At 67.4% G+C, this 49,205-nt stretch carries 44 protein-coding genes; 22 read left to right on the top strand and 22 right to left on the bottom strand.

Annotated features, from left to right (window positions below; all coding sequences use genetic code 11):
• Positions 1-249 precede the first annotated feature (249 nt).
• On the bottom strand, positions 250-936 hold the full coding sequence (locus NZ773_10370) for a hypothetical protein (protein ID MCS6802329.1): 687 nt from the start codon (positions 934-936) through the stop codon (positions 250-252).
• 90 nt (positions 937-1,026) lie between these two features.
• Between NZ773_10370 and NZ773_10365 the strand changes: the two genes are divergently transcribed.
• The 4 genes from NZ773_10365 to NZ773_10350 all read left to right on the top strand — a co-directional run bounded on the left by NZ773_10365 (position 1,027) and on the right by NZ773_10350 (position 6,727).
• Positions 1,027-2,169 (top strand): aminopeptidase P family N-terminal domain-containing protein, encoded by a 1,143-nt coding sequence (locus NZ773_10365; protein MCS6802328.1) that lies wholly within the window; start codon positions 1,027-1,029, stop codon positions 2,167-2,169.
• Positions 2,166-2,840, top strand: a complete 675-nt coding sequence (locus NZ773_10360) for a CoA transferase subunit A (GenBank protein MCS6802327.1) — start codon at positions 2,166-2,168, stop codon at positions 2,838-2,840. Before NZ773_10365 ends, NZ773_10360 begins: the two co-directional genes overlap by 4 nt.
• A gap of 4 nt (positions 2,841-2,844) precedes the next feature.
• Positions 2,845-3,507: a 3-oxoacid CoA-transferase subunit B gene (locus NZ773_10355; GenBank protein MCS6802326.1), complete on the top strand. Its 663-nt coding sequence runs from the start codon at positions 2,845-2,847 to the stop codon at positions 3,505-3,507.
• A 328-nt stretch (positions 3,508-3,835) separates the two neighbouring features.
• On the top strand, positions 3,836-6,727 hold the full coding sequence (locus NZ773_10350) for a proline dehydrogenase family protein (GenBank protein MCS6802325.1): 2,892 nt from the start codon (positions 3,836-3,838) through the stop codon (positions 6,725-6,727).
• A 12-nt stretch (positions 6,728-6,739) separates the two neighbouring features.
• Here NZ773_10350 and NZ773_10345 read toward each other — a convergent pair whose 3' ends face one another.
• Positions 6,740-7,234: a universal stress protein gene (locus NZ773_10345; GenBank protein MCS6802324.1), complete on the bottom strand. Its 495-nt coding sequence runs from the start codon at positions 7,232-7,234 to the stop codon at positions 6,740-6,742.
• A gap of 494 nt (positions 7,235-7,728) precedes the next feature.
• Between NZ773_10345 and NZ773_10340 the strand changes: the two genes are divergently transcribed.
• A complete protein-coding gene (locus NZ773_10340; protein ID MCS6802323.1) occupies positions 7,729-8,364 on the top strand; it encodes an intradiol ring-cleavage dioxygenase in 636 nt (211 codons plus the stop codon).
• On the opposite strand, the gene NZ773_10335 is transcribed toward NZ773_10340, so the two are convergent.
• The 9 genes from NZ773_10335 to NZ773_10295 all read right to left on the bottom strand — a co-directional run bounded on the left by NZ773_10335 (position 8,361) and on the right by NZ773_10295 (position 17,699).
• Positions 8,361-9,287: an ROK family protein gene (locus NZ773_10335; GenBank protein ID MCS6802322.1), complete on the bottom strand. Its 927-nt coding sequence runs from the start codon at positions 9,285-9,287 to the stop codon at positions 8,361-8,363. The two genes, NZ773_10340 and NZ773_10335, sit on opposite strands and share 4 nt — an antisense overlap.
• Before the next feature lie 75 nt (positions 9,288-9,362).
• On the bottom strand, positions 9,363-11,690 hold the full coding sequence (locus NZ773_10330; GenBank protein ID MCS6802321.1) for a xanthine dehydrogenase family protein molybdopterin-binding subunit: 2,328 nt from the start codon (positions 11,688-11,690) through the stop codon (positions 9,363-9,365).
• The gene (locus NZ773_10325; protein MCS6802320.1) at positions 11,687-12,193 is read right to left on the bottom strand and encodes a (2Fe-2S)-binding protein; all 507 of its coding nucleotides are present in this window, start codon (positions 12,191-12,193) and stop codon (positions 11,687-11,689) included. Before NZ773_10325 ends, NZ773_10330 begins: the two co-directional genes overlap by 4 nt.
• 45 nt (positions 12,194-12,238) lie before the next feature.
• Entirely contained in the window at positions 12,239-13,129 is an 891-nt protein-coding gene (locus tag NZ773_10320) for a xanthine dehydrogenase family protein subunit M (protein ID MCS6802319.1), read from the bottom strand.
• A 100-nt stretch (positions 13,130-13,229) separates the two neighbouring features.
• A complete protein-coding gene (gene nfi, locus NZ773_10315) occupies positions 13,230-13,973 on the bottom strand; it encodes a deoxyribonuclease V (protein ID MCS6802318.1) in 744 nt (247 codons plus the stop codon).
• Positions 13,974-13,983: 10 nt separating this feature from the next.
• On the bottom strand, positions 13,984-14,532 hold the full coding sequence (locus tag NZ773_10310) for a hypothetical protein (protein MCS6802317.1): 549 nt from the start codon (positions 14,530-14,532) through the stop codon (positions 13,984-13,986).
• Between the two features lie 571 nt (positions 14,533-15,103).
• Positions 15,104-16,123, bottom strand: coding sequence for a hypothetical protein (locus NZ773_10305; protein MCS6802316.1), 1,020 nt, complete (start codon positions 16,121-16,123; stop codon positions 15,104-15,106).
• A gap of 41 nt (positions 16,124-16,164) precedes the next feature.
• Positions 16,165-16,644 carry a thioredoxin-dependent thiol peroxidase gene (bcp, locus tag NZ773_10300; GenBank protein ID MCS6802315.1) on the bottom strand — a complete coding sequence of 160 codons (480 nt, stop codon included), beginning with the start codon at positions 16,642-16,644 and terminating at the stop codon, positions 16,165-16,167.
• A gap of 245 nt (positions 16,645-16,889) precedes the next feature.
• Positions 16,890-17,699, bottom strand: coding sequence for an alpha/beta hydrolase (locus NZ773_10295; protein MCS6802314.1), 810 nt, complete (start codon positions 17,697-17,699; stop codon positions 16,890-16,892).
• Positions 17,700-17,803: 104 nt separating this feature from the next.
• On the opposite strand from NZ773_10295, the gene NZ773_10290 reads away from it, so the two are divergent.
• Positions 17,804-18,529 carry an SDR family oxidoreductase gene (locus NZ773_10290; GenBank protein ID MCS6802313.1) on the top strand — a complete coding sequence of 242 codons (726 nt, stop codon included), beginning with the start codon at positions 17,804-17,806 and terminating at the stop codon, positions 18,527-18,529.
• Between the two features lie 2,106 nt (positions 18,530-20,635).
• Here NZ773_10290 and NZ773_10285 read toward each other — a convergent pair.
• A complete protein-coding gene (locus NZ773_10285) occupies positions 20,636-21,730 on the bottom strand; it encodes a M48 family metallopeptidase (protein MCS6802312.1) in 1,095 nt (364 codons plus the stop codon).
• 571 nt (positions 21,731-22,301) lie between these two features.
• Between NZ773_10285 and NZ773_10280 the strand changes: the two genes are divergently transcribed.
• From NZ773_10280 to NZ773_10265, 4 genes are read left to right on the top strand one after another with little or no spacing between them, the layout of a single operon-like run.
• Entirely contained in the window at positions 22,302-23,636 is a 1,335-nt protein-coding gene (locus NZ773_10280; protein MCS6802311.1) for a PilN domain-containing protein, read from the top strand.
• Entirely contained in the window at positions 23,633-24,193 is a 561-nt protein-coding gene (locus tag NZ773_10275) for a hypothetical protein (GenBank protein MCS6802310.1), read from the top strand. The genes NZ773_10280 and NZ773_10275 overlap by 4 nt, the downstream gene beginning before the upstream one ends.
• A complete protein-coding gene (pilM, locus tag NZ773_10270) occupies positions 24,190-25,071 on the top strand; it encodes a pilus assembly protein PilM (protein MCS6802309.1) in 882 nt (293 codons plus the stop codon). The genes NZ773_10275 and pilM overlap by 4 nt, the downstream gene beginning before the upstream one ends.
• The gene (locus tag NZ773_10265; GenBank protein ID MCS6802308.1) at positions 25,068-25,499 is read left to right on the top strand and encodes an A24 family peptidase; all 432 of its coding nucleotides are present in this window, start codon (positions 25,068-25,070) and stop codon (positions 25,497-25,499) included. The genes pilM and NZ773_10265 overlap by 4 nt, the downstream gene beginning before the upstream one ends.
• A gap of 92 nt (positions 25,500-25,591) precedes the next feature.
• Here NZ773_10265 and NZ773_10260 read toward each other — a convergent pair whose 3' ends face one another.
• The 6 genes from NZ773_10260 to thiL form a co-directional block, all read right to left on the bottom strand.
• On the bottom strand, positions 25,592-26,752 hold the full coding sequence (locus NZ773_10260) for a cobalamin-independent methionine synthase II family protein (protein ID MCS6802307.1): 1,161 nt from the start codon (positions 26,750-26,752) through the stop codon (positions 25,592-25,594).
• Positions 26,753-27,790: 1,038 nt separating this feature from the next.
• Complete coding sequence (locus NZ773_10255) at positions 27,791-28,207, bottom strand: EthD family reductase (protein MCS6802306.1); 417 nt, start codon at positions 28,205-28,207, stop codon at positions 27,791-27,793.
• A gap of 92 nt (positions 28,208-28,299) precedes the next feature.
• Positions 28,300-28,719 carry an EamA family transporter gene (locus tag NZ773_10250; GenBank protein ID MCS6802305.1) on the bottom strand — a complete coding sequence of 140 codons (420 nt, stop codon included), beginning with the start codon at positions 28,717-28,719 and terminating at the stop codon, positions 28,300-28,302.
• Complete coding sequence (gene tsaB / locus NZ773_10245) at positions 28,716-29,357, bottom strand: tRNA (adenosine(37)-N6)-threonylcarbamoyltransferase complex dimerization subunit type 1 TsaB (GenBank protein MCS6802304.1); 642 nt, start codon at positions 29,355-29,357, stop codon at positions 28,716-28,718. Before tsaB ends, NZ773_10250 begins: the two co-directional genes overlap by 4 nt.
• Positions 29,354-29,809, bottom strand: a complete 456-nt coding sequence (tsaE, locus tag NZ773_10240; GenBank protein ID MCS6802303.1) for a tRNA (adenosine(37)-N6)-threonylcarbamoyltransferase complex ATPase subunit type 1 TsaE — start codon at positions 29,807-29,809, stop codon at positions 29,354-29,356. Before tsaE ends, tsaB begins: the two co-directional genes overlap by 4 nt.
• Positions 29,806-30,789 (bottom strand): thiamine-phosphate kinase, encoded by a 984-nt coding sequence (gene thiL, locus NZ773_10235; protein ID MCS6802302.1) that lies wholly within the window; start codon positions 30,787-30,789, stop codon positions 29,806-29,808. Before thiL ends, tsaE begins: the two co-directional genes overlap by 4 nt.
• Positions 30,790-30,980: 191 nt before the next feature.
• Between thiL and NZ773_10230 the strand changes: the two genes are divergently transcribed.
• Genes NZ773_10230 through NZ773_10220 form a run of 3 tightly spaced genes read left to right on the top strand, consistent with a single transcriptional unit; the run spans position 30,981 to position 32,394 of the window.
• Positions 30,981-31,352, top strand: a complete 372-nt coding sequence (locus NZ773_10230) for a rhodanese-like domain-containing protein (protein MCS6802301.1) — start codon at positions 30,981-30,983, stop codon at positions 31,350-31,352.
• A complete protein-coding gene (locus NZ773_10225; protein ID MCS6802300.1) occupies positions 31,349-31,558 on the top strand; it encodes a hypothetical protein in 210 nt (69 codons plus the stop codon). Before NZ773_10230 ends, NZ773_10225 begins: the two co-directional genes overlap by 4 nt.
• Positions 31,534-32,394 carry a dienelactone hydrolase family protein gene (locus NZ773_10220; protein MCS6802299.1) on the top strand — a complete coding sequence of 287 codons (861 nt, stop codon included), beginning with the start codon at positions 31,534-31,536 and terminating at the stop codon, positions 32,392-32,394. The genes NZ773_10225 and NZ773_10220 overlap by 25 nt, the downstream gene beginning before the upstream one ends.
• Here the strand turns inward: NZ773_10220 and NZ773_10215 are convergent.
• Positions 32,391-32,624: a hypothetical protein gene (locus NZ773_10215; protein MCS6802298.1), complete on the bottom strand. Its 234-nt coding sequence runs from the start codon at positions 32,622-32,624 to the stop codon at positions 32,391-32,393. The two genes, NZ773_10220 and NZ773_10215, sit on opposite strands and share 4 nt — an antisense overlap.
• A 59-nt stretch (positions 32,625-32,683) precedes the next feature.
• On the opposite strand from NZ773_10215, the gene NZ773_10210 reads away from it, so the two are divergent.
• The 9 genes from NZ773_10210 to NZ773_10170 all read left to right on the top strand — a co-directional run bounded on the left by NZ773_10210 (position 32,684) and on the right by NZ773_10170 (position 44,530).
• Entirely contained in the window at positions 32,684-33,697 is a 1,014-nt protein-coding gene (locus NZ773_10210) for an isocitrate/isopropylmalate dehydrogenase family protein (protein ID MCS6802297.1), read from the top strand.
• Between the two features lie 55 nt (positions 33,698-33,752).
• Positions 33,753-36,056: a glycosyltransferase family 39 protein gene (locus NZ773_10205; protein ID MCS6802296.1), complete on the top strand. Its 2,304-nt coding sequence runs from the start codon at positions 33,753-33,755 to the stop codon at positions 36,054-36,056.
• Positions 36,053-38,785 carry a glycosyltransferase family 39 protein gene (locus NZ773_10200; protein MCS6802295.1) on the top strand — a complete coding sequence of 911 codons (2,733 nt, stop codon included), beginning with the start codon at positions 36,053-36,055 and terminating at the stop codon, positions 38,783-38,785. The genes NZ773_10205 and NZ773_10200 overlap by 4 nt, the downstream gene beginning before the upstream one ends.
• A 142-nt stretch (positions 38,786-38,927) precedes the next feature.
• Complete coding sequence (locus NZ773_10195) at positions 38,928-39,749, top strand: SDR family NAD(P)-dependent oxidoreductase (GenBank protein MCS6802294.1); 822 nt, start codon at positions 38,928-38,930, stop codon at positions 39,747-39,749.
• Between the two features lie 552 nt (positions 39,750-40,301).
• Positions 40,302-41,006, top strand: coding sequence for a hypothetical protein (locus tag NZ773_10190; protein ID MCS6802293.1), 705 nt, complete (start codon positions 40,302-40,304; stop codon positions 41,004-41,006).
• 232 nt (positions 41,007-41,238) lie between these two features.
• Positions 41,239-41,361, top strand: coding sequence for a hypothetical protein (locus NZ773_10185; protein ID MCS6802292.1), 123 nt, complete (start codon positions 41,239-41,241; stop codon positions 41,359-41,361).
• Positions 41,361-41,873 carry a cytochrome c oxidase subunit II gene (locus tag NZ773_10180; protein ID MCS6802291.1) on the top strand — a complete coding sequence of 171 codons (513 nt, stop codon included), beginning with the start codon at positions 41,361-41,363 and terminating at the stop codon, positions 41,871-41,873. The genes NZ773_10185 and NZ773_10180 overlap by 1 nt, the downstream gene beginning before the upstream one ends.
• Before the next feature lie 16 nt (positions 41,874-41,889).
• Positions 41,890-43,560, top strand: coding sequence for a cbb3-type cytochrome c oxidase subunit I (locus tag NZ773_10175; GenBank protein MCS6802290.1), 1,671 nt, complete (start codon positions 41,890-41,892; stop codon positions 43,558-43,560).
• Between the two features lie 673 nt (positions 43,561-44,233).
• Positions 44,234-44,530, top strand: coding sequence for a hypothetical protein (locus NZ773_10170; GenBank protein ID MCS6802289.1), 297 nt, complete (start codon positions 44,234-44,236; stop codon positions 44,528-44,530).
• Between the two features lie 189 nt (positions 44,531-44,719).
• Here NZ773_10170 and NZ773_10165 read toward each other — a convergent pair whose 3' ends face one another.
• The 3 genes from NZ773_10165 to NZ773_10155 form a co-directional block, all read right to left on the bottom strand.
• Positions 44,720-45,412 (bottom strand): DUF86 domain-containing protein, encoded by a 693-nt coding sequence (locus tag NZ773_10165; protein MCS6802288.1) that lies wholly within the window; start codon positions 45,410-45,412, stop codon positions 44,720-44,722.
• Positions 45,413-45,459: 47 nt separating this feature from the next.
• The gene (locus NZ773_10160; protein ID MCS6802287.1) at positions 45,460-47,025 is read right to left on the bottom strand and encodes an ABC transporter substrate-binding protein; all 1,566 of its coding nucleotides are present in this window, start codon (positions 47,023-47,025) and stop codon (positions 45,460-45,462) included.
• A 117-nt stretch (positions 47,026-47,142) separates the two neighbouring features.
• Entirely contained in the window at positions 47,143-48,846 is a 1,704-nt protein-coding gene (locus NZ773_10155) for an alpha/beta fold hydrolase (protein ID MCS6802286.1), read from the bottom strand.
• Positions 48,847-49,205: the final 359 nt, after the last annotated feature.

Genomic DNA, 49,205 nt, shown 5'->3' with positions numbered 1-49,205 from the left:
AGTGCGGGCTGCGATCGGGATTGCCACGGCCTCGGTTCCCTCGGCCTCGCAATGACGGCGCCATGACAAGGGCGCTCCTCCGTTCTGGGGAGAACTGAGTCTCAGGACGCGCCAGCATCGACCGGCTCGCGATAACCGCCGGCGCAGTTCGAGGCGCCTCATCCGGGGAGGACCCGCCTTCCTCGCGCCCGGATGGCACCCACAAGCGAGCAGGGGAAGAGCAGAGACGCCGACCCCTGCTCGCGTTGGTCAGGCGCCTCTGCCTTCCCATGTCTCGAGTTCAACGAGCTCATAAGTCGTCGCTAGCTCGTCGTTGCGAACGCGGACGAAGCTGAAGTCCTCGCCGCACCAGATCTCTTCGCTCTTCTCGTTATTCGGGCCGTAGTAGAGACAGAAGTGATGCGCGCCGACCGGGCCAATCGGAGTGTCGACCGTCTCCCAGCCGCGATACTCAACCGGATGGCTGCTGCGCGTGGCGATCGGGCCGGTCGAACCATTAACCGTTGGCGAGGTCGTGATCCCGTGCAGCACTTGGCGGCCGCCCTTCTCAAAGTCGTACCCGGCAACAGCGAGACAGTCGCCGACGAGCGGATGGCAGGCGAGGAACGTCGGCTCGTGAGTGTAGTCCAGCCGCTGCGACACTCGGCCAAGGTCAGCGTAGTACCCCTCGACGAGGCAATAGTCCTTTTCGAATTTGAACCAGCCCATGCTCACGGCGCCGCGCACTACCAGCCGCTCGTAGCACTCGCGAGGACGGAACTTGGCATCGACCGACCAGACCACATCGCGCACAATCTGGCTGTCGTCAATCTCGGAGATGGTGCGAAAGACCGTCGTGCCGTCTGGATAGTCGGTGCGGTGGAACCACTCGCGTCCGCGCTCACCGACAGCGTCGCCAATGTAGAGGATCTTGCCTCGAGTGGACCGGGGCTTCATTCCTCCTCCTCAGATCATCCTGCGGCATGCTCGCCCGCCGCCGCTGCCGCCGTCAAGCGTGGTACAGTGTGCATTGCAGCGAGGAACGCCGTGCTGTCACGCGAGACCTACGCCCGCCGCCATGCCGCGCTCCGTGCCATGATGGCCGAGCGCGGGCTGGACGCGCTGGTCGTCTACGGGCTGGCGCCGCCGTTGAACGCCAATCTCGAATATGTCGCTGGCGAATGCCGAACGCATGGGCTCGCGCTCTTCCCCGCCGAGGGTGAGGCAGTCCTCTGGGTGCAGCCGAAAGCGCTCGTTCCCTTCGTCCGCCGCACGGCAATCATCGAGGTGCGCAACGGCGGCATTGACTACAGCGACGAGCTGATCGGCGAACTGCGGGCGCGCCGGCTCGACCGGGGCGCCATCGGTCTCGTCGAGGTCGACAGCCTGCGCACCCGCGGGATCCCCCACCTGCTGTACGAACGCCTGAAGGCCGACCTCCCGGCCGCCCGGTTCGACACTGTCACCGAGGCCTACGAGGCCGTCCGCAACCTGCTGCTGCCCGAGGAGCAAGCGCTGCTGGAGCGCGCCGCCGAGGATCTCGACCGCGTAATCGACTTCTACGTCGACGCCGTCCGGCCGGGCGTCTCGCTGGCGGAGGTCGTCGCCGCCACCCATGCATTCTCCAAGGAGCGCGACCTGGGACTGTCGGCGCTCTCGGCACGGGCAGCGGCAATGGACCGCTCGACAAGCATCCTCGACCCAGCAGCAGCGAGCCGGACCTTGCAGCGGGGGGATTACGTCTTTTTCGAGAGCAATGCCGCCCGCGGCCCTTTCCGCGCCTATCGCGGCTTTCCAATCGCGCTCGGTGAGCCGCCGCCCGAGGTGCACACCCTCTTCGAGACGGCGCTCGAGGTGGCGCGCTGTGTTGTCGCCGCGCTGCGGCCGGGCGGGACGACAAGCGAGGCGGCGCGATGCGGCGACGTCGTGCCGGCGCGTGGGCTGTGGTGCCACGGCCCGCTGGCGACCGGGCAGAGCACCGGGGGCTGGCAGATGATCTGCGTCCGCGGCTTCGACGGGTACCGACCGCCGACCGAGATCATCTTCCGCCCCGGCATGGCGTTCACCGTCTTTCCTCATCTGATGACGCCTGACAACAGCGTGATCACGATCGTCGGCACAAGTGTCCTCGTCGGCGAGGATGGACCGCGCATCCTCGGCCGGCAAGGCCTGCGCTACGTCGTGCAATGATCGTCGTTCCGGTGCTGACGCCCGACGAGGCGGTCGCCGACATCCCGAACGGGGCAAGCATCTTGATCGGCGGGTTCGCCGGCGGCGGCCAGCCGTTCGAACTGGTGCGCGCCCTCGCGCGGCATGGCGCGCGCGACCTGACAATCATCACCAACAACATCTCCGTCCACGACAACACCGACCTTTTGGCCGAGCGCGGCCTCATTCGCAAGGTGATCGCTTCCTTCCCGGTGCCGGCGAGCGAGACGGCGCACACCGCGCTCGAGCGCCAGTTCAATGCCGGCCAAATCGAGGTCGAGATCGTCCCCCAGGGAACGCTCGTCGAGCGGATTCGCGCCGGCGGCGCCGGCCTCGGCGGCTTTTACACCCCGACCGGCGTCGGAACGGTTGCCGCCGCGGGCAAGGAGGTGCGCGTCATCGACGGACGCGAGTATGTGTTCGAGCGGCCGATCCGCGCTGACTACGCGCTCATCCGCGCTTTCCAGGCTGATACGATGGGCAATCTCGTCTACCGTGGCACGGCGCGGAACTTCAACCCAGTGATGGCGACCGCGGCCGACATCGTGATCTGCCAAGTCGAAGCGATCGTGCCCGTCGGCGCGCTCGACCCCGAGCGGATCGGCACGCCCGGCATCTACGTCGATCGCCTCTGCCTCGCGGCGCGGGAGTAGGGCAGTGCCGCTCGACCGCGAGCTGATCGCGCTGCGCGTCGCCCGGGCGCTGCGGGAGAGCGGGGCGCGCTACGTCAACCTCGGGATCGGCATCCCGACACTGGTCTCAAACTTCATCCCCGAGTTCGCCAACGTCGTCCTCCACTCTGAGAACGGAGCGCTCAACTACGGTCCGCTCGCCGCGCCGGGGACAGAAGACCTCGACATCCGCAATGCCGGCGGCCAGTTTGTGACACTCTTGCCCGGAGCGTCGTTCTTCGACAGTGCGGCCGCCTTCGCGATGATCCGCGGCGGCCATCTCGACGCGACGGTCCTCGGCGGGCTGCAGGTGTCCGAAGCGGGCGACCTCGCCAACTGGATGCGCCCCGAGCGCGGCATCGGCAGCATCGGCGGCGCCATGGACCTCGTCACCGGCGCAAAGCAGGTGATCGTGGCGATGGAGCACACGACGCGCCGCGGTGAGCCGAAGATTGTCCGCCGCTGCACCTATCCGCTGACCGGGCGGCGCTGCGTCTCGCTCGTCGTCACAGACCTTGCCGTCATCGCGGTGACGCCCGCCGGGCTGCTGCTGCGCGAGGTCGCTCCCGGCCACACCGTCGAGGAGGTGCAAGCGCGCACCGAGGCGCCGCTCCAAGTCGCGCCGGATGTAACGGAGATCACCTTCTAACGGCACCCCCCTTCACGAGCTGTGCCCCTCCTGCGCAGCACAGCATCTGCGGCAGCCGAGCGGTCCGCGCACGGAGGGAGCGCGGCGAGCGAACAGCGGGATTGCCGCTCTGTCGCCTGTACGGAGAGGCGCAGTGCGCCTTGGTCCCGGAAGCCCCTCTCGCACAGCGCAGCACTCGGCCAGACGGCGGGAGCCAGTGTTCCCCGCGACCGCCTTGCGACCTCTTCGTCCTCGCTTGGTCGAGCGGGAAGCGCCCCGCTCACCGCCGGCCCGCCGCTGTACCATTGCTGCGCGGGCGCCGTCGCCGGCGCCTCAGGGAGCTCAGGCCATGATCGATCCGGCACTCGACCGCCAGGTGAACGCGCTTGCTGAGCGGCTGGCAGCAGCCGGCCAAGCCGCGAATGGAGTTCTGCTCTCACCGCGCTGGTTCCAGCAGCAGGTGCTCGAACGGGCAACCGCTGACCCCGTGTTCCGCACGCAGCTGCTCCGCTTTGTGGACGTGCTCCCCGCCTTGCGGACACCGGCAGCAGTTGCCGACCACGTCCAGCAGTATTTCGACAGACTGGAGGCGCCGCTTGTCGGTCAGGTGGCGGAGTGGGCTAGCCACGCGACCTTCCGCCCGATCCTGACGCAGCTCGTCCGGCTCGGCGTCATTGAGATGGCGCGCCGCTTCATCGTCGGCGAGTCGCCGCGCGCTGCTCGGTCTCGCCTCGAGCGCTTGGCGCGCGACGGCATCGGCCACACGATCGACCTGCTCGGCGAGGCGTGCCTGTCCGACGCTGAAGCCGATGCCTACCAGCGCCGCTATCTTGACCTGCTCGACCTGCTGACCCGCGAGGCCGAGCGGCTGACGCCGCACGGGCCGGTCTGGGAGGACGCCGCCGCCCTCAACATCTCGCTCAAGTACTCCGCCTTCGCGCCGCACCTCGAGCCGGCGGCCCCAGAAGCGGTCGGCGAGGTGATCCTCCGCCGGCTCCGCCCGGTGCTGCAGCGGGCTATGCAGCACGGCGTCTTCGTCAATGTCGACATGGAGCAGTACCGCTTCAAGAACCTGACCCATCTCACCTTCGCCCGCCAAGTCTCCGAGGCCGAGTTCGCGCGCTACCCGCATTTTGGCATCGTCGTCCAAGCGTATCTTCGCGACGCCCTCGAGGACATTGCCTGGCTGCGGGCGCTCGCCGAGCGGCGGGGCACGCCGATTACGGTCCGCCTCGTTAAGGGCGCTTACTGGGACGAAGAGCGCGCCGTCGCTAGCCAGTATGGCTGGCCAGTTCCTGTCTATGAGCGCAAAGAGGAGACCGATGAGTCCTTCGAGCGCTGCACCGATGCCCTGCTCGACGCGTGGCCGGCGCTCCGCCCCGCCTTCGGCACGCACAACCCGCGCTCGATCGCCCAAGCTGCGGTGAAGGCGCAGCGGCGCGGCCTCGCCAAGCACGACCTCGAGTTTCAAGTGCTTTACGGCATGGCGGAGGGGATCCGCGAGACACTGGCCAAGGACGGCTACCGGACACGGGTCTATGTGCCGGTTGGGGCGATCATCCCGGGCATGGCCTATCTCGTCCGCCGCCTCCTCGAGAACACCTCGAACCAAGCATGGTTCAACGCTGGCGCGGCGCTCCGCGCGCCTTCGTCTCGCGCCGTCACCTCGCCGGCGCGGCCGACGATCAGCTTTGTCAACGCGCCGGCAGCGCGCTTCTTCGCGCCGGAGACCCGGCAGCAGATGCGGGACGCGCTTGCCCGGCTCCGTGCGGAGCGCCATCCGCTGTGCATCGGCGGACGCGAGGTCGCCGGCCGCGTGTTCGAGCAGATCCGCTCCCCGAGCGACCCCGCGCGGGTTGTCGGGGAGGTCGCTCAGGCGACGCCAGCCGATGTCGAGACGGCCGTCGCCGTCGCAACGGCGGCGTTCCCGAGCTGGCGCGACCGCCCCGTCACAGCGCGGGCAGCGCTGCTGCGGCGGGCAGCCGAACTGATGGAGGCTCGCCGCTTCGACCTTGCGGCGCTGATGGTCGTGGAATCCGGCAAACCGTGGGCTGAAGCAGACGGCGATGTCACCGAGGCGATCGATTATCTCCGCTACTACGCCGACGACGCCGAGCGCGTCCTCGCCCCGCAGACACTCGGCAGCGTGCTCGGCGAGCGCAACCTCTATCTCGCCGAACCGCGCGGCGTCGCGGCGGTGATTGCGCCGTGGAACTTTCCGCTCGCGATCGTCACCGGGATGACGTCGGCCGCGCTCGTCACCGGCAATTGCGCTCTCGTCAAGCCGGCCGAGCAGTCGCCGCTGATTGCGCTGCGGTTCGTCGCCCTGCTCCATGAGGCAGGGGTCCCGGCAGAAGTGGTGCACTGCCTGCCCGGCGTTGGGGAGACCGTGGGGCGGGCGCTTGTCGAGCATCCCGAGGTTGCTCTCATTGCTTTCACCGGCAGCAGTGCCGTCGGGCAGGCGATCATCGCGGCTGCAGCGCGCCCGCAGGCACGCGGGTTCAAGAAGGTGATCGCTGAGATGGGCGGCAAGAACGCCCTCATCGTTGACGAGGATGCCGACCTCGACCTCGCGATCGCTGGAACGCTTGTCTCGGCCTACGGCTTCGCGGGGCAGAAGTGCAGCGCTGCCAGCCGGCTGATCGTTGTCGGTTCGGCCTTCCGCGACGTGGTCGAACGGCTCGTCCCGGCGGTCGAAAGTCTTGTCGTCGGACCGCCTGAAGACCCGTTTACCTTCGTCCCTCCGGTGATCAGCGCCGAGGCGCAGGCGCGGATCACCGAGGTGATCGCGTGGGGGAGATCACACGCCCGACTGCTCGCCGCAGCCCCGACGCCTGCCAGGCCGGGCTGGTACGTCCCGCCGGTCCTCTTCGGCGACGTGCCCGAGGAGGGACCGCTCGCGCGCGAGGAGATCTTCGGGCCGGTGCTCGCGCTGTTCCACGTGCCCGATTTCGACGCTGCGCTGCGGCTGGCGATGAGCGTCCCGTATGCGCTCACCGGCGGCGTCTTCTCCCGCAACCCGCGTCATCTCGAGCGGGCAGCGCGCGAATTCCGCGTCGGCAATCTCTACTTGAACCGGAAGATCACCGGCGCGGTCGTCGGCCGTCAGCCGTTCGGGGGGCTCGGCATCTCCGGCATCGGCGAGAAAGCGGGCGGACCAGACTATCTGCGCCAGTTTGTCGAGCCGCGCGTCGTCAGCGAGAACACCATGCGGCACGGCTTCGTCCCGGAGAGCCTCTAACGGTTGGATGCGCTACGAGTTCGTCGTCGACTCGGCCTTCTCCGCCCGGGGCGCCGGGATCGGCTGTCCCGACCGAATGAGCAGGACCGGAACCGGCGAATGACGGACGACGCGGTCGGCGACGCTGCCCATCGCCCAGCGGCTGAGGCCAGAGCGGCCATGGGTGGCGATAACGACGACGCCGCCCCGATGCTCATCGGCTGCTTCGAGGATGACCGTCGCCGGGTCGCCGCTCCGGCAGCGCCCGCGGGCGCGGAGCCCCTTCGCCTGCAGCGCCTCGACTTGGCTTCGGACATACGCCTCTGCCTGCTCATACGCCTCATCGATCAAACTCGAGGCGATTGCCGGCGCCATGTACGGGGCGACTTCGTAATACTCCCGGGGCAACTCGACCGCCCGAACGATCAGGATCTCCGCGTCGAAGTCACGGGCCAGAGCGATAGCGTGAGGGATGGCTTCCGCGGCCAAATCAGAGCCGTCGAGCGCGAGGATAATCGGGTCGTACATCGCTTTCCTCCAACAGCGGTGGCAAAAGTAGTATGCGCGCTCGCGCCGCCGGACGGAAGTGCCGTTTGGGACGCTCCGACCGTGCTGTTCCGCTCAGCCTCCACCGATCCCTCCTATCTCGTCGGCAGAAGATCGGTCAGCCGGGCCGGCCGCGGGCGCCGCGTCTGCTCAGTTCCCGCCGAGGCGAAACTATGAGCCGCCTCGGCTATCCCGTCATCCCGAGCCGGCCGCCAGCTTCGCGACACCCTCGGCAGGCGCTCGCCCCTCGCGCTCGCAGAGCGGCGAGCACCCATCCTTCTCATCACTCGACCAACAGGCGGCAGCCGCTGGAACGACAGCCGCATCAGATCGATGGCAGCGCCGCGCCCGAGTGGAAGTGGGCCATCCGCAGGCCTGAAACTCTGTCTGCCTCCCGAGCACTACACTGTTCGGACGTTGGCAGCACGCAGGACGCCCAGCCGTTGAACACCGCACTGATTTCGCGAGGAGGGTCGATGGTCGCAGCGCATCATCGCGCATTGCTTCTGCCGGCAGCGCGCCGTCTTGTCATGGCAGCCTGCGGACTGGTGCTGGGAGCGAGCGGGGTGATCCTCTCGCTCCCCGTCAGCGCGGAAACCGGCAAGCCAGCTGCCTGGCCCCCGGTTGTCGCCGCCGAGCAGGAGCTGCCTTTGACGCCCTCGATGACCGAAGGGCCGTACTTCAAGCCGGACTCGCCGCTGCGCAGTTCCCTGATCGAGGAGGGTGTCTCGGGAACGCCAATCCTGCTCACCGGGCAAGTGCTCGCGCCGGATGGACAGCCGATCGCGGGCGCCGTGGTCGATATCTGGCAGGCGGACGAGCGCGGTCGCTACGACACAGCGGGCTATCGACTGCGCGGTCACACCCTGACCGATGAGAACGGCGTGTATGCGCTGGAGACGATCGTGCCCGGGCTCTATCCGGGACGCACGCGCCACATCCATGTCAAGGTGCAGGCGCCCGGCGGACCTGTCCTGACGACCCAGCTGTTCTTCCCCGACGAAGCCGCTAACGCTCGCGACCGCATCTTCGACCCCAGGCTCCTCCTCGAGGTGCAGGAGAGCGAGCACGGGCTCGTCGGCCGCTTCACCTTCGTTGTCGCGATTGCCTAGCCTGGCGCGCCGAAAGCGAGGGCGGCGGCGCCGTAGAGGCCGGCGTCGTCGCCCAGCGCTGCCCGGACGACCGGGGTGTGCCGAAAGGCGGGCATCGCCAAGCGCGCGACCGCGCGCGCGACCGGGTCGAAGACCAGCCGTCCCGCGTTGGTGACGCCGCCGCCGAGAATGACCAGCGCCGGATCAAACAGGTGGAGAGCGTTGACGACGCCGATCCCTAAGTGCCACATCGCTCGCTCGACGATCGCCGCAGCGAGCCGATCCCCGGCAGCGGCAGCGGCGAACACCTCTGCTGCGGTTGCGTCCGGCGTGAGCCGGCTTGGCTCGCCGGCAGCAAGCCGCTCGCGCGCAAGACGGGCGATCGCCGTGCCGGAAGCGAGGGTCTCAAGGCAGCCCCGCCCGCCGCACAAACAGGGCGGCCCGTCCGCTTGAATGACCATGTGTCCCAGTTCGCCGGCGTAGCCGTGCGCCCCGTGAACCACCCGCCCGCCGAGGATAACGCCGCCCCCGATGCCGGTGCTGACCGTGAAATAGATGAGATGGTCGACCCCGCGTCCCGCGCCAGCCCGCCATTCGCCGAGCGCCGCGACGTTGGCGTCGTTGTCGACGAAGACCGGCACCCCTATCCGCTCGCTGAGTGCAGCACCGATCGGCGCTTCAGCAGGCCACCCGCGCAAGTTCGGCGGGCGAAGCAGCACGCCGCGCGCCGGGTCGAGCGGACCGGGAGCAGCCAGGCCGGCGCAGCTGATCGGCTCTCCTGCCCTGAGCGCGCGCGCCGCCTCAGCAATCCGGTCGAGCACGCGTTCGAAGCCGTCCTCGGGCTGGGTCGCAAAGCGCGTCACCCGTGCTGGGGGCGCATCGGCCTCACGAAAGAGCGCGAGGCGCACCCACGTTCCGCCGAGATCAATTGCGAGCACAGCCATCGCCTTCTCTCCGAACGGTGCCGAATCGAAACCGCCCCCGTTTTCACGGGGGCGGTCATGATCGCGCGCTTGCGCTTAGAGAGCGGCCTCGCCGAGCACGACCGGATGACTGACCGCCGTGCCTGCCTTTCGCAGGGTGCGCAGGACCCGCTCGGGGGTCATCGGCGCCTCGTAAAAGCGCAGCCCCGTGGCATCGCGCAGGGCGTTGGCGATCGCCGCGCTTCCCGCGATGATCGACGGCTCGCCAGCGATGCGGGCGCCGAACGGTCCCTCCGGCGACGGCACTTCGACGATAAGGGTCTCGATCCGCGGCACGTCAAGCGCGGTAAGCAGGCGATAGTCGAGGAAGACCGGGTTCCGCATCTTGCCGCGCTCATCGAAGATCAATTCCTCCGTCAGGCCCATGCCGAGACACTGGGTCACCCCGCCTTCCATCTGGCCGATGATGGAGAGCCGGTTGATCGCTTTCCCGACATCCTGCGCGACAGCAGCGCGGGTGACGGTGACATTGCCGGTCTCTGGGTCGAGCTCAATCTCGACGGCTTGAGCGGTCGTGCCGGGCGCTTGGTTGCGGATCACCTCGCCGCCGCGGCCGACCACCGGCGCGTAGCGGCTGCCGAAGCCCATTGTCAGCGCGGCGATCCGCTGGAAGGTGATCTTCTTGTCGGTGCCGGGGACAAAGACGACGCCATCTTCGATAACGAGATCTTCGGGGTTGGCGTCGAGCTCGCGCGAGGCGATGGCGAGGATCTGCCGGCGCGCATCCTGCGCTGCCGCCTGCACTGACTTGCCGCCCGAGTAGAGCGTCTTGGAACCGGCGGCAAGCCCGCCGTACGGAGCGGTGTCGGTGTCGGCGGTGACCGTCGTCACCATGTGCATCGGCACGCCCAGCTCTTCTGCGGCGATCATGGTGAAGCTGGTGTTGACGCCGCTGATGTCGTTCGAGCCGACCACGACCTTGAACGTGCCGTTCTCATTCATCTTGACCAGCGCGCTCGCCGGCTGCATGCCGCCCGGCCACGCGCCGATGGCCACCCCTACCCCGCGCGGCTTGCCGCCGTTCTTCGTCTGGTGGCGCGTCCGCCACAGCTCGGAGTTCTCAAGCGCTTCGAGGCATTCGTACAGCCCGATCTTCGGCCACGGCCGGCCGTTCGGCATCAGGTCGCCTTCGCGGCAGACATTCTTCTTGCGCAGTTCGATCGGGTCGAAGCCGCCCTGGCGGCAGACTTCGTCCACCAGCTGCTCGATCGCGAAGGTCACTTCCGGCATGCCCGGCGCGCGGTAGGCGCCCGCGCCGCACTTGTTCGTCAGCACCTCGATCCCTTCGACATCGAGGTGGTCGAACTTGTAGCAGGCCGCGATCATCATCGTTGCGCCCACCGGCGTTCCCGCGGGGAAGGCGCCCGAGTCGAAGATGATGCGCGCCTTGAACGTCGTCAGCCGCCCATCTTTGGTCGCGCCGATCTTCCCCTCGACGATCCCGCGCGGCGCAGGGACAGAGTTCATCAGGTCTTCGCGGCGGGTCAGCACGAGCTTCACCGGACGGCCGGTCTTCATCGACAAGAGCGCGGTGAGCGGCTGGATGAGGGGAGCCACCTTTGCGCCGAAGCCACCGCCGACCTCGGTGCCGACAAGGTTGATCTTCTCGTGGGGCAGACCGAGGATGCGGGCAATTTCGTTGCGCTGATAGAACTGCCCTTGGGTCGGCGTCCAGATCGTCAGCTTGCCCGTCGCGTCATAATGGGCGACGCACGCTTGCGGCTCGAGATAGGCTTGGTGCGCCATCTTCGAGTCGAAGCGCCCTTCGACGATGATGTCCGCCTCTTCGAACCCCTTCTCGACATTGCCGCGCACGAAGTGCAGCCGGTTCGAGATGTTGGGGGAACGGCGATGCGCCTCGGCATCGTCGGCGGTGGAGATGTCTACCGTCACGTGCCCTTCGATTTCGCTGACATCGATCTCATCGAGAGGACGACGGGTCGGCGGGGCGTCGGGCTTGATCGCCTCCTCCGGGTCGAGCACGGCCGGCAGTTCCTCATACTCGACCTCGATCAGGTCGAGCGCCTCCTCGGCGATGTAGGGCGTTTCTGCGGCGACCGCAGCGACCGCTTGGCCCTCGAAGATCGCCTCGCGCTCAACGAGGACGGCATGGGAACGGACAGACGGGTCGCGGTCGGCGGGGGGCAGATCGTCAGCGGTGACGACCGCGACGACGCCCGGGTAGGCCTTTGCCTTGCTCGTATCAATCCGCTTGATGAGGGCATGCGGGTAGGGACAGCGCAGCACCTTGGCGTGGAGCATTCCTGGCAGCTGCATGTCGGCGGCATAGACTGTCCGCCCGGTCACCTTCTCCGGCCCATCAATCCGGGGCAGCGCCTTGCCTACGACTTTCAGTTCGGTCATCGTCCTTCTCCTTCCCGCATCCGCTTGGCCGCTTCGAGGATCGCGTCCACAATCTTGCTGTAGCCGGTGCAGCGGCAGAGATTGCCGGCGATGGCAACGCGGACCTCTTCTTCAGTGGGGTTCAGGTTGTGTTCGAGAAAGTTGACGGCGGTGACCACAAAGCCTGGCGTGCAGAAGCCGCACTGCAAGCCGCCCATCTCCACCATCGTCTGCTGGACGGGATGCAGTTTGCCGCCGCGAGCGACCCCTTCGACGGTGAGCACCGTCTTGCCGTCGAGCATCGGCGCAAGAAGCAGGCAGCCGTTGACCGGCCGTCCGTCGACGATAATCGTGCAGGCACCGCAGTCGCCGGTGCCGCAGCCTTCTTTTGCGCCCGTGAGCGCAAGGTCTTCCCGGATGAGCTCAAGCGCCGTCCGGTTCGGAACCGTTGTCACCGTCCGCTCGACACCGTTGACGACACACCGGATAGTGACGGTGGCGTGTCCCACGCGTTCTTTCAGCAAGGCAACCTCCTTGGGGCCGGAGCCGCCGCCGGCCAACCTTGGGACCTAATGCGTTTCGCCGGCCCGCGGGCCCCCGCCGCGCGCTCGTGCCACCGCATTGGTGACGGCGCGGCGGACAAGAACATCGATCAGCCAGCGGCGAAAGTCCGCTGAACCGCGGACGTCGCTGATCGGGCGCGCTTGCGCCACCGCAGCGAGCGCAGCGGCGTCGAGCGCGGCTTGGCCGAACGGCTTGCCGCGCAGCGCCGCCTCGGCTTCGGTCGCTCGCAGCGGCGTCGGGTAAACGGCGGCGAGGCCGATCCGCGCGTCTTCGATCGTTTCGCCGTTCAGCCGCACCCACGCCCCGACGCCGACAACCGCGATATCCAGCTCCTTGCGCGGCGTGTGCCGCTCGTAGTACGCGCCCTCATTCGGCGCCGCTTTGCGAAGGACGAACTTCGTCACCAGCTCGCCCGGCTCAAGGACAGTTCGGCCGGGACCGACGAAGAAGCGGTCGATCGGCACAACGCGCGGCCCCCGCGGACCAAGGACGTGCACCTGAGCATCGAGCGCGATCAGGGCAGGAGGGGTGTCTGCGCCGGGCGAGGCGTTGCAGGTATTGCCCGCAATGGTGGCGAGATTGCGCACCTGCTTTGAGCCGACCAGCTTCGCCGAATCGACAAGGATCGGATACTTCTCGATGATCAGCGGATGGGTCTCAATTTCGCCCATCCGGACGAGCGCGCCAAGATGGAGGCCATCATCGCGCTCCTCGAGGAGCCGCAGTTCGTCGATGCCCGTGATGTCGATCACGACCTCGGGACGACGAACGCCGTCTTTCATCTGCACGACGAGGTCGGTCCCGCCGGCGATCACTTTCGCGACCGCCGCGTGCTCGGCAAGCACGGAGACCGCCTCCGAGACGCTCTTGGGAGCAAGATAGCCGAAGCGTCGCATTGGTCCACCCACGCCCGAAATAGCCGCCCGGTTCGATCCGCAGGGCAAGAACGGGCACAGCCGCCCGCGCTGCGATTGTACGCAGGGGGTGAAATCGCGGTCAAGTTGCCGGCTCGCCAGTCGAGTGCTCCCGGCAGCCGCTGCCCTGCTCGGCGGCGCGGTCGCGGCGCGCCGCCCGGTTGACGATCGCGTCGGCGCGGCGCGTCGGCTCTGGGAGGAAGGCGTCGCGGCAGCAGGCGAGCGCGATCTCGATCGCCCGCTCAACCCCGATCCGATGGCCCGGCGAGACATAGAGCGGCGCATGCCCCGCCTGCGTTCGCACCGCCGCGCCAACGACCTCTCCGCGGTCAACGAGCAGGCTGACCGCCCCGCGCTCGTTCGGCGGGTCCGCAGCGTGGCCGACGAGCCGCGACTTGGCGCAGCCGATAGTCGGCACATCGAGCAGCAGGCCGAGGTGCGACGCCAACCCCAGCCGACGCGGGTGGGCATAGCCGTGGCCATCGACGAGGACGACATCGGGCACGCGCTCAACCTGCCGGAACGCCGCAAGGATCGCCGGGGCTTCCCGGAAGGCAAGCAGCCCGGGCACGTACGGAAAAGCGACGGGGAGGCGGGCGCGGCGTGTCTCGACCACATCGAGCTCCGGGAAGCGCAGCACCACAACGACGCTGTACGCGACTGTCATCCTGCCCTCGCGACGGTAGGCAGTGTCGGCGCCAGCGACTAGGCGGAGGTCAGCGAGCAGCGGCCCGTTCGCGATCACGAGCCGGTCGCGCAGCCGTCGCTGGATCGCCGCCGCTTCGCGGGGCGAGACCTCCCACGGATGCAGGTCGAGAACCCGCACGGCGCTTCCTCTACGCAGCGGCCCCGCGCTGCGGGTTCGGCGGGATGCCGAGCCGGCGCTTCTGCAGCGGCAGAGCCTTCCACTCGACCCCGCGGAACCCTGCTCGGTCGCGGGCGCCGGTGACGCCCCACGCAGCGCAGCCGCGCTCCCGCGACCCGCTGGTGTCGCCCCTGTCGGCGCCGAGCGGCGGCCAGCCACGGGCTCGACCGACGTCGTGCGTGATGAAGAGGCGGCCGGGCTGGAGGGCGCGCCAGACCTCGGCATCGGCCGTCCCCTCGTGGACCGGGCCGGCGGCGACGGCATGACCGAAGGTGCGGCGCAAGCGGGCGAACGCGTCATCCACCCACCTCCCGACCGCGCGCTTGTGCGCATCCCGCGCCATCAACGCGGCAGTGCCTTCAGCGTGAGGCAGCCGTTTCCTCTGGGCTGTCATGTCCCGGCCGAGAGCGCGGGCGAGGTCTAGGACGTGCTCGACGCGGCTGCCGAGCGGGAGCAGAGCGCGGTCGACCCCCTCACGATGGCGCGCGTTGTGGTCATGTCGCCGCCAGTCGAGCAGCATGGCGCCGTAACGATAACCGACCGAGGCCGCAGGCGAGCGGTTCGACGGCAGCCGGCCTCTGCGCCCGCGCTCGCTCAGCGCCCGCAGCGGCGCTGTCCCCCGCGTGCGGCAGGCTTCCAAGGCGTACCTCCCGCATCTCCCGGGCGGAGCGACGGCGCGCTTCTGCAGCTGCAGGAGAGAACGGCATTCGAGGAACAGCGCACCTCCGCGACAGTCGCCGCGGTCGCGGCGCGCCGCGGCTGCCCCTCAATGTGGAGCGGCCTTGACCTCGCCGTGGCCCTGTCTTCATTCCAGCCGCGCCAGCAGCACAGAGAGGCAGCGCCGTCACGCTCAGCGGCCCCACCGAGTAATCTGCCCGCTGGGAGCGCAGAACCCGCCTCTGCTCTCGACCGGCCGGCGCGCGCTCCACGCCCCATTGCGGCCGTGCGGGGAATGGACCAAGAGCGGCGCGGGCAGCCGCCGATGCTCCCACTGCGGGCAGGGGCGCCGGACGGTGCCGCTGCTGGTGCTCGACGAGCTCCCGGCGGTGGCGCCGATGCTCCCACTGCGGGCAGGAGCGCCGGACGGGTCGCTAGGCGACGGCGGCGGCGATTGTCAGTCGATGGAGGGCGACAAGCGCAGTTCGGCTCAGCAAGGGGCCGGTGTAGCCGCCGCCGGGAACAAAGGCGATCGGCAGCCGGCGCCGGCGTGCCCAGCCGAAGACGAGCTGCTCGCGCGCTTCGAGGATCGCGCCGTCGATGCCGGGCAAGCCGCCGATCGGGCAATGCTGATGCGGGTCCATCCCCGCGTAATAGAGGACAAGCCCGAACGCCTCGCTGTCGAGCTCGGCGAGGCGCCGCTCGATGGTCGGCAGATAGTCGGCGGCACGGCGAACGAGGTCGAGCGTGTTGCCGGGCGCTGGCGTATACCGGTCGAAGGGGTGGACGGAGACATCGAGGAGGCGGGTCGCCGGGTCGCCGGCGATGAGCGCGCTTGTTCCGCCGCTGCAGTGCGCGTCGAGGTCGAGGATGAGGACCCGCCCAGCGCCGGCAGCGAGAGCGGCGTGGGCGGCGAGAACGAGCGTGTTGAAGGTGCAGAAGCCGTTGCCGCGCTCGCGGCGGGCGTGGTGGAGGCCGAGACTGAGCGAGCCGGCGACGCCGTCGGTCAGCGCGGCGAGCGCGGCGTGGACGACCCCGCCTCCCATCGCGACCGCCATCCGCCAGAGGCCCGGATCCCAGCGAAAGCCTTGAGACTCGGCGAGAGCGCGCGGCGTTCCTGTTCGGACCGCAGCGACGTACGCGGGCGCATGGATGGCGAGGAGGTCTTCTTCGGTTAGGGAAGGCGGCGCCTCGATCACGACGCCGGGGATCGGGTCATCGTGCAAAGACTGCGCGATCCAGCCGGCCTTGCGCGTCGTCTCGAAGCTGTAGGCCGCGCCGACATAGTCCGGGCTGTAGAAGAGGCGAAGGAGCGGACGCTCCTCGCCGTCCGGCAGGCTGCTGGGGAGCGCGAGCGCGCCCAGCCCAGCAAGCACGGCGCGGCGCGACAGGCGGGCAGGGAGCAGCGGCGCGAGAGAGAGTGCGTCTTCGGTCGCGGCGAGCGAACCGTCCATGGGTTCTCGATCAACGAGCCGACAGTCTCGACCTCGGGCAGCTAGGCGGTCGCTGCCGGCTGCATCTCCTTCAACGCCGCGATCACTTCCTCAACGTGCTTGTTCGGGTTTACCTTGCGCCAGACGCGCAGGACCGTGCCGTCCGGCCCGATGAGGAAGGTCGTGCGCTCGATGCCGAAGTACTTTTTGCCGTACATGCTCTTCTCTACCCAGACGCCGTACGCTTCGGCAACCGAGTGATCAACATCGGCGAGGAGGGGGAAGGGCAGGTTGTGCTTTTTGGCGAACTTCGCGTGGCTCTCGACACTGTCCGGCGACGCGCCCAGCACTGCGACGCCATAGCGCTGAAGGACGGCGATGTTATCGCGGAAGGAGCACGCTTCAGTCGTGCAGCCCGGCGTGTCGTCCTTCGGATACCAATAGAGCAGCACTGGCTGCTTGCCGCGGAAGTCGGCGAGCGAGATTGTTCCCCCGACGGTCGGGAGGGTGAAGTCTGGCGCGCGGTCGCCTTCGTTGATCATGGATGCCCCTTTGCGCAAAAAGTTTGCGCTCTCACAGTAGCAGGAGACGCGCCGAGAGTCAGCCATTTCCGCATAAAGCTTTATGAGAGATTGAGCTTTTGCGCCGCGACGGCGTTTGCTGCCGGTTACCCCGCCAGCTCGCTGCGAGGACGGGTTCAGGCATGCGCTCCGCGAGGCTGCTTCCGCCTCTGCTGCATCCGCTTGCGGAGAAGAACGGCGTTGGGAAGAGTGCCCCTCCGGGCGCGTCAGTCGGCAAGAAAGGCGTCCACGATCTGGGTGAGCCCGACCGGATTGCCGAGATGCGGGAAGCTGCCGCCGCGCTCAAGGCGCGCCAGTCGGCCGCCGCGCAGCCGCTGCGCCTGCCAGTCCGCCTCCTGCGCCAGGCCGTCGCCCGCCACTGCGACGATCATTGCGGGCTGTTCCACGTGGTCGAGCGCTGCCAGAGCGTCGTTCCAGACGGCGATTGCCACGTACGGCCGATACCAGTAGGTGCCGGCTTGGAGCCGCGCGATCCAGACCAGCCGGGTGTACTCCGGCACGCGATCGTCCGGGACGCCCGCCTCGCGCAGGGAGGCCGCCGTGCGTGCCCAGCCGTGCCCAACCGCCTCGCCGGTAGCGTCGAAATCGTTCGGGACGGCGCGGGCAAGGATGCGATAGCGCTGCTCCCAGCTGCGATAGATCGGCACGCCGACGAGCACGAGCCGCCGCACTGCGGCAGGGAACGCCGCGGCCAGCGCCACCGCGATTGCGGCCCCGCTGTGATGGCCGAGCACGTCGACGGGTCCGAGCCCAAGCGCAGCGAGGAAGGCTGCTGTCACCCGGGCGTAATCGCTCATGAGCGGCGGTTCCGGCAGTTCTTCTGAGTCGCCAAGCCCAGGCAGGTCGAAGGCGATGACGCGCCGCCGCGCAGCCAGCAACGGCAGCGCCACCATCCACTCGGCTGATGACGCCGGACATTGCGCCAGCACGAGTAGTGGCGGGTCGCCGGCGCCCCCATCCCGATAGTGCAGCTGCCGCCCTTCAACATCGACGAAGGCGCGCCGAAGCTTCCCCATCGGTCTCCTCCTCTCGATGACAGCATAGCGGGTCGGCTGTCTGGCCCATGGTGCTCGCCGACCGACTGCGCCGCCGCCTCCTCCTGCCATGGTACGATGACGGCATGGATCGCCACCTGCAGGGCAAAGTTGGGCTGATCACGGGTGGGGGCAGTGGGGTCGGGCTGGCAATTGCTCAGCGCTGCGCGCGCCGCGGCATGGCAGTTGGTCTGCTCGGGCGGCGTGCCGACCGGCTCGACCACGCTGTGGCGCTGATCGCAGCCGAGGGCGGCAGTGCGCTGGCGCTGCCCGCGAACGTGGCGGACTGGGACGCGGTGCGGGCGGCTGTTGAGCGACTGGTGGGACACTTCGGCCGGCTCGACCTGCTGGTCAACAACGCTGGTATCTCGGGCCGGGGCACCGTCGAAGAGACGAGTACTGCAACTTGGCGCGAGACAATCGAGGTCAACCTCGTCGGCGCCTTTCACTGCGCGAAGGCAGCAATTCCTCATCTCCGTGCGAGCGGCGGCGGCTGGATCATCGGTATCGCCTCAGGGGCGGCGAAGCGCGGGTATGCAGGGCTCTCGGCCTACTCAGCAAGCAAGGCCGGACTGACGCTGTTCAATGAATCGCTCGCCCTCGAGCTTGAGCCTTACGGGATCAAGGTCAGCACCATCATCCTCGGCTCGGTACTGACCGATTTTGGGACGCGCAGCCGAGAGCAGAAGCTGGCAAGTCGCGCGGCCGGCGAGAAGTTCATGGAACCGGAGGATGTCGCCGACGCTGTCGACTATCTTCTCGGCCAGTCTGCCCGCGCCTGGACTCAAGAGTTGAACCTCTGGCCGCGCTAGTCCGGCGACGTCACGACCCTCTCCAGCCGTCCTCGCGAGCGCTCCTGCTAGGTCCTTTCAGCCTCTCACGTCATCCTTGACTCGCCGCGCTCTTCCGTCGCCAGCCTCTTCCCAACCTGCGGCCGCCATCGCAGCACGGCGGGCAGCAGCCGACGCATCCTGCCTCGTTTCAGCAACTTCCCGCCGCCTCCTCCGCACTCCCGCCTCGCTCATGCCACTCGCGGGGCAGCATTGGCCGCGCCGGCGCTTCCCTCGCGCACCCGTGCCTTCACGCCTCAAGCGCGCCCAGTATTCTCTCTGGCGATCTCTCGCGGCCCTCCGCCGCATCGTGCGTCCCACAGTCGCGATGCAGCCCGGCAACAGCGGACCGAACCTCCGCCGCATGTCGCCTGTCATCTGTGCCCCTCTCTACCTAGGTCCGGCCGCCAGCGTTGACAGGAGCGTGCCGGACGCCCATCACCCCGCGCCGGCGCGCAGCGACGTGTCATCTCGTCACGCGGCATCTGGAGCTGGGCAACTATCGCCGCGCAGCCGTGGGTGCGCGCAGCGCGATTCGTCAGGCCCTCCGCCATCGCGCTCTCAGCCAAGGCAAGGCTCCACGAGCAGCGCAGCCCCGACTGCCGCGCAAGCCTTATGTCATCGCAAGGTCCATCAGCGCGACGACGGCGCGAGAGGGAGCGGGTGAACCATGTTGCTCTGGCCTTCTGCCCCAGCGGCGCAGCCGATTGCTCCACATTGCGAGGCACCACAATCCCCTGCCGTGTCGAGTAGTCGTCATCTCCTGTCGTTGCGAGGACTGCGCGTGCGCGCCATGCCCCACCACGTGAGCGTTGAGAGAGCGCCATCCTGGCCGTTATGTCGGGCAGCAATGCCGTTACCCAAAAACGCGCGCCGCGCCTCCGGGGCGATCATCCTCACCGCCAGTATGAGCAGCAGTCTCGGAGCGCGCGAAAACGGTCGCCGAGCCTCACCAGGGCGCCTCTCCTTGCCGTCGTTGCGGGATGCGCCGCAGGTTCTTACCTCACGGATGAATACCCACTCTCGTTGTCGTTCCAAAGCGATGCCGTTCCAACGTGTCGAGCAGAGGCGCGCTCGCGGGTGAGGGGACATCCTAACCGTCATTGCGAGGCACGCGCCTCGCGCATATCCAGCAGGCAGTGGAAGAGCAGGACCACTAACCTCCTCGTCATTGCGAGGCCCGCTGCAAGCGGGCCGTGGCAATCCTGGCCGGAGCATCTCCCTGCTTCGAACGGGGTTGCCGCGGGCGCCTTCGGCGCCCTCGCAACGACGTTAGGGAAGGACGCTCCTTGCCAAGCGAGCGGTCGGCCGTTCCCGTCATTGCGAGGCCCGCTGCAGGCGGGCCGTGGCAATCCTGGCCGGAGCGGGCGTGATCTGGTCCTCAGAGGGGTTCCCGCGGAGGTCGGCGGGGCCACGCTCGCTGCGCTCGCTCGCAACGACGGTCAGGTCGGGCGGGGCGAGAAGCGTACCTTGCGTGCTTTGGCGCCCGGAGCAGTCGGAGCCCGAGGCGTATCTTGGGCGCCTAGCGGCTGCGGCGGTCGGGCAAGAAGCGCACCCTGAGCGCACCGATGGCCAACTCGGGTGAGGCAGCTCTCGCCCTGCGTGCCGCTTGCTTGTCCCGACAGAGGGAGGAGGGGAAGACGGCGACCAAGGCGGGGGACGCATTGCGACAGCGGCGAACGCGAGCCTGACCGCCGGCAGGGCGCGACAACGCTCTCGATCGCTGCCCGGATGCCCGAGCGGTCTCGGCCTCGGGGAGAGCGGAACGAGGATAGGACACGGTGAAGCGTCTTGCTGAGCGAGGGGATCAACATCTGGTCGCACGAGGAGGGGTGAGGTGCTCAACGCCGGCCGTTGAGGCAGACACGAACAGGTGGTGACGCAGGGGAGAGCGTCGCGCAACCTGCCGACCGTGATCCCATGCTCCGGCGGTGCGAGAGAGCGCGCCGAGCAGGCGACGAGCACCATGTCATCGGCCGGTCATCGTGCGGCAGGAGGAAGAGCGGCGAGGGTGCCTCCTCGGCTCTGCTGGCAAGGCGCCGGCGAGGATACACATCGCGCGGTCGCCTCCGACGCTCACAGCGCAGGCTAGGCGCCGGCGAGGGCGAGCCGCTCGCGCAAGGGAGGATGGTCGTAGAGCCAGATCTTTGCCCAGAGCGGCGGGTCAGCTTCGCTCAGATTTTGATCGTGCAGTTTTGTCATCACCGAGATGAAGGCAGCCGGGTCGCGCGTCACCTCAAGAGCATAGCGATCGGCAGCGCGCTCGATACGCCGGCTATACCAGTTCGTGAGCGGCTGGCTGACGAGCCCATAAAGACCAAGCGCCAGAGCGACAAGGGGCAGCGCCGCAAGATCGCTCACCCCCTTTAGCCCAAGCGCCGCGACGCCCCACTGAAGAAACCCATTCGCCAGCCAGAGGCCAACGAGGGTGACCGACGTTTGGACGACGATCCCCTTCGCAATGTCGCGATGAACATGATGCGCCAGCTCATGCGCGAGCACGACTTCGATCTCGGCGGGGGTGGAGTTCGCAAGCAGCGTGTCGCCGATCACGATCCGGCGGGTCGCGCCCAAGCCCATCAACGCCGCATTGCCGGCCGTCGTCTTGCCGCTCATCTCGAGGACGTAGACGCCGCGCACGCGCGTTCCTGCCCGTTCCGCGAGCGCCACCAGCCGACGAACGAGGTCGTCATCCTCAAGCGGGCGCATCCGGAAGAAGAGCGGCACAATCAGCACTGGCGCTACGTTCGCCAGCACGACCGTGAGCAAGAGCAGGAAGGCCGCAACGCCAAGCCACCAGTAGTCAGGCGTCCACTGCAACAGAGCGACGAGCGCTTGGAGCACGATTAGGCCGAGCACTCCGCTGATCGCGAGCGCCTTCAGCCGGTCGGCGAGCCAGCCGCTAAAGGACTGAACGAGCAAGCCATATCGCTTTGGAAGGAGGTAGCCGCCATAGTAGCTGAACGGGGCGCTCAGCAGCAGGTAGAAGAACGCTACAACGGCAGCGAAAAGGGGCGCACCGAGCGCCGGCGGCTCGGGCATCCAGTCGCGCAGCCAGACGGCAGCCCCGCTGAATTGGACAGCGACGAGGTAGCCAACGCCAAGCGCAATCTCGATCAGCAGCAGCCGACGCTGCAGCGCGGCATACCGCCGCGCTCGCTCTTGCCGGTTGGGATCCGTCATCGCGAAAAGTGTAAGGCAAGAGAAAGTCCCGAGTGATCTTGCAGACCGCCGGAGCCGGCGCTCGCTGCGCCCGCTTGCCTCAGCGATTGCTCGCTGGGGAAGGGGACGCCAGCACTCGCGACCCTGAAGTCAACGCCGTGTGACGCTCGCTGCGAGGGAAGTGCCCTCGCCGCTGCGCCCACCGCCTCGCGCCGTCGCCGGCTTGAGGAAGTGCTGACAAGCACGCCATGCAACGATGCCTGCCAGTCGGCGCCGTCTGCAGGCCGGCAGGTCCATCTTCCGACAGACCGCTGAGAGGAAGTCGGACCGGCTGGTCTCCCTTCCGCCTGCAGGGCCGCGATTGAGCCGTCGCCGCGCGGATGGCTCAACCACTCGGGACGCGCGTATCGTATTCTGTGGATCCAGCCGGCGCAAGCAGTTCTCTATGCATGTTGCTTATGCAAGCACGGGGGCGTATAACCAAAGAAGGGAGAAAGACCGCCGCTCGTTCCGATCTTCTAGCAACTGCCGGAGGAGATGGTAGAATGCGGCGCGAGCAGCCAGGTTAGCTGGACTCTCCGAGTAGAGCGCGATGGCGATCAGCAGCGCCGCGCGGCCGCCGGTCGAGCGCCGGCCTCGGCCGATCGACCTCAACCTTCTTCCGCCGGCGTACCGACGACGAACGGGCGCGGGACTTGCGCCCGTTCTTGCGCTTGTGCTCCTGACCTTGGCCGTCGGCGCGCTGATGTTCCTGCAGCTCCGCCTGCGGGCCGAAGACGAACTGATCCGGTGGAGCGCTCGCCTCTCGCGCGCTCAAACGACGCGCGCCGCCCTCGCCGTGGTCGACGCCACCGCCCAGGAGTATCAAGGGAAGCTCGCCTCGCTCCAGCAGCAGCTTGATGCGCTCCAAAACGACTATCAGGAGCTGAACCAGCGCCGTGTCTCCTGGTCGCAGGTCTATCAGGCGATCCTGACCGCGGCGCCCGCCGATATGGGCTTCAGCACTATTCAGCAGCGCAACTATCAAGTGCTTATCCAAGGCACGGGCTCGTCAGACGCCAGTATCACTGGTTTCGCCCAGAAGCTGAGCAGTTCGCCGCTCTTCGCCTCGGTTGTCCTCCAAAACATCAGCGAAGCGCCGCCCGGCAGCGGCCTGCCGCCTGTCAGCGCCGGGCCGCCCCCCGTGCTTCCGCCGCAGCCGACGCCCATGCCTGCGCCCCAGCCGACCGCAACGCCTCCTCCCCTGCCGACCGTCACGATTCTGCCGCCGCTCCCGACCCCAACGCGCCCTGCTGCCGCTACTCCGACGTCTGCTCCCCCTGCCGCAGCCGAGTTTCGGGTCGTCAGTTCGATCCGCACCACTATTCCCGGGAATGTCGACCGCCCGTCGCTCATCCGCGGCAAGATCGTTGACGAGAACGAGGGAGCGGTGCGGGGGATCACGGTGCGTCTCACCGGCGAGGGCATTTCGGAGGAGCGGACCGCCAGCGACGGCACGTTCGAATTCCAAGTTCCAAGAAAGGGGGTCTATGCCGTCACGCTTGTCGGCGTCAGGGCGGATGCCGCGAGCGGGCTTTCGACGAACGTCCCGGGCGTGACCGGCTTTCATATTTGGGATATCACCTTCAAGCGGTTGAGTGGCCGGGCGGGATCATCCCGGCCCGCTCCGCCCGAGGTTGACGGCCACGTCATCACTGCGGCCGCTCTTCTTCCGCCTGAGGAAGGACCCCGCACAGCAGAGCGGCCTCCTCTGGCGACGTACACCTTTACGATCGTCGCTCAAGTGCGGCCCGGCGCCGGGCAGGTGCCTGTTTTCCCAACCCCACCCCCTACCGCGACCACCGCTCCGACTGCGACGACCTCCAGCGCCGTGACCGTCACTGCTCCCTCAGGGGAGGGGGAGCGCCGCTTTGGAGCGCGTCCATGATCGCGCGCCTGCGGCGTCTCCCATTGAGCCGTCTTGAGGCGGTCTTGCTTGCCCTAGTCGCCGCCGCGCTCGTCCTCGACCTCGTCCTGTTCGCGGGCTACTCCTTCACGGAAGATCAGCGCGACCGTGTCCAGCGCCAGACCCTCGCGGTCGAAGCGTCGCTGGCGACAATGCGCCGGCCAGACGATCTCGAGGCCTTGAAACGGGAGATCGCCGAGCTCGAGACGCAGTTTGCGACCAATCCTTCGATCTTCCCCAAAGAGATCGACCATCTCGGCATCAATGCCCTGATCGCTCTTGCTGCCAATCAGACGGGCGTGGAGGTCGCCAAGCGCGAGACCGGCGCGCAGGGGGTTGAGCGTTTTGGGAACAACGAGTACCGCTCGGTGCGCTATAGCGTTGTTGCTCGGGGCGACCTCCGGCAGCTGATGGTCTTTCTGAACAGGCTGGAGACGAGCCAGTACACCACGCTCGTGATCAACGGCCAGAGCGCGATCTTTCAGAACAACATTTGGACGCTGCAGATCGAGATGACCGCGTACGCGCAGAAAGAATGAAGCTCCTTCCTCGCCGCTTGGTCACCCTCTCCCTTGAAGGCTCGCGGATCCGGCTGCTCGGCACGCGCGGGAGCGAGGTCGAATTCTGGGCGGATATTCCGTTCGACGAGCGGCTGCTGCGTCACGGTCAGATCGGCGACCCCAACGCGATTGGCGCCCTGATCGGTGAGACGTTTCACCGCCGCGGGCTGCCGCGCTCGCGGGTGGTGGCGGCGGCGTCTGGCCTCGGCGCGGTGTCGCGCATCATCACGGTCGCAGCCCCGCACACACGCCTCGCCGAGGCGGTGGAGATCGAGGCGCGGAAGGTGCTGCCCGAAACGCTCGTCGACGTCACGCTCTATTGGCAAGCGATCGACCCGCGCACTAGCCACGCGCCCCGGGTCTTCCTCCTCGCAACGCCGCGCGACACCGTGATGACCCTGATCGACACGCTCCGGATCGCCGGCATCCAGCCGCTTGCCATCGACCTGAAGCCGCTCGCGCTCTATCGCGCGGTCGGCGGCAAGGATGCGGTCGTTGCCCACCTCGAGTCTCAGACGCTCGACATCGTCATCGTGGTGGACGACCTGCCGATGCTGCTGCGCACCGTCTACCTCGGGGAGGGAGCCGGCTCGCGCGATTTCTTGCTCGGCCGGCTGACCGACGAGCTCTCGCGCACCGTACGCTACTACAACGATGCCACTCGCGCGGCGCCGCTGCCGACTGCTGCGCCGATCTTCCTCTCGGGCGAGGATGTGATCGACCCCCACCTCGTCGCAACTATCGAGGCGCTCACCGGTCATCCGGTTGTCGCGCCCCAACCTCCCCTCGACTATCCTCCTGACTTCCCCGTGGAACGCTATCTCGTCAATATCGGGCTCGCCTTGAAGTCGCTATGAGTGGCTCCGTCGCAGTCTTCGTTTGGACTGCTGTCTTTGGTCTGATCGCCATCGTCGACCTGCGGACGCGCCGCATTCCAGACACCCTGCTTCTTTCCGCCGCGATCGCGGCAATGCTTCTCGCCCGAGGAAACGGCTCGCTCCCCTCTGCGCTCATTGCAGGAGCAGCCGGTTTCGGAATGTTTTGGCTGCTGCGCCGCCTCAGTCTGCGCCGCGGCCCCGCCGCATTTGGAGGTGGCGATGTCAAGCTGGCGGGCGTGGTGGGGCTCGTCGTTGGACCGAGCTTCCCTGTCGCCTTGATCGTCGGCACCGGCGCGGGAGCGGCCGTCGCGCTGGCGCTTCTCGCCAGCGGCCGCTCGCGCCGCGCATTCTTTCCCTACGGCCCCGCGTTAGCGCTCGGCGCAGTCGTTGCTCTCCTGTCAGCGTAGGGCTCGCGATGGTTTGCCCGCGCCAGCAGCACATTTCGTCGCGTGGGCGCGCGGAGCGCACTTCAGCGTCTGTGTCGCCGGTGCGAGCGCCGCTATTTCCACAACTGCTTGGTCGCTAGTTCCGCGCCCTCGGCCATCGCCCGGAATTTCGCCCACGTGATCGAGGGGACGACATTCATTGCACCGGCAGCGGTCGAGAAGCCGCAGTCGGTGCCGGCAATGACATTTTCGCGGCCGACGATTGTGGCGAACTGGATGATGCGCTGGGCGACCAGTTCGGGATGCTCAATGAAGTTTGTCGTCGAATCGAGGACGCCCGGAATGAGTACCTTTCCCTCCGGCAGGGGGACCTCCTGCCACACTTTCCACTCATGCGCATGACGCGGGTTTGCCGCCTCGAACGAGATGCCGCTCGCTCGAACGCTGAGCACGATGTCGAGGATGTCGCGCAGCGGCACGTCGTGCGTGTGCGGGCCTTCGTAGTTGCCCCAGCAGAGATGGATGCGGATCTGTTCCTCGGGGATATCGCGCAGCGCATGATTGAGGGCAGCGACATTTGTCTGGGCGACCTTTCGGAACTCTTCGAAGGAGAGGTCGCGCCATTTGGTGTGCCGTCCCATTGCGAGATCAGGGCAGTCCACTTGGAGCACGAAGCCAGCTTGGGCGATGCGGTCGTACTCGGTTTTCATCGCCTCAGCAATGGCGAAAACGAACGCTTCGTGGGTCGGGTAGTACTGGTTCTCTAAGAAGACGGCGACAACGCCGGGCGAGGCGGCACTGAGGAAGGCATCGGCCGTCTCGCGGCCGGCGAGCGCGGCGCGCAGGTTGGCGATGTCACGGTCAACCGCCGCTGTGTCGCGGTACACGATCGGTCCGTCGCAAGCTGGCCGGCGCGCGATCCCGGCGCCGCCGCTGCTGCGCTGGGCATACATCCGCTGTGCCCACTCGGGAAACTCTTCGAGGTCGGCTGCGCCGCTGGGGGGGATCTTCGCCTCGCCGCCGAAGCCGGTGACACGGTCGGCGACATAGGTCGAGTACATCACCTTGCTCATCTCGCCGTCGTTGACGATGCTGATGCCCGATTCGATCTGCTTGTCGACGACTTCTTTCACCGCAGCGCTGACTGCGGCCTCGAACTCTGCTTCGTCGATAGGCTCGCCGCGGTCGCGAGCGTACAGCAGTTGGACAAGCCGCTGCGGTCGCGGCAAACTGCCCGTGTGGGTGGTGAGGATGCGGTCGGTGCTGCGGCGCATCGGCGGGTTCCCTCCGGATGATGAACGCTATGCTACGCCAAGCCGCCCTGCCGATGCGAGTTCGCGCTGGAAAGCACGCGGGAGCCCACTTGGAGGCCGCGCTGCAGCGCGAACTCCGCGCCGGCGGAAGACGGCGTCAGCGCCCGTGCGCTACTGTCGCGCTCACCCGCCCCATCCGCGCGAAGCAGCTGCTGAGCGGTGAGCAGCATCTCTCCGGTCTCGGGCGGCGCTCGCTGCGCACCCGCCACGCAAAGCATGCGGCTGCAGAAGCCGGGCGGCAGAGCCTCCCGTCCACAGGGAACTGCGCTGCTTCCCTCTCCCCAGGTCGGAGATTGTCCAGCCCGGAGGAGCCGTTCCTGTTCCTCGCCCTCGTCAGCCAAGCTCCCGACGCGCCCCGAGCGGCGTCGCGGCGGCATCAGCGTCAGACCAGCTGGTGTCGGGACAGTCCCGCACCCCGCCTCGGCAGGGATGAGGCGCGCGTACCCGCCCTGACTACCCGAACACCAAAGGCATGCTCCCCCTTCTGCCCCCTGACCATGAGAGCACTCAGGACGCGCTTCTTGCTCCACCTGAACTCGCCACCAGAGCACCCAAGATGGACCGCCCGACCTGACCGTCGTTGCGAGCGAGCGCAGCGAGCGTAGCCCCTCCGACCTCCGCGGGAACCCCTCTGAGGACCAGATCACGCCCGCTCCGTTCGGGATTGCCACGGCCCGCTTGCAGCGGACCGCGCAATGACGGGAACAGCCGACCGCTCACCGTCCCAGTGTCTGCCGCTGTGACAGGCGTCCAGCGCAGCAACGCCCGGTTCTGTTTATGGCAGGCGTGCCCCCCTTCACCTCTCTGCCACGGAGCGGCAGACCGCCGCCAGAAGCGGCGACACGCCCTCGCTACGGGGCTCCTCCAGCAGCACCCCCGCTGCGGAGATGGACGCAGCCCCACGGTGTCCTGTCGGGCAAACGGTCGCTCAGGAGGAGAGAGGCGGACAGTCGGCAGCACGAAAAGCGCCGCGCGCCGACAGCCGCTCGGGAGGACCTGTTACTCGCCGCGGAAATGGGCACGGCGGCGGTTGAAGTAGTCCGCCCATTCGCCGCTCGCTTCGGTGAAGAGCCCGTTTTCGTCGAAATGGTATTCCTCGACCTCGTTGAAGAACGACTCCGCCTTGGTGTTGTGATAATTCCGGCCGTCGGGATTGAGCGCCAGCATTTCGGGGGAGAAGATGCAGCGCCGCGCATCTTCGATCGTGTCGAAGTACAGCTCTGTTATTCGGTAAAAGGGCGGCTTCGTGCCAGCGCGCTCCGGGATATCCTCGATGACGCGGCCGAGCACGAGTTTCCGGCAGCCATACTTGCCGACAAATTTGAGCGCCTCGGCAACATGGACCTTGTGGTAGTGGTCCTCGTTGAAAAATTGGCCATCCTCTTTGGCGCGATACATCAGCGTCAGCTTTACCATCGCGAGCCTCCGGGCAGGGGGTAGGTTCGAGATCGTCGCCCCGCCATCGCGACTGCTGTGCCATGCCTGCTTGCGCAAACAGCGCGACGGGATTAGGTTCGATAGCTTAGCCCAACCATCGCGACGCCACCGACAATGACGAGGCATCCTGCCAGCCGCAGCAGCGTGACGTTCTCGCGGAAGATGAAATAGGAGAGGATGACGACAATCACATACGAGATGCTGAGCATCGGGTAAACGAGCGAGATCTCGGCCCGCGACAGCACCGCAAGCCAGAAAATCGACGCGCTGAAGACACAGGCAAAGCCGGCAAGAACATAAAGATTGGTAAAGACGCTCCAGAGCGTCCCCGCGAGCTCAGAGAGCGGCCACAGTTCGAGGGTGCGGCCGACATTGTTGACCCCATGCTTCAACAGCAACTCGCCGACAACGGAAAGACAAATCCCGATGAAGAGAAGGCCGAACGCCTGGATCATCGTCCTCCTTCTGGACGGCGCCGCGACGGTCGTCATGCTTGCGCCTTCGGCTGCGTGATCTGAGGGGCGCGCAGGTAGAGCGGCTCGACAGGACCGGACACGCCGGCGCGCAATCGCTCGGCACCAAGCTCGGCGATGATCCCAGGACGCGGATGCGCTGCGACACCGACCACTATCGGCCCGTCCACCTCATCGAGCTTACCCACCGCGCTCACGATGACCTGACACCCCGTCAGGGCTCCGGCCGTTTGCGCGGCAGACACGATTGTCGGGGCTAGGACGGTCGCAATTCCAGTCCCTTCTTTCTCAAAGACCGCTACCGCCCGGTCGCGGCCGGCAGCAACTACCGTCCCGACCCGACCGAGCGCTCGATAGGGCCACGCCATCCCCTCGAGCAGGGAAACGCCGACGAGCGGCAGGCGGCGGGCGAGCGCAAACCCTTGAGCGGTGGCGATCCCGACGCGAATTCCATTGAAACTGCCAGGCCCTGTGACCACGACCAGCCCGCGCACGTCGTCGAACGAATGGCCGCTGTCGGCAAGCAGACGGATCAAGCGCGGCAGCAGTTCCGCCGTCTGCCGACGCTCAGATCGCCAGACGAGTTCTGCGCACAGTTCCCCTGTCCAGAGCGCCAGCCCCGTCAGCTCGCCCGCAGTGTCGATGGCGAGGATCACGGCGCTATCCCCGCCCGCCGCAGCAGCGCAGCATGGCGCGGGCCCGTCGCGCGAAAGGTGATCGTCCGCTCGTCATCCTCGCCGCTGAGATCGATGTCGAGACGCTCCTCCGGCCAGGCGCCGAGGTAGCGTTCGGGCCATTCAACGACGACAACGCCGACCCGGCCAAGGACATCGTCGAGCCCAAGGGCGCTGAGGTCCTCCACGTCGCCCAGGCGGTAGAGGTCGACATGAAAGAGCGGCAGCCGGCCGCGATGCTCGGCGACAAGAATGAAGGTCGGGCTCGTCACCTCATTCACGCCTAGTCCCTCGCCGACCCCTTGAGCGAACGTCGTCTTGCCGCTGCCGAGGTCGCCGCGCAAGAGCAGGACCGCGCCCGGCTCGGCGGCCGCCCCCAGCGCTCGGCCCAGCGCCCGCGTTTCGTCGGCGCTGCGCGTCTTGCGCTCGATCACGCGCCGCTCCGCGCAAGATGATCCCAGCCGACGAGCGGCCCTGCTGCACCCGCGAAGCGGACCCCCGGCGTGGCGACGATCCGGCCGATCGCGGTGAGCGGCAAGCCAGCAGCGAGAACGCGCCGCCAGACCGCCGGGCGGCAGGTGACAAGCAGTTCGTATTCCTCCCCGCCGGTAGCAGCGATCGTCGGCGCCTCCTCCGGCCACGCCTGACGCAGCGCGGGATGAATTGGCAAGCGCGCTAGCTCAATCTCCGCGCCGACGCCCGAGGCCGCGCACAGCTTCGGCAGGTCGCCCGCAAGCCCGTCGCTCAGGTCCATGCCGCAGCGAACGCCGAGCGCAACGAGCCGCGCTCCTAAGCCGAGCGGCGGCTGCGGACGGTCGTGAGCAGCAAGCAGCGCAGCGCGTAGCGACGGCGGGGCATCGCGCTCGCCGAGCCGGATCAGCAGGCCGCCTGCAGGACCGCCAAGTGTGCCGCTCACCGCGACGATATCCCCCGGTCGGGCGGCCGAGCGGAGTAAGAGCGCCCGCCGCCAGTCCCGTCGCGCCGGCGCCGCGCCGGTGAGGGCGACAGTAAGAAAGCGCACCGGCGAGCGGACAATATCGCCCCCCGCAATGACAGCGCCCGCCTCAGCGAGAGCGCGCAGGCCAGCATACAGTCCGTCGACCCAGCTGACCGGCGTGTCGGGCGGCAGCCCGAGCGTGACGAGCGCATAGCGCGGCATCCCGCCCATCGCGTTGATGTCGCTCAGGTTCGAGACGGCAGCCTTCCAGCCGACTGCGACCGGGTCGGCCTGCGCGCTCAGAAAGTGGATGCCGTCAACCATCGTGTCGGTCGTGGCAATCGTCAGCGAGCGGCCGCTGCGCCAGACGGCGGCGTCGTCGCCAATCCCGACGAGGAGGTCCGAGCGAGGAAGCGAGGAGAGCGCGGCAGCAAGGCGGTCGATCAGGCCGAATTCACCCAGGTCGGAGACAAGCACGGCACCTCGCCTCCGCGCGGCAGTGGCCGAGCTGGCTCCTGCTTCTTCGCTCTCCGCCGCGCTGCCTCTCAGCACGCAGCACCATCATAGCGCACCCACGGCGGGGTCGCGCGCCGGCGCCCGCGCCGTGCTACAGTTCGATCGACTATGGCGACGGGAACGCAGCCTGTCTGCCGCCTGAGGAGACCGTGATGGTTGTGAAACAGAAGGTGGACTTCAGCGAGGCGGAGCGGATCTCGCAAGAAGAAGCGAAGGCGCTGTTCGACCAGGGCGAGGCGGTCTTCGTCGATCTCCGCGCGCCGTTTGCCTATGAGCAGTTTCGGCTGCCCGGCGCGGTCCGGCTCGACCTCAAAGAGGTTGTCAAGCACGCTGAAACCGTGCCGCCAGCCAAGACGATTGTCTACTACTGCGATTGCCCCAACGAAGAGACAAGCGCCCGGGCAGTCCAGCTCGTCCGCAAGCGGCTTCCCGTTCGCGCTGTCGCCCTCGTCGGCACAGTTGAGGAATGGCTGGAGCGAGACTATCCCTTCGAGCGGGGAGCCCCGGCTGGCGCGATGGCATGAGCAAGCCTGAGAAGCGCTGCGGCACCTGCAAGTGGTACGAGCCGGGCGACGAAGAGCGTGGGTTGTGCGGCAACCCAGCCCTGACGCTCGGCAAGGAGAAGCTGTCGGTGCGCGAGGCCGTGATGTCGTGCGCTGGCCAGTATCATGGCGGCCGCACCTACTGGGAACCGAAGCCGCGTCGGTGGTGGCCGTTCGGCAGTCGCTGATGCACGCCGTCTCGCGCCGGTCGCTCCTTGTCAGCTCCCTCGCCCTGGCCGGAACGGCCTGCTTCGGCGTCCGACAGGCGGCGCCGCCAGCCACCCGAACGCCCATCCCCGGCCCGGGCACGCCAGTCAGCCCGAGCGACCCCGCCATTGACGCTGGCGCCGTCGATTTCCTCGTCGACCGCGACCGCATCCTCGCCTACCGCGCCCGGCCACGTGGGCGCGGGCCCTTCCCCTCCCTTCTCCTTCTCCCCGATGGACGCGGGCTCGGCCCGAATGCCAAGGAGATGGCGCGCCGGCTCGCCAAAGGGGGCTATCTCGCTCTCGCCATCGACTTCCTCTCGCGCAGCGGCGGCACCGACAATGCCGGCGATTTGGCCGCGATCAGCACGCTCCTCAACCGCCTCCCGCCTGACCGCGCCGCCGGGGATGTCGTGGCGGCAGCACGCTATCTTGAGGGGCTCGATTTTGTCGACAAGGGCGCGCTCGGGCTCTTCGGCCTTGACTACGGCGCAACAGTCGCTTGGGTGGCCGCCTCCGAGCTGCCCCAAGTCCGCGCGGTCGTTGTAGTCGGCGGCGAGCCGCCTTCGGCGGCGCGGCTGGCGCGCATCAAGGCGCCGGTGCTTGGCCTCTACGCCGAGTATGACCGCCGTCAGGTCGCGGCGGTGCCGCAGCTTGAGGAAGCAGCGCGACGAGCTGGGATCACGTTCACGGCGGTGATTGTCAAGGGGGTTGAACGGGGATTTCTCAACGAGGCGAATGTCGAGTACAACGAGGCCGGAGCGCGGCAGGCGTGGGAGCGCGCCGTCATGTTCTTCGAAACAACGCTGCGCAGCTAGGCGTGGCGGCCGCCCGGCCGCGAGACTGCCTCGCCGCCGCCATACTGATAGAGATCCTGCTCGCGCGGCACGGCCGGCGAGCCGGCCTCCTCGAGACCGAAATAGCGCTCAACAGCGGCGATGATCACCTGCTGGACGGTCTTCCCTTCTGCAGCAGCGCGCTGACGAAGGAGGTCGGCCACTTCGCGGCGAAAGCGCACTGTCCATACCCGATCGTCGACCACCGCCATGGGACCTCCTCGAATCGGCCTTGCGCTGATGATACCGTATGGGGAGAAGGGAGCACGCGATGGCCATCACCGTCACCTTGATACCTGGCGACGGCGTCGGCCCTGACGTCGTCGCCGCAGCTCGGCGCGTCGTCGAGGCGACCGGCGTTGAGATCATCTGGGAAGAACGGCTTGCCGGGGAAGCAGCGCTGCTCCGAGTGGGCAATCCGCTGCCGTTCGACACCCTCGAGTCAATCCGGCGCAACAAAGTCGCGCTGAAAGGCCCGCTCACGACCCCGGTTGGGTCCGGCTTCCGCTCCGTTAACGTCGCGATCCGCAAAGAGCTCGATCTCTACGCCAATGTCCGCCCTGCCCGCAGCCTCGAAGGGGTCCGCAGCCGCTACGAGCATATCGACCTCGTCGTCATCCGCGAGAACACCGAAGACCTCTACGCCGGCATCGAGCACATGGTCGGGGAAGACGCTGCTGAGAGCATCAAGATCATCACCCGGCGGGGCTCAGAGCGGATTGTCCGCTTCGCCTTCGAGTACGCTCGGCGCGAAGGCCGCCGGCTGGTGACCGCTGTCCACAAAGCAAACATCATGAAACTGACCGATGGCCTGTTCCTGCGGGTCGCGCAGGAAGTTGCCCGGGAGTATCCCGACATTCGGTTCGAAGACCGGATCGTCGACAACATGTCGATGCAGTTGGTCCAGAAGCCAGAGCAGTACGACGTGATCGTCTGCCCGAACCTGTACGGCGATATCCTCTCCGACCTCTGCGCCGGACTGATCGGCGGGCTCGGCGTGATGCCCTCCGGCAACTTTGGCAAGGAGTGCGCCGTCTTCGAGGCGGTTCATGGCACCGCGCCGAAGTACATCGGCATGAACCGGGTCAACCCGACAGCGCTTATCCTTGCGGCGGCGATGATGCTGAAGTATCTCGGCGCGGACGAAGCAAGCCGACGCATCACCGCCGCCGTCCGCGCCGTGATCGCTGAGGGCAAGACCGTCACCTTCGATCTCGGCGGCCACGCCAGCACTAGCGAGATGGGCGAGGCGATCGCCCGCAAAATCGTTCAGCACGAGGTGTAGCGCACCGGGCGCCTGATTCGGCGCCCGGCTCAGCGGAACCGCTAGCATCCCGACGATGGCTCTTCTTCGCCTGCCCAGTGCCTCGCCGGCGCACTCCCGCACGCCGGAGCGCGTAGCACCACGACACGTCACGCCGCGCGGACTGCAGCTCATCCTCGCGGCGTTTCTCGCCATCGGAACGGTGTATCTCTTCGCCACGCCGCCGTTCGAAGCGTCAGATGAGATTTGGCATTACCCCTTTGTCCAGTTCCTGCAGCGGGGAATGGGGCTGCCGATCCAGCAGCCGCGTCCGGAGGACAACATCGCGCGTCAGGAAGGGGGCCAGCCGCCGCTCTACTACGCGCTGGGCGCGGCGCTCACCTTCTGGGCCGACCAAGGGCTGCCAGGGAGCGGGATCGAGCCGAACCCCCATGCCATGGTGGGCGTGCCGCTGACACCGGGCAACAAGAACCTCGCCATCCACCAGCCGAATGAGCGCTGGCACGGCGCCGGCCTCGCCGTCACCATTATCCGCTTCGCGTCGCTGCTGATGGGCGCAGCGAGTGTCTGGCTCGTCCATCGCCTCGTGCTGCTCTGCCTGCCGGGCGCGCCCGCCGTCGCCCTCGGCGCAGCAGCGTTCACCGCCTTCAACCCCGAGTTCCTCTTTATCAGCGCCGCCGTCAACAATGACAACCTGATGACGCTGATCGGCCTGCTCGGGGTCGACCGGATTCGCGCCGCCGTCGTTGCCCCCTCGCTTCGAAACAGCGCCGTGCTCGGGCTCGTGCTGGGGTTGGCAGCGCTCACCAAGCTGACCGCGCTCGGCCTGCTGCCGCTGGCGGGCGGAGCGCTGCTTTGGGCGGCGTGGCGACGGCGCGCGCTCGGCTGGCTGGTCGCCCATGGGGTCGTCGTCTTCGGCCTTGCGGCCCTGATCGCGGGCTGGTGGTATGTCCGCAATCAGATCCTCTACGGCGAGCCGACAGGGCTGTCGATCTTCCTCCAGATCGTGAACACCCGCAACCCGCCGCCGCCGATCTGGGAACTGATCGTCAACGAGTTCGAGGGGTTTCGAATCTCATTCTGGGCACTCTTCGGCGGCGTCAATATCCTCGCCGACCGCGCCACCTATCTGTTCTACGACCTGCTGTCGCTGCTCGCGCTCGCGGGGTTGGGCATCGTTGGGGTGCGCTGGTGGCGCGCCCGCAGCGGAACGCCGTATCCCGGCCCGGTCGAGTGCGGAACGACGCTGCTTGTGCTCGCGTGGCTGGCGATCGTCGCCATCGCGCTGCTGCGCTGGTCGCAGACCACCCTTGCCTCCCAAGGGCGGCTGCTCTTCCCCGCGATGGCAGGCGTGGCGCTGCTCTTCGCGCTCGGGCTGGTCGGCGCGCTGCCGCGGCAGTTTGGCGAGCGCGGCGCGGCTGCACTTGGCGGAGCAATGGCCCTCGTTGCGCTGGTGCTGCCCTTCCGCTTTATCCTGCCGGCGTATACCCCGCCCCCGCCGCTCACCGCCGAGGAGGTCGCCGCGCTCGCGCCGCGGCTCGACATCGACTTCGGCGACTCGATCCGGCTGCTTGCCGCCGAGGTTCCTCCCGGCCCCTACCGCCACGCCGACCGGGTCCCGGTGCGGCTGACCTGGCAGGCGCTCCAGCCGATGGACCGCAATTACAGCGTCTTCGTCCATCTCTTCGCTCGCGACAACCGCAAGGTCGGCTGGTACGACACCTATCCCGGGCTCGGGCTGCGCCCGACGCGCGACTGGATCGTCGGCGAGGTCTATCAGGATGTGATCCCGGTGTACATCGAGTATCTGACTGAGGGACCGGTGCTGCTGCGCGTTGAGACCGGGGTGTACGATTTCACGACCGGCGAGCGGCTGCCGGCGCGCGTTCGCGGACGCGATATCGGCACCAGTCCGGTGATCGGCTGGACGAAACTTGCCGACCCGCCCGGCAGCGACCCGCCGGCGATCTCCCTGAGCGCTGACTTCGGCGGCCTTATTCGCGTCGACGGCGCGACGGTCGTCCCGGCACGCCGCTTTCCGCCCGGCGACACGCGGCCGCCGGCGTGGCATGTGTCGACCTGGCTCGCAGCGATCCGCCCGATCGACCGCGACTACACGATGTTCGTTCACGTCGTCGGTCCGGACGGTCAGCTCCTCACCCAGAACGATGGCCAACCGGTTGAGAATGCCTATCCGACTTCGCGCTGGCTCGTCGGCGAGCGCGTCATCGACCGCCGCGAAGTGCCCATGCCCTCTCCGCCGGTGGCAGGTGCTCGGCTCGTCATCGGCTTCTACGACCCCGCGACTGGCGCTCGCCTCCTTCGCCGCGACGCGCCGGGCGACGCGCTCGACGTCGGCCTGCTGGAGCCAGCCCGATGAGCTGGCGCCGGTGGGTGCTGGCCGCACTCTGCCTTGCCGCGTTCGCGCTGCGGGTGCACCACCTTGGCTACGAAAGCCTTTGGCTTGATGAAGCGGACGCGCTGCGCCTCGCGTCGGCGCCGCTAGGCGAGCTGTTCAGCCGGCTGACCTCGGTCGGGGAGAACGGACCGCTCTATTTCATCCTCCTGCGCGGCTGGGTGACCCTGGCCGGGACCAGCGAATTTGCGCTGCGGTTCCTCTCCCTGATCGCGAGTGTCCTCTCGGTGGCGGTGATGGGCGCACTCGGAGCCCGGCTCGGCGGATGGCCGCTTGGGCTAGCGACCGCGGCGCTCGCGACGTGCTCCTCGTTCCTCATCTTCTACAGCCAAGAGACGAAGATGTATGCCATCCTCGTCCTCTTGAGTGTGCTCTCCGGCTACCTGCTCGTCCGCGCGTTCGCTGACAATCGGCTCCTCCTCTGGTTCGCCTTCCTTGTGACGACCAGCCTCGCAATGTACACCCACGTCTTCGGCGCCCTCCTCATCCCCGCCGCCCTCGTTTACGCAGCTGCGCGCCCGCACGATCTCCGCCGCTGCTGGAAAGGCTTTGGCGCCGCCTTTGCCCTGCTGACCGTGCCGTATCTGCCGCTTGCGGCTTGGCAGCTGTGGGCGCTCACCCTGCCTCGACCGCCGGTGGGAAGCTACTACGGCGCGCCGGCGTTTCCCGACCTCATCCGGCTGCTGCTGCGCGGGTTCGGCACGATCATGCCTGAGATCGACCACGCGACGGCGTGGCTCGTCTTCGGCGGGCTGGCGGCAATCGGGCTGCTGCCGTTTGGGCGGCGCGACACAGCCTACCGGCAGCGCCTCTCCTATCTTGGCGCCTACTTCCTCGCTCCGGCCGTGCTCGCCGCGCTCCTCTTCAGTCGGATGCCGATCTTCCTCGAACGGTATCTGAGCCCGCTCCTCCCGGCAGTGTTCCTCGCGACGGCTGGCAGCGTCGTCGTCCTCGGCGCGCGCTGGCGGCCGCTCGCGGTCGCGCCGCTTGCCATCTGGGTCGCCTTCAACGCGCCGCCGTGGTATGACACCCACATTCGGGGGATCCTTCTCAAGGAAGCGTGGCGCCCGGCAACCCAGTTCATCGAAAGCCGCCTCGAGGAGGGCGATCTCCTCATCTTCCTCTCGCCCGACGGCCGGATCGCCTATGACTACTACGCCACGAAACCCTATCGTCGGGCCGAAACGATCGACATCGTCGGACAGAGCCGGGAGCAGATTGCGGCAGCACTCCACGCCCGCACCGCCGGCGCTCGCCGCTACTGGGTCGTGCTCAGCCAATACGTCCGCGAGGATGTCGATGACCTTACCTTCTGGCTGGTGCGCAACGCGACCAAAGTGGACGAGCGGGGCTTTAAGAACATTCTTCTTTCGCTCTGGCTGCCGGCGCCGCCCGGGCGGTGGGAGCCGACGCCGAGTGAGAGCACTGCGATCGAGATCGATGGCCGCCTTTCGCTTGTCGGCTACGATATCGCTGACCTCGCTGACGGGACCGTCTCGCCGCGCTGCACCCCGGAGCCGGTTCTCTGCACCGTCAAGCTGACGCTGTACTGGCGGGCCGGCAGCAAGCTCGACCGGGATGTGCGCATCTCGACGAAACTGCGGGACGACGCGCGCCTAGTCTGGGGCCAGTTTGATCTCGCGCCGAACCCCTTCTATCCGCTCGCCGAATGGCGCCCGGGTGCGATCTATCGGGCGGAGTGGTACATCCCGCTTTTGCCGGGCACGCCGCCCGGCCGCTACCAGCTGCTGCTCTCTGCCTACGACGCTGAGACGGGACGGATGCTGCCCCTCCACCACGCGGGCGATGCTGCGCCGCGTCCGGAGACGGTAATCGGCGAGCTGACGATTCGCCCTCCAACGGGGGGCTGGCCGGCACGCGCCGTTCCGGCTGGACCCGCTGGCCGCTTCGGGCCAGTGGAGCTGCTCGGAAGCGCAATCGGGCCGAGCGAGACGACGCTCGGAGGAACGCTGACGCTCACCACTTTCTGGGCCGGGGACCGGCCGGCGGCCGAGGCGGTGATCGAGCTGACGGACGGAGGAGCGAGCTGGAGCGTCGCGATCCCGGCGGGCGCCGACGTGCGAGCAGTCCAAGCCCGCCTACCGCTTCCCGCTGCAACGCCGCCCGGCGAGTATCACGCTCGTCTTCGCCTGCGGATAGAGGGTAGAGCAGCCCCGCTCGCCGGACCGCTCCCATTCCTTACCACCGACGCCCTCTCGCTCGGCACGGTGGTGGTGCGCGGCCGCGCGGCGCGCTATGAGATCCCTGCCGCGGCGCGGCGAGTCGAGGGACACTACGACGGCGGCCCGACGCTCGTCGGCTATACGCTCGCGCAGCGGGTGAACGGCGCCGAGCGTCCGCTTGTCGGCGCGCTCGACCGTGAAGCCGACGCCCTCGTCGTAACGCTCTACTGGCGGAGCGCAGGGCCGACCGCCGCGCCCTACAGCGTCTTTGCCCATCTCGTCGGGGAGAGCGAAACGCCGCTCGCTCAGCACGACGGCCCGCCGGGCGAGGTTCCTACGACCGCGTGGCTCCGCGATGAAATCGTCGCCGACCGGCACGAGATCCCGCTCGAGCGCCTTGCGCCTGGCCGCTATCGCCTTGCCGTCGGTCTCTACGATCCGGCGACGTTGGCGCGTCTTCCTACTCCCGACGGCACCGGCCGCACGATCGTCGCAAGCATCGAGAAGTAGTCCTCTCGCCCTGCCTGCAGCGCGGCGACGTTCGCGGCTCGTCTGCAGGCGGAGCGCGCCGCCCGCTCGCCCTGCTGCTCGTAAAACGGCTATCGTTGAGCAGCGTCGGCCTCGCTCGCATTCGCCGGCGCATGGAGCATGCATGCAGGACTTTGCAGATCGGGTGGCGGTCATTACGGGCGCAGGGAGCGGGATCGGGCGCGCGCTCGCCGAGAAAGCCGCCGCTGAAGGAATGAAGGTCGTCATTGCCGACATCGACGTTGCGGCGCTTGAGGAGACCGAGCGCATTCTCAAAGGCGAAGGCGCGACTGCGCTCGCCGTTCCGGTCGACGTCGCCGACCCGGTGTCGGTCGACCGGCTGGCACAAGAAGCGCTCGACGAGTATGGAGCGGTCCATCTTGTCTTCAACAATGCCGGGGTCGGCGCAGGAACGACGGTTTGGGAGAGCACCCTCGCAGATTGGCAGCGGGTGCTGGGGGTCAATCTCTGGGGCGTGATCCACGGTGTGCGCACCTTTGTGCCTCTTTTGCTTCAGCAGGAAGAAGGTCACATTGTCAACACCGCCTCGATCGCTGGCGTCCTGCCGTTTCATCCTAGCGGGCCGTATCAGGTTTCTACGCACGCGGTGGTCGGGCTGACCGAGCATCTCGCGGTGTCGCTCAAAATGAGGAACGCTGCAGTCGGCGCGTCGGTGCTGCTGCCCGGCTGGGTGCGAACGAACTTTCTCGCTTCGGAAGCGCACCGGCCGCCAGCGCTTTCCGACCCCATCCCCCCCGGCTGGGACGACGCTACACTCAGGAAGATGCAGCAGGCAGTCGCCACCGGCATGGCGCCCGAGCGCGTGGCGGAGCGCGCGTTCGAAGGTATCCGCGAAGGGCGGCTCTATCTGTTCACGCACCCCGACGACAAGGACGAGCTGGCGCAGCGGCTGCAGGCGATGCTGGCGAGCATCCCCGCCCAGTAGCGCTCCGTGCGGAGCCCCCTCCCTCGCGATGCGATCTCGCTCGATGGGGAAGCGGTGTGAGGTCGGCATCCTCCCGACCTGCAGGCCGGAGGGGCAACCTCGGCGCGTAGACGGCAGGAGCAGCCCGAGACTGGCCCTCCACCGCCGTGCAGTCGGTCGCACGGCAAGGAAGCGCGCCTAGGTCGACGCACCGTGAGCCGCTCGCGAGCGCAATCGGCGCCGAGCTCTCAGGCGGCCGTCCCGGCAGAGCGGCGCCTTCCCGCGGCGAGGCGCCGCTAACGCTCATCCGGCGCCGTGCGGCCGGCCTGCCGCCCCCGCGCGCTTCTCGAACCGCGCTCCTCTCGCACACTCACCTCGGCTAGGGCGTCGCGGCCGGGAAAAGGCAGAAGGCACCGCTAACGAGGCCGAGCAGCTTCCGCGCTGCTGATGCGCCGCGCCATCCTCGGCGCGCATTGCGGCGGAAGCGGAGAGTGCCTCGTCGCACTCGATTCTGCCGCCGGCCGTCATCCGTCCGGAGGGAGACAGCAGTGCGCCCCTGCCTGGCGAGAGCGCTTGCTGCTCCAGCCCTCAGGCCGGGCCGCATCCATCGCCGGCGTCGCGTGCGGCCAAGGGTCGCTCAGCAATTTCATCAGGCTTGCGCCTCAGCGGACACTCACTGGCCTCAACTTCCTCGATGATAGCTCCTGCAGCACGGCGAACGGCACGGCGGATGGGACGACGGCCGACCCGCTGCTGGGTCCGCTGGCAGACAACGGCGGCCCGACGCTCACCCGCGCCCTACTCGCCGGCAGCCCGGCCATCAACGCCGCCACCGGCACCTGCCCGCCCACCGACCAGCGCGGCGTCGCCTGGCCGGTCGGCCCTGCCTGCGATGTCGGCGCGGATGAGGCCAGCGGCAAGCCGACACTGACCGCGCTCGATCCCGCGAGCAGGCTGGCGGGCAGCGGCCCCTTCCCCCTCCTCGTGACGGGCAGGGGCTTTCTGTCCGGGACAGCGGCGCTCGGGGACGGCAGCGTGCGGCCGACGACGATCCTGAACAGCACGACGCTGAGCGTGGCCATTAGCGCAGCCGGCGTGCAGACGCCGAAGACGGCGACCGTGACGGCGCGCTACGGGGAGGCCGCGGACAGCGTCTCCAACGGCCTGCCGTTCCACGTCGTCAGCCCGACGCCGACGGCCACCCCGAGCCCGACACCGACCGAGTGGCGACAGCGCCAACTCATACCGCTAATGCCGGTCAATCAGCCGACGGAATGAGCGCCCCCCCCCGAGGGCTGAGGGGCTCGCCCCCGGGCTCCCATCGTCCGAGCCTCGGGGGCGACGGCTGGCGCTGACCTCGGGCAGGCGGGGACCGGGCTGCGTGCAGGCTGTCAAGTGAGCGCTGGTGCCCTCCCAAGGCTGGGGAACGGCCCAATCGGACCGGCCGAATGGCTCATGTCATCTGTGATAGGCTGTGCCATCATCGGCAGTAGCGATACAGGAGGACGCGATGGATCATCATGAGCCGCCGCGCGGCGCACTGCTGATCACCGTTGGATTTCTGCTCCTTCTCGTTATCCTCTGGACCAATGTCTACCTCACCGTTTTGCGCTACGGCATGGGAGGGCACTGATGCAGCGCTCCGACCGGCTGTCGATCTATCTTTACGAGTTTGCCTGGATCCTGCCGAGCATCGCGATCCCGGTGGCGATGATCGTCGCGATCGCGTTGAGCTCGTTCGCAATGGGGATCAATGTCCAAGCCGACTACGGCCGGATCGACCCCACTCGGGTCAACGAGACGCCCCCTTTTGATCGCCCCGGTCTGCGCCAAGTTGGGCCGAACCGCTATGAAGCGGTGATCGTCGCGGAGATCTGGCGCTGGATCGCTGCCACGCCCGACGATAAGTCGCGCCGCGTCGAACTGACGGTGCCGCGCGGATCGGAAGTGACCTTTATTGTCACCTCCCGCGATGTGCTGCACGGCCTGAAGATTCAGAACACTGCCATCAACATGATGATCATCCCCGGCCAGATCGCCCGCGCCACGGCAAAGTTCGATATTCCCGGGGAGTATCTCTTCGTCTGTCACGAATACTGCGGCACGGGACATCACTTCATGTACGGCGTGCTTCGCGTCGAGTAGCGAGGGGAGGTCGAGCATGACGACAGAGCGCGTGCACCGCTACCCTGCCGAGGGACGGCTTGCGGCCGCGTACTTCATCGTCGCCCTTACCGCGCTCGCCGTCGGCGGGCTGATGGGCACCTTTCAGGCGCTCAACTACGCCGGCATCGACGAGATCCTCGGCTTCAACTTCTACAGCGATGTTCCGTTCATCTACTCCTACTATCAGGCGCTGACGCTGCACGGCGTCCTTCTCGTCCTGATCTGGACGACCTTCTTCATCTGCGGCTTTTTGCTCTATGTCGCTGTTCACTCCCTCGGGACACCGCTCCCCTCACTTCGCTTCGCTTGGGCAACCTTCGGGCTGATGCTGTTCGGCCTGCTGCTGGCGGCTGTTCCGATCCTGACCAATGACGCGACCGTGCTTTTCACGTTCTATCCGCCGATGAAGGCGAGCCCCCTCTACTATTTCGGCTTGACCCTTGTCGTTGTGGCAACGTGGGGCGTCCTCGCGTCGCTCGTGCAGACGTATCTTGTCTGGCGTCGCCAGCACCCTGGCGTCAGGACACCTTTGGCCGCTTTTATGGCGCTCGTTACGATGACAATGTGGACAATTTCGACCGCGGGGATCGCGGCGCAGATGATCTTCCTGATGATCCCGTGGTCGCTCGGAGTTGTCCAAGGCACCGACCCGCTGCTCGCGCGGACCCTCTTCTGGTTCACCGGCCACCCCATCGTCTACTTCTGGCTGCTGCCCGCCTACCTCTCGTGGTATACGATGGTGCCCAAGCAGGCGGGCGGGCGGCTGTTCAGCGACCCGATGGCGCGCGTCTCATTCCTCCTGTTCCTTCTCCTGTCAATCCCTGTCGGCTTGCATCATCAATACGCTGACCCCGGCATCCAGCATGCAATGAAGTTTCTGCATGCGGTCTTCACCTTCGGCGTCTTCTTCCCAAGCCTCTTGACCTTCTTCAACGTGGTCGCCTCGCTCGAGAATGCGGGCCGCGCTCGCGGTGGCACCGGCTGGCTCAGTTGGATCGTGAAGCTGCCCTGGGGCAACGCCTCAGTGACAGCCCAACTCCTTGCCATGATCCTCTTCGCCTTCGGCGGGATTAGCGGTCTCGTAAATGCCTCCTACAACGTCAACAACGTCGTTCATAACACCGCTTGGGTGGTCGGCCATTTTCACCTGACGGTCGGCACAGCCGTAACGCTCACCTTCATGGGCGTTCTCTATTGGCTGGTGCCGTATCTCTCAGGAAAGCGGCTGTTCAGCAATCGGATAGCCCTCATTCAGGCATGGATGTGGTTCATCGGAATGGCGATCTTCTCGAACGCGCTCCATCGCCTCGGGCTTCTCGGAATGCCGCGCCGCTCGATGATCGGCGATGCGCCCTATCTCGCTCTCCAGCCTGAATGGCAAAACATCTTGCCCTTCATTGGCGTCGGCGGCGTACTGATGACGATCAGCGGGCTGCTCTTCTTTGCTGTTCTCATCCTGACCCTGACCGCCTCGAAAGCGCCAGCTAACGTCGAGTTTCCTCGGGCAGAAGCAGTCTCCGGCCCGGAGGATGCCCCAGCGATCCTCGACCGCTGGCGGCCGTGGATTGTGGGCGCGCTCGTGCTGATCGCGATCGCCTACGTGCCGCCGCTCGTCGCTCAACTGGCGACGCTGTCGCTCACGTCGCCCGGCTTCCGCCCGTGGTAGCGGCGCTCACCTGCGAGCGCGGCAAGGAGGCAGCGGCTGAAATGCGGCGCCCCCTGCAGTAGCCAACGGGTCGCAAGCGTGATGGATACAAGCAGCCGGCGGAGAGCCGCAACGAGTCGCCCCGCTGGAGAATGCTCTTAGGCAATGGCCGAGGGCGCGCCGCAGCGACGCGCTGCTTCCGTCCTCTTCGTTGCGATACTGATGGTGGACTTCGCGCTTGTCCCGCCAGCGCTCAGCACGTGGCACTGGCAGGCGAACTTCGACGCCGATGAGGCGTTTTTCGCGCTGCTTGCCCGCGAAATCAGCAAGGGGCGTTACGCGCCCTATTACCCGGGCCAGCAGCATCGCCGCAAAATCCCCCTCTCTTGGCTGGTTGGGGCAGCAGCGTCGCTCAGCGGGGAGCCGGCTTACTCCTGCTCTTCAGTCACGGCTGTCTGCGAGGCGAGTGATTTTCGGCTGGTCAGGCTCTTCGGGTGGTGGAACCGTGGAGTGCTGCTCGCCCTTCTCACCCTCACCCCCTTCCGCTCTCGAAGCTGCCCATTGCTGCTGTCGCAGGGCTTCTCATCGGCAATCTCGGTGCCTGCTTGTCGGCGCCGCGAACCTCGCCGACCTCTTCTCGACGCACTATCTTCGGTGTGCGGCGGCTCTGGTCATCGGCAGTACTCTCGCCCGCTTGCTCCGCGACCTGCGGCCACTCGGGCTGGCTGGTGGTATTGTCTGGCTCGGGTTTCTCGGCCTTGGCACCCTCGCCACAATGTGGAGCGATTTGCAGCGCGATGTCGGCTGGCTCGACGAAGCCGCCTTTCGCGAGCTTCAGCGCACCTTGATTGCCGAACAAGCAACTGTTGGCTATACCGATTACTGGCTAACGTCGGTACCTATCTTCCTCTCGGAAGGGGAGCTCGTCTTCACGCAGTATCAGCCAGGGCTCCCCGGATCGCGCGGTTCTCTGACCGGCACACACCGCTGAGCAGCTAGCGACCGTTTTCTCCGACTATTCCCCTCGCCGCTGCAGCACGCCGCAAACGAAGCGGAGATACGGGCTCTGGCGCGGGAGGGCGTCGTGCGCCACGAGTTGGCGGAGGCGCTGGCAACGCGCCAGCTCGTGCGGCGGTTCCGTCTTGCGCACTAGGAGACATGGATTCTCGAAGAAGCGCGGTTACGCTTCCGTATTAGCTACGAGGCGGCGCAGCGAGGCGATAAGAGGCGGCATCTGCTCGCGGGCGACCTGCCAGACCAGGTCGTCGTCAAGGCGGTCGTAGGCATGAACGATGCGGTTGCGCATCCCTATCATCGCCGCCCACGGAATGTCCGGATGCGCCTCACGCGTCTCGCGCGACACCTTGCTCGCTGCTTCGCCAATCGTCTGGATGAGATGCAGCACCGCAAGCTGAACGACCCGGTTTGAGGAGAACTCCGCTCGGTCGAGCCCGGCCACGATTGCGCGCAGCTCTTCGGCGGCGGCGAGCATGTCTTCGAGGTAAGCGCGCTCGTCCTTGGCCATTGGCGGTGCCAGCTCCTCAATGGCGACTGGGAGCATCGTCTCGCTCCCGTCCGGATGGCGCTCATAGAGTAGCCGTTCACTGGCAAGAATGCCGGCGCGCAGGCGTGGCGCAAGCCCCTGCCGGTCGACGAGGTCAACCGGCCGGCCAAACAGGGCACTCAGCGCCTCGGCAGCCGCAAAGCGCGCAAGACCGGCATCCGGGGCGAAGTCGGCAAGCAGGTCGAGGTCGCTCTCCGGACGGAAATCCTCACGCAGCGCCGAGCCGAAGAGGCTGAGGCGCATGATGCCGTAGCGGCGGCAGACAGCAGCGATGGCGTCAGGGGCAACAGCAAGCTCGGGACGGAGCATCGCGTCTCTCCGTCCCGAGTATCGCACGGGCCGCGCCGGGGCGCGAGTTACTGGATCTTATAGGCCGGGTCGTAGTTCCAATACGACGGCGTGGTGCGCACCAAACCCTGCGTCTTCGCCGAGGTGATGACGAAGGTGGCGGTGGCAACGAGGAAGACCATGGGCACGTCGTCCGCCCACGCTTTCATTGCTTCCTGCAGGATCGTCCAGCGGCGGTTGGTGTCTGGCTCGGCATAGGCGCGCGACAGCAGTTCGTCCATCGCCGGGACGCACCAGAGGACGACCTGCGGCGGCTGGTCGCACTTCAGGAACTGCCAGCTGAAGGAGAAGATGCCGTTCGGGTTGGTGCCGCCGGCTGAGATCAGCTCCGTGCGCGGCGCTTGGCCGAGCGCGACTTGGACGTACTGCGATTGCTCGAGCGGGAACAGTTGGTAATTGATCCCGACGTCGCGGTGCGCGGAATGGACCGCTTGGAAGAGGGCGACGCCCGTGGGGTCGGCGTTCGAGAACTGGAGCCCTTGCAGGGTAATGCCGTTCGGATAGCCAGCCTCGGCGAGGAGCTGCTTCGCCCGGTTCGGGTCATACGGATAGGGCGGGATGTTCTTGTTGTACATCGGCGAGGTCGGCGCGCCGAGCTGGCCGATCGGGGTGCCGAAGCCGCGGTAGATCGTCCGCGCGATTGCTTCTTTGTCGACGGCGTAGTTGAGGGCGCGGCGGACGCGGATATCGCGCAGCGCTGTCTGCTCAGCCTCACGCTTGTTGAACAGGATGTTGACATAGCTGTCGCTCTCGGCGAGCACGTTCATCCCCTCGCGCCGCGCCGCGTCGATGAGGTCGGGGTTGGTGACCCCGAGGACGATGTCAAGCTCATTCGCGCGGATGCCGTTGATGCGCTGGCTTGGGTCAGGGATGATGCGCCAGCGGATCTCGGTCGCGTTCGGCTTGCGGTAGGGATGCGGCGTGCTTCGCAAGCGGTAGATCACTTGGTCGGTCGTCCTGCCCTCGATGTACTCGAACGGGCCGGAGCCGCCGCCTTTCGGATTAGTGACGAACTCGCGGTAGCCGCCCACCGCTTCGACGGCCTTCTTCGAGACGATAAAGACATTCGGCGCGACATAGAGCAGCGAGTAGTCGCGCTGCTTGGTCAAGATATCGACGGTGTAGTCATCGACCTTCCGCGCGCCGGTGGTGAAGAGCAACTGGCGCCCGACGGTGTTCGTCGGTGAGGGCTGGAGCAGCATCTCGATGGTGAAGACGACGTCATCGGCGGTCAGCCGCTCGCCGTTGCCGAAGGTCATGTCCTTGCGCAGCGTGAACCGCCACGTCGTGCCATCCGGCTGAAGATCCCACTTCTCGGCGACGCCCGGCTGGATGACAAAGTCCTTACCGAAGTTGAGCAGGGAGTCGAACTGGATATGGTTGAAGTTGACCAGCACCGACTCAGGCCCGAGCGTCGTGAGCCCTGCCGACCCGATGCGCAAGATCTGCTCCGCCGCCCGCTGCGGCGCAGGGACTTGCGCTCCTCCGGTCGTGGGCTGCGGCGTGGGCGCGGCTGGCGCGCAGGCGGCGCCGAGCATGGCTGCTACGAGCAAGGTCGTCAGGACAGACCTCATCCCTTCCTCCTGCATCCCCGGCCCTCCTCCGGGTGACGCGCTGCCAATCTTCCGGCTTCAGTGTAGCAGGGTTGCATCTGCAATCAAAGTTTTTCATACCGCCGATAGTCGACGGGATTACGGCTCCCGGTCGAGAAAGGCGCGGAAGAGTGCGGCAGTTTGGGCGCGCGCTTCTGGAGAGGAGATCCCCGCGTGGTCCTGCGCCTCAGCCGCGGGCGCGAGCCGCGCCGCCTCCGGCACGCCCCTAGCGAGCGAATCCCCCCGCTTCGTCGTCATCAGCGCCGGTGTCTTGAGGCGCGTCAGCCGCTCCGCTGTCGGATAGCGGAACGCGGCCCAATAGTTGACGTGATAGGTCGTCGCCGACTTCAGAAAATCGACCGTTGCCCAATGCAGCTCTTCAGGGTCGGGGTAGGGGTCGCGTCGGCGCGCCGAGCGCATCTGGCGGCGGTACCACGGCGACCAGAGCGTCATATCGCGCCGGAAGTTCCACGCCCAGACAAGATGTCCCCCGTGCGGGTCGATCGTCATTGGCGGCGCGTAGCGCTCTAGCAGTTCGGCGGCCAGCGCCGGCGGATAGAGCGGAATGCCGTCCGCGATGACGTGGCGGACGCGCGTCGGCCGGTCGAGCGCCGATTGCACGCCGATCAGCGCGCCCGTGTGGTAGCCGTAGACGTCGTAGTCGTCGATGCCGAGCGCGTCGATCGCGTCGCCGAGGACTGCGGCGAGGTCGTCGATGGTCGGCTCACCCGGGAACGGAACGGAGTCGCCGTTGCCGGGCGTGTCGAAGGCGACGACGAAGCGGTCGCTCGCAAGCTCGGCGAGGAGCGGCTCGAGCGGCTCGCTTGACCCAGGCGAACTCTGGAAGAGAACGAGCGGACGCTTCCTGCCCAGCTCGCCGCTGAACCGCGCCAGGATCGGCCCGAGCCGGCTCGGCACGTAGCGGCGGCGGATAACGCCGGGGCGGCTTGCCACCGCTGGAGGCGGCGGCGCGGCCGGCGGCAGACCGTCGCCGGCAAGGAAGGACAGCGTCCGTTCGGCGAGCGCGCTGGCATCGTGCATTCCCGCTGGCACAGGCTCGACGCGGAGCGTTCCGCCTGCCGTCAGCCGCTCGAGGTGTGGGCGAAGCGGGTCGCCCTCGCCGGCGAAGAGGAGGGTCGGCACGCTTACCTGCCGGATCGCGGCGAGCCCGTCGTAGCGGAATGCGGCGAGGTGGCCGAGCCAGGGGAAGGTCCCGCCGCGCAGGAAATCGACGACCAGCTCGTGCAGCCGTTCCGGTGTCGGCAGGTCGAGCGGCAGCCGCGCCTCGGGGATGCGGCGATACCAGGGCCAGAAGATGAACATGTCGCGCCGCAGCGCCCAGACGCGGACGAGATGGCTGCCGGCCCAGTCGGGCTCGATCGGCGGACAGAAGTGAGCGATCAGGTCATCGCGCTCCTCAGGGGTGTACAGGCCGTAGCCGTCGAGCACGAGCTTGCGGACACGGTCGGGCCGCAGCAGGGCGAGCGCGACCGCCGTCTTCGCGCCGGTGTGCGAGCCGTAGAGATCGACACGATCGAGGCCGAGCGCGTCCAGCGTTTCCCCAAGAGCGACGGCGTAGTCGTGGATCGTCGGCCGGCGCACCGCGAGCGGCGCGCTTTCGCCGTAGCCCGGAGCATCGGGCGCGATCACCGTCCGCGCCGCGGCGAGCGCGGTGATCAGCGGCTCGAGGACGAGCGAACTGTTCGGCGCGGCATGGAGCATGACGAGCGGCGGCCCGCTGCCGGCGCGGCGGTAGTGGACACGGCGCTCGCCGACAGAGAGATAGTGGCGCTCGATCGTCATGCTTTTCTCCACTTTCCTCTGGCGCGGAGTATAGCCCCATGACCCGCTCTTCCTCGCTTGCGCTGCTCGCGATGCATCTGCAGGACGACCTCGTCCACCCAGCCGGAACGTTCGGCCCCGACCGCATCGCCATGCGGCCGGCGGTCGAAGCGCTGCTCGACGCTGCTGCTCGGGCGCTCGCCGGCGCGAACTGCTTGTCATCCACGTCGCGGTCGCCTACCGGCCTAGCTATCCGGACTTGCACCATCGCGCGCCGCTCTTCGCCGCCATTGCCGCTCGCAACGCCTTGATCGCGGGGGGTCGGGGCGCAGCCTTTCACGACGAGGTTGCTCCCCAAGCAGGCGATGTCGTGGTCACCA

Source organism: Dehalococcoidia bacterium (genome assembly GCA_025054935.1).
GTDB lineage: Bacteria > Chloroflexota > Dehalococcoidia > SpSt-223 > SpSt-223 > JANWZD01.
This window is presented reverse-complemented; position numbering and strand designations above follow the sequence as displayed.

What these genes read in the sequence shown, in the direction of transcription:
- NZ773_10370 (MCS6802329.1), bottom strand. Translation starts at nt 936, where the DNA reads ATGAAGCCCCGGTCCACTCGAGGCAAGATCCTCTACATTGGCGACGCT.
- NZ773_10360 (MCS6802327.1), top strand. Translation starts at nt 2,166, where the DNA reads ATGATCGTCGTTCCGGTGCTGACGCCCGACGAGGCGGTCGCCGACATC.
- NZ773_10350 (MCS6802325.1), top strand. Translation starts at nt 3,836, where the DNA reads ATGATCGATCCGGCACTCGACCGCCAGGTGAACGCGCTTGCTGAGCGG.
- NZ773_10345 (MCS6802324.1), bottom strand. Translation starts at nt 7,234, where the DNA reads ATGTACGACCCGATTATCCTCGCGCTCGACGGCTCTGATTTGGCCGCG.
- NZ773_10340 (MCS6802323.1), top strand. Translation starts at nt 7,729, where the DNA reads ATGGTCGCAGCGCATCATCGCGCATTGCTTCTGCCGGCAGCGCGCCGT.
- NZ773_10335 (MCS6802322.1), bottom strand. Translation starts at nt 9,287, where the DNA reads ATGGCTGTGCTCGCAATTGATCTCGGCGGAACGTGGGTGCGCCTCGCG.
- NZ773_10330 (MCS6802321.1), bottom strand. Translation starts at nt 11,690, where the DNA reads ATGACCGAACTGAAAGTCGTAGGCAAGGCGCTGCCCCGGATTGATGGG.
- NZ773_10320 (MCS6802319.1), bottom strand. Translation starts at nt 13,129, where the DNA reads ATGCGACGCTTCGGCTATCTTGCTCCCAAGAGCGTCTCGGAGGCGGTC.
- NZ773_10310 (MCS6802317.1), bottom strand. Translation starts at nt 14,532, where the DNA reads ATGCTGCTCGACTGGCGGCGACATGACCACAACGCGCGCCATCGTGAG.
- NZ773_10305 (MCS6802316.1), bottom strand. Translation starts at nt 16,123, where the DNA reads ATGGACGGTTCGCTCGCCGCGACCGAAGACGCACTCTCTCTCGCGCCG.
- bcp (MCS6802315.1), bottom strand. Translation starts at nt 16,644, where the DNA reads ATGATCAACGAAGGCGACCGCGCGCCAGACTTCACCCTCCCGACCGTC.
- NZ773_10295 (MCS6802314.1), bottom strand. Translation starts at nt 17,699, where the DNA reads ATGGGGAAGCTTCGGCGCGCCTTCGTCGATGTTGAAGGGCGGCAGCTG.
- NZ773_10290 (MCS6802313.1), top strand. Translation starts at nt 17,804, where the DNA reads ATGGATCGCCACCTGCAGGGCAAAGTTGGGCTGATCACGGGTGGGGGC.
- NZ773_10285 (MCS6802312.1), bottom strand. Translation starts at nt 21,730, where the DNA reads ATGACGGATCCCAACCGGCAAGAGCGAGCGCGGCGGTATGCCGCGCTG.
- NZ773_10280 (MCS6802311.1), top strand. Translation starts at nt 22,302, where the DNA reads ATGGCGATCAGCAGCGCCGCGCGGCCGCCGGTCGAGCGCCGGCCTCGG.
- NZ773_10275 (MCS6802310.1), top strand. Translation starts at nt 23,633, where the DNA reads ATGATCGCGCGCCTGCGGCGTCTCCCATTGAGCCGTCTTGAGGCGGTC.
- pilM (MCS6802309.1), top strand. Translation starts at nt 24,190, where the DNA reads ATGAAGCTCCTTCCTCGCCGCTTGGTCACCCTCTCCCTTGAAGGCTCG.
- NZ773_10265 (MCS6802308.1), top strand. Translation starts at nt 25,068, where the DNA reads ATGAGTGGCTCCGTCGCAGTCTTCGTTTGGACTGCTGTCTTTGGTCTG.
- NZ773_10260 (MCS6802307.1), bottom strand. Translation starts at nt 26,752, where the DNA reads ATGCGCCGCAGCACCGACCGCATCCTCACCACCCACACGGGCAGTTTG.
- NZ773_10255 (MCS6802306.1), bottom strand. Translation starts at nt 28,207, where the DNA reads ATGGTAAAGCTGACGCTGATGTATCGCGCCAAAGAGGATGGCCAATTT.
- NZ773_10250 (MCS6802305.1), bottom strand. Translation starts at nt 28,719, where the DNA reads ATGACGACCGTCGCGGCGCCGTCCAGAAGGAGGACGATGATCCAGGCG.
- NZ773_10230 (MCS6802301.1), top strand. Translation starts at nt 30,981, where the DNA reads ATGGTTGTGAAACAGAAGGTGGACTTCAGCGAGGCGGAGCGGATCTCG.
- NZ773_10225 (MCS6802300.1), top strand. Translation starts at nt 31,349, where the DNA reads ATGAGCAAGCCTGAGAAGCGCTGCGGCACCTGCAAGTGGTACGAGCCG.
- NZ773_10215 (MCS6802298.1), bottom strand. Translation starts at nt 32,624, where the DNA reads ATGGCGGTGGTCGACGATCGGGTATGGACAGTGCGCTTTCGCCGCGAA.
- NZ773_10210 (MCS6802297.1), top strand. Translation starts at nt 32,684, where the DNA reads ATGGCCATCACCGTCACCTTGATACCTGGCGACGGCGTCGGCCCTGAC.
- NZ773_10205 (MCS6802296.1), top strand. Translation starts at nt 33,753, where the DNA reads ATGGCTCTTCTTCGCCTGCCCAGTGCCTCGCCGGCGCACTCCCGCACG.
- NZ773_10200 (MCS6802295.1), top strand. Translation starts at nt 36,053, where the DNA reads ATGAGCTGGCGCCGGTGGGTGCTGGCCGCACTCTGCCTTGCCGCGTTC.
- NZ773_10195 (MCS6802294.1), top strand. Translation starts at nt 38,928, where the DNA reads ATGCAGGACTTTGCAGATCGGGTGGCGGTCATTACGGGCGCAGGGAGC.
- NZ773_10185 (MCS6802292.1), top strand. Translation starts at nt 41,239, where the DNA reads ATGGATCATCATGAGCCGCCGCGCGGCGCACTGCTGATCACCGTTGGA.
- NZ773_10180 (MCS6802291.1), top strand. Translation starts at nt 41,361, where the DNA reads ATGCAGCGCTCCGACCGGCTGTCGATCTATCTTTACGAGTTTGCCTGG.
- NZ773_10175 (MCS6802290.1), top strand. Translation starts at nt 41,890, where the DNA reads ATGACGACAGAGCGCGTGCACCGCTACCCTGCCGAGGGACGGCTTGCG.
- NZ773_10165 (MCS6802288.1), bottom strand. Translation starts at nt 45,412, where the DNA reads ATGCTCCGTCCCGAGCTTGCTGTTGCCCCTGACGCCATCGCTGCTGTC.
- NZ773_10160 (MCS6802287.1), bottom strand. Translation starts at nt 47,025, where the DNA reads ATGAGGTCTGTCCTGACGACCTTGCTCGTAGCAGCCATGCTCGGCGCC.
- NZ773_10155 (MCS6802286.1), bottom strand. Translation starts at nt 48,846, where the DNA reads ATGACGATCGAGCGCCACTATCTCTCTGTCGGCGAGCGCCGTGTCCAC.